Origin of the sequence: Prevotella communis, from assembly GCF_022024115.1 — a bacterium.
Classification (GTDB): Bacteria; Bacteroidota; Bacteroidia; order Bacteroidales; family Bacteroidaceae; genus Prevotella; species Prevotella communis.
Genome location: NZ_CP091792.1, coordinates 1613528 through 1671198 on the forward strand (window position 1 = coordinate 1613528; position 57671 = coordinate 1671198).

Genomic DNA, 57671 nt, shown 5'->3' on the forward strand with positions numbered 1-57671 from the left:
ATTTTTTCTTCATTTTATTTGTCAGAATGATAAAGATTAACTATCTTTGCAGACAAATTAATAAATATTCTAATGGCTGACGAACAATTTCTTAATTCAGAACAAGAACTACAGCGCGAGCAGTTCAGGTCTCGAGATAACGAAACTCCCCAGATGCAGCAGATGATGCAGGGACAGACGGCGAATGCCAATGGCATTCCTTGTCCTAAGTGTGGCACTGTCAATGATCCCGATGCCACCTACTGTGCGCTGTGTGGTGCTTTCCTTATCACGGGCGTTTGCCCCAACTGTGGTAGTGAGATAGACCCGGATGCCGATTTCTGTGAGGCATGTCATCATTATATCAAGACGGATGTGTGCTCTTTCTGCGGCGCAAGTTTTAACGAGCAGGATGTCTACTGCCCTGAGTGCGGACAGCCTCGTGGCGGTATTGTATGTCCCGCTTGCCATACGCTCAACGATTTCTCTTTCTGTAAGCAATGCGGACGCCCCCTGACCGACCAGGCGCGTGCCATGCTGCAGCAGGTACGACAGATGCCTGAGTACAGGGAACTGGTGGCTATTGCCCAGGAGTACGACGAGCTGCAGATGCAGTTGCCCTACGAGACCGAGCAGGACAAGATGCGCGATGATGAGCTGCAGGGCTTGCGCAAGCGCGTGCTCACGTTGCTGGCCGAGGACAAGGGGCAGCATATCGACGTGAAGCCTGTGCCTAAGCGCCAGCGCGTGACCAAGGAGGAACTGGCTGACATGAAGAGCCGTAAGCTCGACCAGTTGGCTGAGTTGCTCAACCGAATGGCCATCCCCGAGGATCCCTCGCCGGCCACGGTCAGAAACTATGCGATGGCCCAGAAACCGTCGGGCGTGCGACTGGCCTGGAAATGTAACTATAAGAGTGCCCTTCACTCCAGTCCCTGTGGCTGTGCCAAACCTCAGATGGGTGGCAAATGGGTGATACTGGGACATAATTCAAAGCAGGATATTAAGGACGATAAATAATGGCAGACGATTTCGATAAAACCGACGTGTTCGACGACGACCCCGTTGTGGACGACAAGACCATGGTGATGAATCGTGACCTTGACCCTGTTGACGACGATAAGACGATGGTTTTTGCCGATAAGAACAAGGCAAATGCCAACGATGATGACGCCGTCAACGATGACGTTATCAGCGACGATAAGACGATGGTCTACAACGACGACAAGACAATGGTCTATGGTGGCGATGACAAGACCATGATTTATGGTAACAAGTTGCCCGAGGGTGATGACGCTACCATCGTGGGGATGAAAGAGAAAAACTCGGGAGAGACCACCATGCGTCCTGAAGGACCAGCATCGCGCAACGGCGCTAACGAGTCGTCGGCTCAGTATTTCAGTCTGAAGGGACTGGACTATGAACTGGTGACCTGTCTGAGCGATAACTCCGGTGAGGCTCAGGTCTATCTGGTTCAGAGAGAGGGTAAGGAGTATGTGCTGAAGCTCTATTACCCCAATTTCGATATCAATAAGAAACTGCTCCAGCTGGTTCGCTCGTTCCAGTTCGAGATGATTGTTGACCTTCAGGACTACGGTCGTACGTATGTAGACGGTAAGAACCGCTACTATGAGTTGATGGAGTACCTGAAGGGTGGCACCCTGAAGGATGTGAAGATCAATGGCGACTACAACCGTTTCCGCCGACTGACGCTCCAGGCTGCTGCTGCCTTGGCCTACTGTCATAAGAACCACTTGCTGCATAAGGACGTCAAGCCCACCAACTATTTCTTCCGTGACAAGGAGCAACAGGAACTGGTGCTGGGCGACTTCGGTATCTCTTCTATACAGGAGACCGAGGGTAAGTCGTTCCGTACGACGCAGGCCCGTACGCCTATCTATGCGGCGCCTGAGATGTACACCGATGTGATCGACGGCGTGGTGGAGATTACCTTTGCAGCCGACTTCTACTCACTCGGTATGACCCTCTTCACGTTATGGCTGGGCGAGAGTCCGATGAGCTCTAACGAGCGTGCCATGATGAAACAGAAGAACGAGGGTCGTCTGCCTCGACTGAACGAGCTGCCCGATCCCGTCAAGCGACTCATCCAGGGTCTTACCTCCGTGAACGAGAACACCCGTTGGGGATACGACGAGGTGGAGCGCTGGTTCAAGGGCGAAGACGTGGCTGTAGATATCTCGTCGCCTTTCCTGCGCTATCAGAGCTTCGTGGTTGACCCCGAGCGCAACCTGATTGCTGAGAACGTGAAGGAACTGGTGCCCATGCTGATTGCCAATGAGCAGTTGGCTGTCCATTATTTCTATAGCGGACGCATCGTACAGTGGTTGGAACAGAGTGGTAACATCAAACTGGCCACCCTGATTAAGGATATCCTGAATGTACGTTACCCCAACGACCAGAAAGCTGGTTATATGGCGTCGTGCTTCGCCATGGAGCCCACGCTGAAATATATCGACGTAGATAATAAGGAGTGCGCGGATGTGTCGGACATCGTGATGACGCTGCTCGCCAATCAGGAGAAATACTCCATCCTTCTGCTGAATCCCAACGATGCCCTGTTCCTGTGGCTCGAGGCAAGGGAGTATGGCGACGTGACGCGTCTCCGTTCTTATTTCCAGCCTGATGTCGACGGAAAGACCAGCGTGCTGCGTATGGTCTATGAGTTGGACAAGGGCATACCTTTCATCACCTACCTCCCGTCGTCTACCGTTCAGGATATTGTCCGTGCCTTCGGATATGAGAAGGTCAGGGAGGAAGACTGGCACGCCTTGTGCGACGGACGTCTGCTCTCATGGCTGTATTCACATGCCGACCTGGCTGTGTGCGAGTCTGTAAGACATCTCACGCAGGGACAGGAATATTCCAAGGCCCTGGCCTATAAGGTGCTCTATAAGATTGCGCCTAATGTGGGCTACGACCTGCGTGATGCTGACACGCCCGAGAAGATCGGTATGCTCCTGGCCTACGAACTGGTGAAGGTGCAGCGTGCTACTGACGATGAACTCAGGGAGCAGCTGGTGGAGTTCCTGGATCCCAACGACCGCTTCTATTTCTATGCCAAGCATAAGGGTTGGAAGGGGCTGATTGCAGAGGCCGACAAATGTTTTGACCTGAATTCCGAGGAGAACAGGGAGCGCCTCTGTGCCTACGACCTCCATACGGCCTTGTATCGCTTCTGTAAGATACTGGGCGGCAAACCCGTCTATTTCATCTCAGGTGGCGTCACGCTGAATGATGGCCGTAGCCTGGATTCCAAGAAACAGCCTCAGATCAAGGTGGAACTGCGCAACGGTTCCCTGATGCAATGGCTCTCGGTATTCTATCATGAAGACCCGTCCCAGGCGTTCGAGGAGGAATACAGTTATGAGCGTGAACTGGAGAGCTGGGTGCTCAAACTGGGCGACCTGGATCCCCAGAGCATCTACTACCGCCGTTATACGAAGGCCTTGGAAGAGACGAAGGCCCGTGTCAACGAGGTACGCCGTGAATGGCAGTCGGCCCACTATCGTGATGTGTCCATCCGTTTCGGCTTCTATGGCCTCGCTGCTCTGTGGTGCCTGCTGGTATTCGTCCTGGGACTGGACGACCGTACCTATCTCTTCAGGCATCATCTCACTACGATTATCTATCCGCTGGGCGGCATGACGGGCGTCATCGTGGCCGTGCGAGCCTATTTCCGTGGCTATGGTGCCTTGGTATCGCTGCTGTTTGGCGGCTTCGGACTTGCCACGTCGTTCGCACCTTACTACGCCTTGAAGTTTGTCAACGAGCACACACCGTCGTTATTCCATCTGGCTGTGTTCCTGATATCCATCATCTATGTGATTGTAGCCCGCCTCACCGACTTCAGCCGTGATGAGAAGGCCGATTCCAAGTTTATCAATGAGGCCCTCAAGAAGGAGGATATCAAGTCCACGCTTCTTGAACCGCTTTACTATACCTTCAAGACCAAGTCACAACGATACAAGGCTTCTCATTTCAGCGTGCTCGATGAGGTTGACGACCAGATCCACTCTATATCGGGTGAGTCGGTGATCCATTATCTGCTGTGGATGCTGCTTGTTATCGTGATGATCCTTGAGTTGTGTCTGTTCAGTCCTAAGGTGATTGGCTGGCACCAGAATAAAAACGTCAATCAACAGGAGAGCGTACGATGAAATGCGAACATTGTCATAAGGAAAACAGAAGTATTGCCAAGTTCTGCAAATGGTGCGGCCAACCCATGATGTCGCAGCATGTGCTCGATAAACTTGTGGGCTTGGACGATGTGAAGTCGCAGCTGAAGAATATCGTTGACGCCTATGCTTATCTGCGTACACGCAAGGACATCACCACCGTGCGCCTGTCGGTCAACTCTATCATCGTTGGTGAGACGGGTACGGGTAAGACGGCCTTGGCAGAGATTATCCGTGATTATTTCTGTCAGAATCAGATTATCAGTAAACCCAAACTGACCATGGTGGATGCTGTTGACTATCAGCGTTTTGTGGACCAGTGGGACGATAATATCAAGAAGGCCCAGGACGGTATCCTGTTCTTTGATAACGTGCAGAAGCTGTTGCCCGATAAGTATTCAAACCAGGTGAACCCGCTCGACAAGCTGTTTGTGGAGATGGACAAGTGGGAGGGTAATCCCATTGTGATTCTGGCTGGTCTGCCCAAGGGTTTTGAGGAGTTCCTGGAGAACAACCCCGCCGTCAAGAACCGCTTCAAATACATGTTCAACCTGCCCGTTCCCAATTGTCAGGAACTGTGCGACATGGTGAAGATGCAGCTGAAGACGAAGTACGGCATCACCGCTTTCTCAGAGGAGGCCGATAAGCAGTTGACCCGCTACTTCAAGTATCAGATAAAGATCAAGGACGAGACCTTCGGTAATGCCCATCTGGCTATGAAGACGGCCGAGGATATCTTCTCGTCGTTTATCAGTCGTGGCAGCAAGGAGTCTGTTGTCGAGAAAGACGATATCAAGGGTTATGTGCCCGAGGAGCGCACGCTCGACGATATCCTCAAGGATATGGATTCCTTCATTGGCATGACCGAGGTGAAGCAGGCCGTTCGCGAGATGGCCTATACCGTCCAGAATAATATGCAGCGTGTGGAGCGCGGACTGGGCGAGGCTCAGAAAATCTCCATGCATACCGTGCTCACGGGTAATCCCGGTACGGGTAAGACCACCATCGCCCGTAAGTTGGGCGAAATCCTCGCCGCCATCGGCTATCTGGACTCAGGTCATGTGGTCGAGGTGGACCGCTCTAAGATGGTATCCCAGTATCAGGGCGAGACGCCTAAGGTGGTCAACGAACTGTGTGACAAGGCCATGGGCGGTATCCTCTTTGTTGACGAGGCCTACACGCTGGCACCTGTCAGCGCCTCTGGCGAGCGTGATGCCCAGGGTGCGCAGGCCTTGGAGACGCTGATGAAGCGTATGGAGGACGATCGCGACAAGTTCGTGGTGATTGCTGCCGGATACCGCATGGAGATGGACAACCTGTTCCGCGTCAATCCCGGTGTGCGCAGCCGCTTCAATTATTTCCTGAACCTGGAAGACTATACGCCCGACGAACTCTATCAGATTATGCAGATGTTTGCCAAGGGCAAGCAGTATGTCTTCTCGCCCGAGGCCGAGAAACTGGCACGTAAGAAGATTAAGGAGATGTACGACACGCGCGAGAAGGACTTCGCCAACGGTCGTACTATGCGCCAGCTCTTTGACGAGATATGCAAGCGTCAGGCCGGCCGATTGCAGAAGGGCGATATCTCGGCTATGTCTGACGAGCAGCTGGTGACCATCGAGTCGCAGGATATACCTTACGAGGAGCCCAAGGCTGTCGACTGCTCTGAGTGCCTGAAGAAGTTCGACGGCATGGTTGGTCTGGAGTCTGTGAAGAAAGAGGTTACCAGTCTGGCTGCCTTCCTCACCTTGCAGATCAAGCGTGGCGAGACCAATACGTTCCAGGGCAAGCACTATGTGTTCACGGGTAATCCCGGTACGGGTAAGACCACCGTGGCGCGTATCATGGCCGATGTCTTCAAGACGCTGGGTGTCTTGTCGCGCGGCCAGCTCGTAGAGGCCGACCGCTCTAAGCTGGTGGCTGGCTTCTCTGGTCAGACGGCTATCAAGACCAACCAGCTCATCGACTCTGCCATCGGTGGCGTACTGTTTATCGACGAGGCCTACACGTTGAAGTCCAACGATCAGGATGCCTTTGGCAACGAGGCCATCGACACCCTGCTGAAGCGCCTGGAGGACGACCGCGGTAAGTTTATCTGTATCGTGGCGGGCTATACCGACCAGATGCACGACTTCATCGATGCGAACCCGGGCTTGAAGAGCCGATTCACCCAGACCATCCATTTCGAGGACTACAATCCAGACGAACTCACGCAGATATTTGTCAACATGGCTACGGGCAAGAATTTCGTGCTCGACGAGGAGATGCGTGCTGCCGTTCATCGTCAGTTCGAACAGCTCTACCTGCGTCGCGACAAGAATTTCGGCAATGCGCGTGAGGCCCGCCGTATCTTCGACCAGACCGTGGAGCGCCAGAGCGAGCGACTGGTCCGTCAGATGAGTCAGCCCGATGTGCAGGTATGCGACGATGTGGCCGACGGATTCCAGTTCGAGGATATGTACAAGTTGACCGTGGAAGACCTGCCCATGGCTCAGAGCACATCATCACGTCCGCTCGACGAGGTGCTGGCCGAGCTCGACGACTTCATCGGCATGCGCTCCGTCAAGAATGCTATCCGCCGCCTGGCCGTGCAGAGCATGTTTATCAAGCAGCGTGCCGCCATGGGTGCTGGTAGTGTGCAGCAGATGACGATGAACTTCATCCTGACGGGTAATCCCGGTACGGGTAAGACGTCTATCGCACGCAAGATGGGTGAGGTGCTCCAGGCCATGGAGGTGCTGCCCACATCCAATGTCATCGAAGCCAGTCGTGCTACGCTGGTAGGAAAATATATGGGAGAGACGCCCAAGATTGTCAACGCCATGTGCGACAAGGCGATGGGTGGTATCCTCTTTATCGACGAGGCCTATACGCTGTCTGACCAGAACGACCAGTACGGCAAGGAGGCTATCGACACCCTGATGAAACGTATGGAGGACGACCGTGGTAAGTTCGTGGTTATCGTGGCTGGCTATCAGAACAAGATGGAGCAGTTCCTGATGATGAATGCCGGACTGGCCAGTCGTTTCACCTATAAACTGCATATCGAGGACTACACACAAGACGAGTTGCTGGCTATCTTCAAGAAGATGGCCGAGAAACAGCAGTACACGCTGTCGCCTGCAGCCGAGTTCAAGGCTCTGGATGTCATCAGCCAGATGCTCGAGGTCAAGGACGAGACCTTCGGCAACGCCCGCGAGATTCGCAACCTGCTCGACGAGACCATTCAGCAGCTCTCTATCCGTGTGTCCAACATGCCGCCTGAGACCGTTACCAAGGAGACCTATCAGATTATCCAGCCTGAGGACTTCAAGGACCGTCAGTAAGCGGAATAGTAAGTACCGAAAATTCTTAGAACATGATTATTTGTCCTAGTTGTAAAGAAGAGATAGAAGACGATTCCTGTTACTGTGACCAGTGCGGAAAAGCCTTAGCATATTGTGAGCGTTGCGGCCGTGTGGGTATAGGCCGGCGCTGCACCTCCTGTGGTGGCATGATGCTGCTGGCCGACGAGTTCAAGCAGCGTCAGGAGACCTCTAATGTATCGATGTCTGTGTCTATGCGCCAGATGTCTATGCGTGGCATCTCCCAGCGCTCGGTATCGGTCAGTCAGCGTGGCGGCATCCCCGGCACACCTACCATGGGTGGTGGCGGACTGCCTCAGCTGCAGCTGTTCAACGACTCGCTGGGCATCCGCATCGTGGGTATCAACGGGGCTGTCATAGGCCGCAAGCAGGGTCCGTATATGCATTTCTTCAAGACGCAGGCCTACGTATCGGGTGCGCATGCGCAGCTGCTGTTCCGTCCTGAGTCCGGCTGGTGTATAGCCGACCGTGGTTCGTCGAATGGCACCAAGCTCAACGACCACCGTCTGCAGCCCGACGTAGAGATGTCTATCAAGAATGGAGATATCGTCACCATAGCCAATGTGGTGTTGAAAGTAGTAATTAGTGTAAATTAAATAAGTAGAAATGGCACATTTTCATATATCAGCATCAAGCAGAGTAGGATGTGTGAGGACAAACAATGAGGACATGATCCTCATCGGTTCAGAACTGTTGCGTAATGATGTCTATAAAACCAGTTTCACGACTAAAGCAGATAACCGTCTGCTCGTGGCTATTGCCGACGGCATGGGCGGACATAACTGTGGCGAGGTGGCCAGCGAGGACTCCCTGACCAATCTGCGCTTTTTCTTTGACGACCTGCCTTTGAACATGACCGAGGGCAACCTGCGTCAGGCTATGGACAACTGGCTGAAGAGCATGTGTCTGGCTGTAGAGGCCAAGGGTAAGGAAGACCCCATCTACCGTGGCATGGGCACCACGCTCGTAGCTTTTCTGTATTACGGCGGACAGTATTACTGGGTCAACTGTGGCGACAGCCGTCTGTACCGCTTGCATCAGGGCGAACTCACACAGCTCACCACCGACCACTCGCTCAGTAATGTGCTGGGCCTGAAGACCCACTCCAGTCAGATTGTCAACTGCATCGGCGGTGGCAGCACGGAGAGCTATATCGATATGGCGAATATCACCGGTGAGGTGGAGTCGGGCGACACGTTCATGCTGTGCAGCGACGGACTGACCGACATGGTGGCCGACGAGGACGTGCAGGCGCTGCTGGAGAAGAAGGCCGATGCCGACATGCTGTGCGAGGCTGCCGACAAGGCCGGTGGATATGATAATGTATCAGTGATTACGATTAGAGTAGATTAGTAAGATTAAGTATTTGAACAGATAAGAGTTTTATATGCCGTTAAGATTACCTGACAGGTTACCTGCCATAGATATTCTGAAGCGTGAGAATATCTTCGTGATGGATAACTCAAGGGCACACTCACAGGACATCCGACCTCTGCGGATTGTGATCCTGAACCTGATGCCCCTGAAAATTACAACAGAGACCGACCTTATCCGACTGCTATCGAACACCCCGTTGCAGTTGGATATCAATTTTATGAAGCTTAAGAGTCATACGCCGAAGAATACGCCCATAGAACACATGATGATGTTCTATCGCGACTTTGAGTCGATGCGCCATGAGAAGTTCGACGGTATGATTATCACAGGTGCGCCTGTGGAGACAATGGATTACGAGCAGGTGACCTATTGGGATGAGATAGTGGATATCTTCAACTGGGCTCGTACGCACGTCACCAGTACGCTCTATATCTGCTGGGCTGCGCAGGCTGGACTCTATCATTACTATGGGGTACCCAAGTATCCGCTGGAGAAGAAGATGTTTGGTATCTTCGAGCAGCATCCTCTCCAACCTCAGATGCCTATCTTCCGTGGGTTCGATGATACGTTTATGATGCCTCATAGTAGGCATACGGAGATTCACAAGGAGGATATCCTGGCACATCCGGAACTGGAACTGATTGCTGAGAGTGAGGATAGTGGCGTCAGCATCGTGATGGCGCGTGGCGGACGAGAGTTCTTTATCACGGGCCACCTGGAGTATTCGCCCAATACGCTGGATAATGAGTATAAGCGCGACTTTGGTGTGCGTTCTGATGTGGAGTTGCCTCGCAACTATTATCGCAACGACGACCCGTCGCAGCCTCCTTTGGTTACCTGGCGCGCGCACGCAAACCTTTTCTATAGTAACTGGATCAACTACTACGTCTATCAGGAGACGCCGTTTGATATCAACAAGATTGAATGAGACAACTGGAACTGCTGGCTCCTGCCAAGAATCTGGAGTGTGGCATTGCTGCCATCGACCATGGGGCTGATGCCGTGTATATCGGGGCTGCGCGCTTTGGTGCGCGTGCTGCCGTGGGCAATAGTGTGGACGATATCCGCACGCTCTGCCAGTATGCCCATCAGTATGGCGCCCGTGTCTATGTCACGGTCAATACCATTGTCTATGACGACGAACTGGCCGACACGCGGGCGTTGCTGCAGCAGTTGGCCGAGGCACGGGTCGATGCTATCCTGGTGCAGGATATGGGTGTGCGTCAGATGGCGCAGGAACTGGGTCTTACCGTTCATGCCTCTACGCAGACTGATAACCGCACGGCCGGGAAGGTCAGTTGGCTCCGCTCCCTGGGCTTTGCCCGTGTGGTACTGGCGCGCGAGTTGTCGGCACAGGAGATAGCCGACATCCATCGCCAGGTGCCCGATACCGAACTGGAAGTCTTTGTACACGGTGCGCTCTGCGTCAGCTATAGCGGACTCTGCTATGCGTCGCAGTATTGCTTTGGCCGCAGCGCCAACCGTGGTGCCTGTGCCCAGTTCTGCCGCATGAAGTTCGACCTGCTCGATGCTGATGGCGAGGTGCTCGATGCGCAGCGCTATTTCCTCTCGTTGAAGGATATGAACCAGAGCGAACATCTGGGCGAACTTATCGAGGCGGGTGCTGTGTCGTTTAAGATTGAAGGCCGACTCAAGGATGTGACGTATGTGAAGAATGTGACGGCGGCCTATAGCCAGTTGCTCAACGCCTATATCAAGCAGCATCCCGGCCAGTACGAGCGTGCCTCGAAGGGCAGTTGCACCTATACGTTCAGGCCTGATTTGCGCAAGACCTTCAATCGTGGCTATACCACGTATTTCCTGCATGGCCGACAGCCTGATATTGCCTCTTTCGACACGCCCAAGGCTATGGGCGAGTTTGTGGGCACGGTCAAGGAGTTGCGTGGCAATTCGTTTAATGTGGCTGGTGTGGCGTCCTTCAGCAATGGGGATGGTCTCTGCTTCGTCAACGACCGCCGCGAGCTCGAGGGTTTTCGTGTGAATAGGGTAGAGGGCAACCGTCTTTTCCCCTTGAAGATGCCGGCCAACCTGCGTCCCGGACTCCGTCTTTATCGTAATAACGACCAGGAGATGGAACGCCTGTTGGGTAAGAAAAGTGCCGAACGAAAGATGACGGTCACCATGGCTTTGCGTGCCACGGCCGATGGTTTCTCCCTGCAGATGGGCGATGCTGTAGCCTCTATCGTGGCCGAACATCAGGAGGCTCAGAAGGACCCGCGCGAGAATATCATCCGTCAGCTCACCAAACTTGGCGGCACGCCGTTTGAGTGCTCAGAGGTGGATATCCCTGCCAACTTTAACTACTTCATCCCTAGCAGTTTATTGGCAGAACTCAGAAGGAAAACTGTAGAGGCGGCGCTGACTCTTTCCGTCAGCCCTCAGCCCTCTCACATCATCCATCAGACATCAGCCTTCAACCCTCAACCCTCTTACCATCTGCCGTACCTCTACAACGCCTCCAATGCTCTGGCGCGTGCGTTCTACGAGCAGCAGGGTATCCAGGTGGCCGATGCCTTTGAGGTGCGCCAGCCCGCCGAGCGTCTCATCATGCAGTGCCGTCATTGTCTGCGCTTTGCCCTGGGACGCTGTGTGAAACATGGTGGCCGGAAGCCCGAGTGGAAGGAACCGCTGTCGCTGCGCTTAGGCGACGGACGCCAGTTCCGCCTGGAGTTCGATTGCCGTCATTGTCAGATGAATATTTACGCCGATGAATAGACTGTCGCTTTTCGTAATAGGAGTGCTCAGCCTGCTCTTCATAGGTTGCTATCATCAGACGCCCGAGACCTCGGACGCCTGGATAGTCACCGAGGAGCAGATGGACTCTATCTCTTTCTATACCACCCATCACTACACCCACAACTATAACTTCCTGGTTACTGCCGACACGCTCTGGCTCGTGGTGCAGCAGCCTACGGAGGTGCTCAGCGACATGCTGGTAGACAGTGTTGCCGTGGTGCGCGACGACCGTCTGGTGGTGGCCGATATCATGACCCTCTCGTCAGATACTATCGACTCCGTATGGGTGCAGGTGGCGCGTGATCAGATGACCATGGGCTGGATCCACGAGCAGCAGATGTTGCCCGGTGTGGCCCCTGACAACCCCATCTCGCAGTTTATCACCTTCTTCTCCGATACCCACCTGCTCATCATGCTGGCCTTCCTTGTGGTGGTGCTTGCCGCCTATACCCTCCGCATGGCCTATCGTCATAATGCCCGCATTGTGCATTTCAACGATATCCCCTCCGTCTATCCCATGCTGCTGGCCATTCTTGTGTCGGCCTCAGCCGTGTTCTATAGCACCATCCAGTTGGCCGACCCCGACTCCTGGCGACATTACTACTATCATCCCACGCTCAATCCCTTTGCCGTGCCCCTGCATCTCAGCCTGTTCCTGATATCCGTATGGGCCATGCTGCTTATCGCCATTGCCGCGCTCGATGATATCCGCCGCCAACTGTCGTTCACCGAGGCCATCCTCTATTGCCTGGGCCTGATGGGCGTCCTGGCCATCGACTATGTCGTCTTTAGCATCTCCACCCTTTACTACATCGGTTACCCCCTGCTGATCGCCTACGTCGCCTTCGCCATCTACCAGTATGTGCATCATGGCCGTGCTGTCTATATCTGCGGCCAGTGCGGTGCCACCCTTCACCAGAAAGGCAAGTGTCCCCATTGCGGCACCGTGAATGTATAGAGCGGATATAATCCACAGGTAAGCAACGGAACAAATCTTTATTGTCCCGTTGCTTACCAGCAATTTTTATTTGCCAATGACAAACGAGAGCGTAAACACAACAATAATCGAGAAACATACGTGGCTGGAGCCAGGAGCTTGGCGCAAACCATGCATCGTACATGTAACGATGGTGGCAAATGCGCGGCAGGCGTTGTTTGGCAAACTGGCGCACAATGGTTCGGAGGCTGTCATAGAAAAGACCCCGATAGGCTGGGCACTCATCAATAAGCAGCAGAAAATGCTGATGATGTGTCCTGAGATAAAAATTCTTGCTGACAAAGTGATGCCCGACCATCATCACATGGTGCTTCAGGTGCAGCGGACCATGTCGCGTAGCATCAAACAGGTGGTGCGCGGCTATATGCAGGGATGCAAGGAGGAAGCACGCAAACTGGGATATACTGAGAACCTGTATGACGCGCCGCCCTTCTATCGTGTGCTGACCCACAAAGGGCAACTGCATGCTATGATAGAATATGTGAAAGCCAACGCAGAACGTGCCTGGCAGCGCCGGCAGAACCCCGATCTCTTCAGGTTACATCGCAAAACGGCAGTTTGTGGATTGCAATTCACGTCTATGGGTAACCATTTCCTGTTGGACTGGCCTGACAGACAATTGGTGGAAATGAGCCGTGAAGCCGGTGCTGAGCAAATAGATGAACGGCTGCAGAGGGTGCTTGCGGCAGCACATAATGGGGCGGTTACCTATACGGCGGCGATTAGCAAGGGCGAGCAGAAAATAGCAAGAGCAGTTCGCGAAAGCGGATTCCCGTTGGTGGTGCTGCTTAACGATGGTTTCCCGGCAGAGGGCTCACCGCATGAACGTTTTTTCAAACCTGGCGGAGTCTATTTCGAGACTTGTTCGAATGGTAAGTTATTGCTGATGGAGCCAGAAGAGAGTGCTTTTGTAAATCAGGTGGTGATGAAAGCAACAGAGGAGACTCTGCGACGGAAGGCAGAAGCTAAGCACTATAGCTACAGGGAAATCCCTGTAACATCTCAACGCTACCGATTTGTGGCTTTGAATGAAATTGGCCGATTACTGGTTGAAAGGTGAATTTATTTCATAAAAAATGAAGTGAGCCCGGCATACCCCTGAAAATTTGAGTTAACTAAAATCATGATTTGAATTAACTCGATTGATGATTTGAGTTAACTCAAACGATTAAATTAGTTAACGGGCCATTTTTAGGTCCGTTTTTTTGTTCACTTTTTTGTCTTTGGAATCAATACCAGCCTCTCACTTCACTTCGTCGTATTTCTGTCCGGGAAACGACGTGTTGTTCATCGAGAAACGACGTTTCTCTTTCTAACCCCAAAATTTCGAGTCATAATTTCATGTTTAATGTTTAATGTTTAATATTTAATGTTTCATGTATTCATACCCCCAAAAACGCCACTCGAGTGAATTCATCGATTTACCTAGCTCAAGTCATGAAATCACTCGAGTCAATCGATGATTTCAGCTATATAGGGGTGACTTTTCTGCTTTTTCCTTGGGAAAGTAGAATACGATTAACGGTCATCACTCGATATTACAAGATATGACATAAATCGTTTATTTCCAAGCAATTCCACACTCGCAATATCATCAGCGTTAATCGTTGATGATATTTTTTTCGCTCATTTTTGTACGTTATTTGTACGTTTGGGAAAATCCCAACGTTGGCACATGCTCACTCAATGTCTCCGACTGGCACGCATTGGACACCATTGGATTGCTAACCGATGTCTCACCTTGGCACACGTTGGACACATTTGGACACATTTAGACAGACTTGGACAGAAAACAGGTGTAATAACATACAAAAATAGGATATATGGAAATAGTTAAGAAATGCGAATGGTGTCACAAAACATTCATTGGTCAGATGGTCACTGCAAGGTTTTGCAGCAGTAAATGCTGTGATCAAGCATACAGGTACAAGAGGAAGGTGCAGTCAGGCAAGTACACTCCTGCCGATAGCAATATCGATTTGAGTACCTTATCACGAAGAGTTGATGAGCGGAAGCACTTCAATGACACGCTGAAGGATAAACAGTTTCTTTCTCCCTCAGAGGCAGCAAAGCTTCTGGGTGTTTGCCGAAGTACAATCTACAACTATCTTGCGCTACAAGAATTAAGGGCAAAGCAGTTTCGAGGAAAGACTATTATCAGAAGGAGTGACATTGAAAAACTCTTCGATGAAGCCCCATCTTATAAGAAGCGAGGCAACATCCAAAAGGGAAAGAAAAATCAAAATGACTATTATTCCCTTAAGGAAATGATGGAGAAATTCAAAATCAGCAAACGGACGGTATTCCGTAGATGTGAACAGTTCGGTATTCCTCAAATCATTGAAGGAAGAAGAACTTTCTGGAAGAAGACTGACGTTGACGTGCATTTCGCAGAGTTGCTTGTGCAATATGACTTGAAAGACTGGTATAATGCACAGCAAATAGAGGACATATACGGCATGAAATGTGCTGCACTCAAGAAGTATGCCCTTCGTCATAATGTGCCACGAATCCAGTTTCAGAACATCACCTATTACTCGAAAAGCCATATTGATAATCTCAAACGACTTGCCAAGATTTCTGATGGCAACTATTACACCATTCAGGATATTGTCAAAAGCAGCAGTTTCTCAACATCCCAAGTACGCTACTATGTCAAGAACGAAAAGCTAAGTGTGAAAAGAGTCAACGGACTACTGCTTATATTGAAGGCTGACTGGGATGCTTTCGTGAAAAGATACCAGGCAAGCCATCTCTCTGAAGCACCCAAGCAACAAGAACCCAATCCTTTCTACACCATTGATGAAATTATTGAGAAGTACAAGGTCAAGGAAACGACCATCTATCGCATTGCCAAAGCGCAGAACATAGATGTCTTTACTATCGGGGATAAGAAATGCTTCCCCAAGACTGGCATCGACAACTATTTCATCAAGGACAATCCCACCCCAGAACTGACAGAATGGTACTCCAGCGAAGAAATCCAATTGAAATACAACATGACTTACAAGCAAGTCACGACTTTCGTCTGCAAGCATCATATCCCTCGAAAGTATGTCGGCACAAAGCCCTACTACTCCAAACTGCATGTTGATAAGGAGAAGAACATTCTTCAACCAGAAGACGATTTCAAGACCGTTGAGGAACTAATGTCTATGTATCAGATGACTGTCCATCAGGTAAGAGAGGTTATCCGCTTCTATCATGTGCCAAAGAAGAGGTGTGGCAAGTTCATCAAACTCAGTTTACATGATTTCAACCGTATCATCGAGGAGCGAAGGCAAGGTATTGTACCGGCTAAATGTGATGAGTTGCCAACAGATCCATCCTAAAATCCAGTTTATTGTAAGTTTATGGCGGTATAAGGATATACTGACGATACACTCCCTAATTTTGCAGCCAGATTTTCAAAATAGAAGTATAACGCATTAAAAAATAAAGCATTATGAACACAAGTAACACTTGCACCAAGGTAACCGTTCGCCAGGCAAAGCTCAAAAACGGCATGATTTCACTCTATTTGGATTACTACCCTGCAATCCGCAATCCCAAGACGATGAAAATGTCTCGACGCGAATATCTTGGAATCTACATCTATGCCAACCCTCAGAACCAGATGGAGGCTGATTTTAACAAGGACATGTGCATGAAAGCAGAAGGTATTCGCTGCATGCGTGTGCAGTCTCTCATTAACGAACAGTTTGGATTTCTCGACAAGACAAAACAAAAGGCTGATTTCCTTGCATACTTCAAGGAGAAATGCAGAGTGAAGCACGACAGATGGGGTATTGTGTACAAGCATTTCTCCAAGTACGTCAACGGGAAATGCACTTTTGGACAAGTTACTGTCGAGCTATGCCGTGGGTTCCGTGAGTATCTTCTCAATGTACATCAGCTGAAGCACACCAAACAGATGCTAAGTCAGAATTCCGCCGCCAGTTACTATTCCACCTTCAGAGAACTGTTATATCTAGCCTACAGGGAGAAGTGGCTCAATGAGAATATCAGCGAGTATCTTGACAAGATTGACACGCTTGATACACGCAAGGAATCGCTTACTCTTGATGAGTTGAAGAAGTTGAATCAGACACCATGCAAAATTCCCACAGTAAAACAGGCTACACTGTTTGCGGGTTTGACAGGCTTACGTATTAGTGACGTTCTAAGACTGAAGTGGGAAAATCTTCGTATTGGTAACGATGGTGGTTATGTAATCCAGTATCGCATCAAGAAAACTGGTGCCGAAGAAACTCTTCCTATTAGCAATGAAGCCTATGAGCTTTGCGGTGAACGCAGTACGGGTACGGTGTTCAAAAAACTCAGCTACAGTATTGTAAGCTATACTTTGAAGGAATGGGTAAAGGCAGCTGGCATAGACAAGCACATCACCTTCCACTGCTTGCGTCGCACTTTTGCCTCCCTTGAAGTAAGTATGGGTACCAGCATCTATACCGTTTCAAAGATGCTTGGGCATAAAAATGTGGCAACAACACAGATATATGCAGACGTGAACGATGCCAACAAGCGTAAGGCTTCTGAACTCATTTCTTTGAAGTAAAAGTCCATAGAATATCATTAGGAACCAGGCCTTATCATTCATTGTTTAAGTGACTTATGTAATGAATGGTAAGGTTTGTCGTTCCTTATTGAAAAGTTTATTTTTAGCACTAAACATTACTCGTTATCACTAAAAAGTAGTACCTTTGCATCCACTTTTCAGGATAACAAGTTATGAGTATAGACGAATATTTCCACAAGACACTATTTGCAAGCACCATTATTATAGGGCCTGCTCTGACAATGACACTTCCTTTTGTTTACTGGGTTCAGTACAAAGATATGTTGTTGTTCCCCAGTCTTATCTACTATGTAACAGCAACTGGTAGTATGTCTGCCTTACTTTATTTCTTTCTATATGTTATACCAGGCAACAAGGTTAAACTAATGGGAAAGAATAAGTCTCCCAAACAAATACTCCTTCTACCTCCACCCAAAACACATGTAGAAGATAGTAAGACCAAAAAAGAGGCTAATACAGAAGAATCTGATATAGTAGATCCTATTATATATAATAAGGTGGAAGATACATCACTTGCTCTTTCCCCTTCTGTTCCCAATGCTATTAGTCTAGCCAAACAAGAAGAGACTAAAATGTATAAGAGGTTCTATCTCGCCTACATAGAGAATTATGTTAGAAAATATCTACACGAAGAGGATGCACAAATAGTTTTAGATGATATATACCTTGCCATTGATAACCGAGCATTGGATCTGATAACAGAAGGCTACAAATACCGCCTTCCATTTGAAGTAAAGGCTACGTCAGACTTCTCAGGTCTTACTACAGAAGACTTATGTCATATAGGCTTCGTTGTGAAGTTTTTCCTCAAGAAGCGTAACAACTATGGGGCAGCTTTCATAAAAGAAGTATTCCCCCATCAGCTGAAAGACGTAGAACTTAGTACCCTTGAAGTAAAGTTGGCCTCAAACGAATCCCCGAATAAACACATACCTATTCCAGAGGTATGCTGGCCAGAACATGGCAGTTTACCAAAGAAATATAACGGCCAAATCACAGAAGAACTAATCGGAAAAGTATAAACGATAATCACTGGGAATAAGCTATTCAATACAGTTTATTCCCAGTTTATTTTAGTTTATAGCGGTATAAGGATATACCATTGATAAACCCTGTTCCTTTGCGGCGATGTTCCACTAAAGGGACAGGATTTTATAATGATAGAAGAACAAATACAAAATCTGACAGAGAAAGTCAATCAGCTTACACAACTCGTTTATGAGTTGTCGAAAGCGATTACTCCATGTGAGCAATCATCAGTATCTAACCACCATGTCCTCACTGACATTGAAGGAGCCATGCGTATTACTGGCAAGGCAAAGCCCACCATCTATGCCAACGCCCGTAAAGGTATCATCCCTCACTATAAAAGAGGTAACAAGCTATACTTCTACGAGGATGAACTTTACCAATGGATTGAAGGTGGCAGGCAGAACTGCTATGGTATAAACTCCGAAGAAATGCTCAAAGAGATTCGGCAGGGGATTCACCACTTGCCAAGTTCTAACCGCTAATCATCTGGTATATGATTAACAAGCAATGTTTACCCTTTGAATGCTTGCAGGTGGAGATTCAAGGTGTCATCAAAAACTTCACTGAAGTATACCAGTGTGATGCTGACATCATCGTGTCAACCATCTACGCCATTGTGAGTATTGCCGTCAACAAGTCCATCAAACTGTTTGACGGCAAATACACAAACTATCCCTCAATGTGGATTTGTCACGTGGCTCCAAGCGGCAGTAACAAGAGTGCGCCAGTGAAGATGCTATTCAAGCCAATCAACGAACTAAATGAGGAAGCGGTGGTGGCTTACTATGAAGAACTTCGACATACAGACAAGGACGATAGCAACAAGCCTAAGCCTATCTGTAAGAAACTGTCACTAACCGACACTACCCCCGAAGCTATTTACAAGGCACTTTCCTTTATGCCGCAGATGGTTTATCGTGATGAGATAAAGGGCATGATTGATGACTTCGACCGCTATAATCGTAGCGGTATCATCAGCAATATGCTCTCCATCTGGGATAGTACCAGTTTCTGCATCGACCGCAAGACTGAAGACCCAACCTTCATCCGAGAGCCATTCTTGGACATACTTGGTGGCATTCAACCAGGGCTCTTGAAATCAACATTCGGTAATCCGCAGTTGATGATTAGCGGATTTAACCAACGCATTCTTTTTGTCTATCCCGATAAGCTTCCTGTCACCTACTATTCCGATAATCTGCTCAGTGAAGCCATCATGCCCTACTGGACAAACTTCGTTAGAGATCTGATGAAGTTAGAATCAACTACGCTATCTCTTTCCCCTGAGGCTAAAGACTTCTATTGCACTTACTATAACATGCTGCAAGACAAGAAGTCCTCTTCTGATGACTATATGCAGTACGTCTATAGTAAGTTCCAGATTATCATCCTACGCTGGTCTATCGTTACTCACCTGCTATGGGAGAAAACTTTCGAATACTATCGCAAAGACACTATCTCAGGTGATGAAATGTTACAAGCTATTCAGTGTATGAACTACTTTGAGAGTGCAGCAGAGAAGGTCTATCATGAGATTAGTGGAGGAATGTATCAGGGTTTCACCAAAGAGCAAAGCCTACAGATACTCTATAACACCTATAAGGGTGAAGTGAATCTGCAGAAGTTGGCCGATGCGCTTGGCTGTTCTCGTCAATATGTAAGCAAGGCTGTCAACAAGAAAGACCCGAGTTGACAAGTTGCGCCAAATTTTCAAGTTATGTCTTGGTTATCAGTAATATACACAAGAATAGGCCGCAACTACGCAACATTTGTGACAAATATGGCCGACATAAGCCCTCCGCAGGAGTTCCCTGTTACTCTTCCTTAGAAGGGTGATAGCCCACTAGCACCCTAAAGAGTGCAATGGGCTCAGGGAAGCATTCCCTAAGAACCTTTCCACAAGGGCTTCGCCCCTTGACCCCATCTTTTGAAGTAACAATCATAAAATCAAACATGCACTATGGCTAAGACATCAATACATTTCGTCCCAGTAAAATCTGGGAGTGAGATACACAATCTCCGTGAGAAAGAACTTGATTACGTGATCAAAGAACTCACACCAAACAACGAGCACTGGGTTGATCCTCGATACGAAGGTCAGACCTTGGCAGATATTCGTAAGGAAATCGCAGACCGTTATCAGACTCATGTAGGTCAGAAAATGCAAGCAAAAGCCGCTCCCATCCGTGAAGCAGTCATCGTTATCAAGCCTGATACCACAATGGCAGATCTCCAACTATTGGCAAAGCAACTTGAAAAGGAGTTCGGCATCAAATGCATTCAGCTTCATATCCATCGTGATGAAGGCTTTAGCAAGGATAATCCAGATCCCTCGAAGTTGAATCTACATGCTCATTTTGTAGCAGACTGGACACATGCCAATGGAACGTCATTGCGCCTGACTCCACAAGACACCTCAAAAATGCAGACTATTGGAGCCGAATGTCTCAAGATGGAACGTGGTAGTAGTTCTAACGTAAAGCATCTCAATGCAGTACAGTACAAGGAGAAAAAGGCTCTTGAGAATATCTCTTCCCTTAGGAAACTGGTCTACAAGTCATTTCTCTCCCAAAATGCCAAGAATGCACTCTATAAGAAGATAGACCAACTCGTAGAGGATCTAAAGGCTGACCCAATGAATATTCAGCTTCAGCAACAGGTAGAGCAACTGACTGAAAAGGTCACTCAACTTCAAGCAGATATTGAACGCAGAAAGCAACAACGTGAGCAGGACCAAAAGACCATATCAGCATTAAGGGAAGAAAATGCCCAGTTGCGTCGCAACAATGAAAAGAATGCCTCCTTCAACGAGAATCTACGCAAGGAAAATCGGGACTTAAAGCGCAAGGCTTACCCAGAGCGTTATGTCCTACCCTCTTTCATCAATGTAGATGCTACACGCATCTATAAAGACAAGCAAGGACAGTGCCACATCGCCATGATGTTTACTGGTGGTTCCAAGGAATATAGCGAGAAGATGAGCAACGAGGACTTTATGGCTTTCAAGAATGGTGACTTGACGAAAGAAGAAGTCATCGCCAAATACTATAAGCCCCTCATTGAAGGCTACATCCGCAGAGAGTTTTCAAGACCCGAAAAACGCTCCGCAGCTCTTTCCCTCATAGAGAATACCATCTTCGACTACATGAAACTCTATGCCAGTTCCACCTTTGTTCCATCATCCAATGGTGACAACAATCCTCGCAAGCGAAGAAACTATGATGATATAGACGATATAAATGAAGAAGAGCGTAAGGGGATGGCATATAAATGAATCCAAATGGCTATAATTCTGCTAGGTAATTCACAAAAAGCGTTAAACATTCAAAAATCGCCAATGTTGTGTCCGAACACACTGTCTTGTAAAAGAAAGTTTTTCGTATTAGAAGTATTATAACTCCTTTTCGTTTAATTTAGAAGTTGCGCACGACACGGACTTAGTGCAGAAATGTATGATAGGAATGGCTAAACAGCAAGGAACAAATGTTTGTGTGTATAGCGAGACTGGTAGCTTTATGTTCAATAAGACAGGGAATCTTGTCGGCTATACGTCAAATACTGTTACGGTAAAACAAGGCGGAACCACCTATGTTTATGGGGAACATGGAGAAATCAAGTTCACAAAATAGGAAATGATAGAATAATACGAGCACAAACATTCAAAGCATAAATAGGCGAGGCTTCCTGACCAATCTATTCATGTCATCGAGCAGGGCGGCATTTGAAAAGACAATGCCGTCCTGTTTTACGATACCATAGTCTTGATGGGCATGTCCAAAAAGGTGGTATCGTGGTTTTACATCCATTACTCTGTTACGTAATGGAGCGTTACCCCAATGAATACCAATCGATTGGTCAAGTATCATCACAGGTGGCTCATGTGTAACAACTATATCTGTTCCTAATGGGATTAACTCTTCAGAGTGATTGTATGCTATACCGAAGAACTTAACACCCTCAATCTCCACGCCACAATCCTGAAGGAAGTGAACGTTCTCAGGCAAATCCTCTATCCCCTCAGCATCCCATAGACAAAGATCATGGTTGCCTGTTACGAAAATCTTATGCGGATAACGCAGTTCAATAAACCAGTTCAAGAAGTCAAGTACTTCTTCCTCTGTGCCATTATTGCTGATGTCACCACTATGAACGATGACATCAGCTTCTGGCATATCCTTTATCCTCTGGTGTAAGCCATGAGTATCAGAGAGGTGCAGAATCTTCATTCGCACTTGAAATTTAGTAAAGGGAATAACATCACCCTTGGTACAAGTTCTGTATCGCTCATAGTCAAACTTAGACTATTCAGTCGAACATGAGGATGAACAGCGACAGAATCCCAATCCCAATCTATCAATGTCTCTTGAAAATCCTCAAAGGAGTCGTAATAGTTACTTGCCATTTCGTCTGACTCGAAATTCTTCCGAATGATATCTGGAACTACTGGCCCGACAACTGTTGCTGGTACTACAGCCTTATATCCTGCTTGGAACGCAGCAAGCACTTTTTCACCAACCTTGAATCTGCACTCCTCTTGGTACTTTTTCCCTCCAGGTTTGTGGCCCCCTTCTTTATATGTTGCCAACAAGTCGAAATTTGAATCATATACGTTTACCATCATGGGTGCAGAATCTTCTTCCTCATAGATTTCATAGCCTAGAAGTGCATGTGGTCTGAAAACTGTATGTGAGAGAATTGATCTGGCATCTTCCATGTTTTTGAAGTCGCCGAGACATCTTGCACAAAGTCTCCAATATGTGCTGTCGCCATCATGTGATATGACTTTTGTGTCGTCTTTTGGCTTATCAATGCAGATAACCTCCGCTTTACAAGTGTCGGCTTTACTTGATGATATTGGAGAAATGCAATCTCCGTCATTTAATACGATAACGGGCCATTCGTCGCTGAACTCTCTGGCAAATGCTTCTGGTTTTTCCGTATGGATGGGAATGATGCCATTTGGATGCAACAAACGGAGGAACTCACGTAGGTCAGACATGTCAATATGACCACTAGTGTGCATATAATCGAAATCCTCATCCAGCGATCTAGCCAGATTCTCGTTGTATGCATTTGAACCTTCTTTGACGTAGCCGTTCCACATCGAAAGAACTCTCTTTTTCTCCCCAGGTATCTGTTCTATCAGTTTGTCAAAGCGTGGATTAGCGCGAGCTATGAGGACATATCCATATTCACTAAGAGCGTCCTTAAAACTATCTGAGACAAAGAAACTATTTTTGTCATACTTGTCATATATCAAAGACTTTGGCTCATGTTTCCCATATTGGTACAATTTTGATTTAGTCCATATAGAACCGCTATTAACGACAGTATCCATCACTTCCTTCTGATATTCATCTACATAAAAGGCGCGACGAGCCTTTTGGGCTGCCTGATAGAGAGCGAACAATCTGTCAATGTTGGTCGATGACATATAGACAACACATCCTTTATTATCTTTGAACAATGTTTCGAAATCCTTCTGAAGCCTGTACTCTTCCTTACTTGCTGCCTTTGGGCGCGCCACATTAGTTCCTTCACATACGACATAATCAACCTTGCCCACATACTTCTGTAGCATATCAGGAATCTTGCCACTTCTGAAACCATGCAAACGGAAGTCGCCTGTATGGTAAACTGAAACCCCATCAGCAACAATCTTGAAAGCATATGCATCAAAAGCGGAATGGTCAACAGTTACTGGCATGATGGAGAATGGACCGAACTTAAAAACGTTACCTTCCCTAAATGTGTTAACGTGCTCCAATCGTTCAAGCATCACCTTATGAGCTTCAATCTTATTTTTCAGATGGTTGGATAATACTCTTTGAATATCTCGTCCCACCTTACCCATATAGATAGGCAGTTCTTTGGGCAACTTAATGATACTGCCTATATGGTCACCATGATAATGTGTAATCAACAATGCACTCTTAGACAGGTCGCCATGAGTCATGCCCTCCACTTGCAAATCTCCTGTCTTGGGCCCACCAGGCAACTCTTCGCCATAATCAACGAACAGATGCCAACCGTTACATTCGTATTCTGTGACACAACCACCTATTTGGTGAGTGCCGCGATGGATTTTAATGTTCATATGTATCTAGGGATAATATTTTCAGTTAATAACGTCTTCTCTATATCCTCAATTCGTTCCGTCCTAGCCTTTGTCCTTTTCTCATAATTGAGTGCTATCAATAACTGTGGTTCAGGGTCAACGATTAGACTATCAACGTCACCAACAGGTGGAACAGGAAGACCCAACTTACCTTTTATTCTATATAACGTTTTATAATACTCAGCAAGCCTGTCTTTATTGTATTGAAGAAAAGCTCTGTAATTCCTAATCTGGGTTAATATTTCTGGCTCTCCGTTCGTTGTTCGCAAACGACTATCTCCTATTCTTTTGAGTTCTTCAAAAATGATACGGTTGTTCTCAATTTTTACCATATCAATTCTAATAGTTTCTTTCTCATTATCGTGAAAACGATGAGCGAATTCTGAATCTAAGTATATATCTCGTCTTGTCGTTATTAATCTCCCTTGAATAAATTTCTCTTTAGTATTCTCTCCATTTTCTGACTTGGAGTAATTGTTTCTAATATTTTCCTTTAATGTCTCTATTTTTGATTCCAACCATTTTTGGCAATCCTGATAGACTGGCGTGAATTTAACTTTACCATCTTTACCAACGCTTTTTCTATAATAATTCTTATCCAAAACGTCTGAATGTCCTAAATATTTTGGATGAGCATTTGCTACAATTCCTTTGCTATACTTATCATAAGATATCTCAGCCATTCTGCCTCCATAATAATATACATCAATAATGTTCTTTTTCCTGATTTCAATATAAAGCTCATTATCGTTTAATAATGTTTTCCACCATAATGGTGCATTATCGCCAATAAGGAATTGATACAGGCTATGGCCAACATCTAAAAGACCTGTTTCTAGTAAAGAAATATTGTTCATAAACTTATATTTTTGGTTAGTATTTCATATCATGTTTATAACACCACAATTCACCATCATATCCATGTTGAATAGACAATTTCTTTCCAGCCAACTTTGCCATGATTTGAAGATGCCTTGCTTCTTCCTTAGAGAGGAATACGACATTTTCGTCACTAATCCATTCACCATTGTCATTGCGAACTAGATGCCACTTTCTTTCTTCATCCTTGGTTTCCATTAGGCATATTCAAATTTGGGTACGTCTATTATTACATCTTCTGTCTCATCCCCATCATCCATTGTTGGCACAGCCAAGCGAACTTCATTGTCTCGCATGGTGTCGTCAACAAGCAGGGTCAGAGGATAGATGTCGCTATTTTCATCCAAGATAGGATAGCCATATTCATCAAACTCAGTCATAAAGGCTGAGTCAATGCCATAGACATAAATGCTGGGACTATACTTTTCCATCTCATGATTAACGAAAGGGTCTTGTACCGCATCAAATGATTTGCCCTGAGTCAAATCCATTCCGTATGTCAAGAAAGGTGCCGCATCATTCGACTTAGCCAAAAGTGCCATCGTTCGAGAGTTGGCATATAGGTTGAGTGCATATTCCGTACTATATGTATCATGGAAATCATATTCGAACTCTTTTATCACATCACGAAAAGACTTGCCATCACTTTTCCTCCTACCTCTTTTGTCGTAGTCGGCAGAGTCGAAGTAATAGGTCTTATAGAGTTCCTTCTCCATCATACTTGCGTAAATTTGCTACAAAGATAGGAATTATTTATGATATAATCAAGTTTCCTCATAAAAACTTGTTAATCATCTTGTATTTCTCTTCTAATCTCTTCCCGAATTTCCTCTTTTGCTTTTTGTCTTACGATGCCAGCAACTCTTGTACGTCCATGTTTGTCTGGCTTATGAGACCATACGCAGCTATGTCGCTGAACCCATTCAAGTTTAAATGATGGACATCTGCAAGAGATGTATTTTGATGGATGGTTTTGGGGCGAGTAGTCCTTACGACATTTTTTCTTATTCATTGCATTTTTATTTGTTATGATTCTGTCTCTTTGCAAAGCGTTTCGTATAGTTTCATAAACTCGTCGTGCAAATGCACTTTGATGTATGCTAATCGGTATACAAGCTTTGCGCGACGCTCTATATAGTCTCGATTGACCAACCATTTCCAATGCTTCTGAAGATCTTCTTTAATAAATCCCGCTTGTGGCTCAAGTTCCGTTCTTCCTTCTTCCAATAGCTTGTCAAGACGGCTTGTGATTTCGTCAGCCTGTTGTTTGTAGATAACGATACCATTGGTTTCTCGCAATACTTCGTCAACTTCTGGTATTCCGTAATAGTCACCGTCGCTTCTTATTTCACGATTCTTTAGATACTTGTATATCAAGTCGTTCGTAAGAGGGTGAGAGAAGGCACAGGCAGCAGTTAGTTGTTGAAGGTTTGAAGGCTTCAGTTGGCATAAGTCAAACTGATTAAAAGCACCCTCCAAAAAGAAAATTCCATCAGTGTCACCACGTTGGAGCAGTTGATAGGTGGCTTTGTCCTCGTAGTTGAAATCACATTTCTTTAATGCTGCATCTACTCCTGCTATAAGAAGCAGAGCCTTTTCTTCTGTCATTCTTTCTTTCATACGTCGTAGTATTTATTTTGCGAAACCGCAGGGAGTTTAGACTCCCGGCAGTTCCTTTTTGATTAGTCTTCTGAATTCTTTCTGTTGGCTCATGATGAGGGCGATTCTCAGTCGGTGGCGCAGTCGGTGATTCAGTTCGTAGTACCATCCGTGGCTGCTGGCGAAGCATTCGGCGACGTTGCGCTCCAGAAATTCAAGATTCTCTTTTGAGAGGTGCTCGTTGAGCCGCATGCCCATCAGCAGGTAGTATTCCGTGTGGCCTCCGATTTGCGGGTACTCATGGAGCCAGGCCGAAAAGAGTCGCAGGAATTCTTGGTCGCTTTCGCCCTCCTGCTTGAACTCATAGGCGGCGCACAGCGAGCCAGGCGCCGTCAGGTAGTTCATCGTGTCATCACTCAGGATCTTGTGTCCTCTTACTTTCAGGCTGTCCAGATACAGCCTCATGGGTTGTTCAATCTTTCTCGTTAGCATAATTCACTATACGATTCCGAAATTTTTACACCGAATTGTGTTCGGACACAAAGGATTTAATAAACAAATATTAACTTAAAACCAATAGATTTAAGGAATATTTATAATAAATATGACACTAAGTCTACTAAACTTAGTGCCACATAAAAATTCTGTCTCACTTCCTCAACAGCTTGACGTACCACTCTTCATCAGGATGGAATCCGAAGAAGGCTTTTCCATCACCACCTAAATCCCAAGAACTCATAACCTCCAAGGACTTTAAGGGAAGAAGATGATGCTTTCCTTGATGTAATAACACATTCGCCCTACGGCGAAACTTTCGGCTACTCGCCTGCTTTCCTTTCTTTTGCGACTTGCAGCAACACCATGTGCTGCCCGGCATTCGCTTTCTACTTCTGCTCATTGTCTCGTAAATGTTATGAGGCGACATGGATTATTGTCTCATGTCGTCTCGGTTAAACATTACGAGGCTGTTAATTTCTGAATGTTCATAATCGTATTTCTTTCCCTTTAGGTTTCCTCTTGTTTAATATCCCAACATAGCTGCTGGCGTTATTCCTAAAGTGACACAGAGCAGACGGGCAATTTTCAGCGTAGGCTCTGCCCTTCCTGAGACGTAGTCGCTTATGCGTGAAGGACTAACCCCAATCTCTGTAGCCAACTGCTTCTGACTCATATTCTTCTCGTCCAACGAAAGCTGTATCAACTGGGCTACGGTAGGTTTGCCTATGGGATAGTGTTCCTTCTCATAGTCAATGACAACATCCGACATCATTGTCAACTCCACAGCATTGCGGTCGTTGGCAGGTGTATTGTCATCCACCATTGGCAACAATTCCTCAATTCGTGCCAATGCGAATTCATATTGCTCTTTCGTAATCTTTGCCATATCTGTACCTCCTATATTATATCGTTGAAACATCTATCTTATCATATTCACTGTGAGTACCCACAAATCGGATGAAAATATGCCCGATTGTGAACTTTACGACCACAACAAGCCGATATTTGTTGCCCCTAATGTCAAAGACATAATGTTGATTCCCGACGGAGTCTGTTGTGGGGAAGTCTGCTTTTATATCCGACAGGTTCTTCCATTCTGCCTTTTCTGCGATATCATACCATCGTTCAAGTGCAGCCTGAGCGTCTCCATGTCCTTCTGAACTATAGAACTCAACTAATCGTCTATGTGATACTATCCTCATATTGGGTGCAAATTTACGAAATAGTTTTGAAATTCAAAAGAATATCGCTATTTTTTTCTGATTTTTAAGATTTTTCTTTCGATTTTCTTTGTTATCTTGTGATTATTGATTATCTTTGCAGCGCAATAGTACAGAACAGATGATGATACTCTTCTGAGCGAAGAGCGAGTTTGTGGAAGACCTCTCAATGAACTAAAGGAAAAAAATCTCGATTTTCTATTTCCTGAAATTCATTTGTACGGTTTAACTCTTAAAGTGCAGAATATCAGCACTTTGTAGATGCTGCGTGGCAAAATGGAGATGGTTACGCATTTTTCTCGTCAATCATTTTTGCCGCAAACGCATGTTTCCTCATCGAAAAGTGCCTTTTTTTAATTGTCACAACTGTCACTGTCACGCACTCCGTCATTTCTCATTTTTTACATTATCTCATTTTTACATTTTCCCATACTAAGCCATTTATTTTCGATGTATTCCTTTGTCTTTACAAATAATATTTGTATCTTTGCATCACATAAACACTAAAGACCAAGAATGAGTAAGAAGTCTATACGCTTTTTCAACGATAGAGAAGTGCGAGCCGTTTGGGACGAAGAAAACTCTAAGTGGTGGTTCTCGGCTACTGACATTGTGCGTGCTATCAATGATGAGGAGGACTATAAGAAATGTCGTAACTATTGGAAGTACCTGAAAGGCAAGTTCTCAAAGGAGGGCATTCAACTGGTTAGTGTCACTAACCACCTCAAATTTGAGGCACCAGATGGCAAACAACGTGCCGCTGATGCGATGGATGCAGACTGCGTAAAGACATTAGCAAAGCACTATCCTAATAATCGTGCAAGTGCTTTCCTCGACTGGTTTTTATATAGCGACAACACCATTGACGGACAGAGCAAGAAAAAAGCATATACCCTTGTTGAGAGTGGCCTATTGGAAACGTTGAAACCTGGTACTGTCAAAGCACTACAGCAGATTCATGCTTATCTCTTTGGTGGCCTCTATGATTTTGCTGGCAAAATCCGCACCAAGACCATTTCTAAAGGTAATACCATTTTCTGTTTGGCTGAGTATCTGCATGATAATTTGAAAACTATAGAGCAGATGCCAGAGACTACTTTCGATGAGATAGTAGATAAGTATGTGGAGATGAATGTGGCCCATCCTTTTATGGAAGGTAATGGTCGCTCTACACGCATTTGGCTTGACTTGATTTTCAAGAAGCAGCTGAAGATGTGTGTGGACTGGAGCAAGATAGATAAGAAAGACTATCTCGATGCTATGATCGCAAGCCAAATGGACAGTACAAGAATCCGAGAACTGCTGAAACAGGCTATGACGGACCGTATTGACGATCGCGAAATCTTCATGAAGAGCATCGATTATTCTTACTACTACGAACAGGAGGATTAGAGATGGCAGGCCAATCCCCTATCATCCTCACTCATTTTTACTGCGAACGCATGCTTCTTCATCGAAAAGTGTAGTTTTTGCCTGGTTTTTGTGCCTTTTAGGGCGGAAAACTGAGATGATTTGTGCCTTTTAGAGGTTAGGCATCTCGGGAGCCTTGTTTGTTGTTATGTCGTATCTTGTTGATTATAAGCTTTTTAGATAAGACTATTTCTTGTTTTCAATATCAATATCAATAATATCAGTTTGTTTTTTGGGGTGTGCCTTTCTTGTATTATATATATAACTATCTATATATTAATAAGTTATATAATAATTACGGCAAGTGTAGACCCTTGTTTTTTAATTGATATAACTGATATTGATATTGGCTTAGTCATTTTTTCTCTAAAATGGAAACCAGATTGCATTTTTTTTACTATCTTTGCAAGCAAGTATCGGCGCGAAGCCTCAGAGGAGGTGCCGGTATGATTTTTGAGGGTAAAAATATATTAGCGTTAGTGCTATATTCGGTGATGTCCCTGAACCTAGGAAATTCATAAGACGATTCACGAAACGAGTAAGTACCTGCGTCTACGCGATAGCGTGGGCTGGGCTTATCTTCGTGAATGGGTTTTCCTAGGACCTTGGGGCATCGATAAGAGCGGTTCACGCTTTTATTGTGTCCTGAGGTTCTATGTTGAGAACCCATTATCATTCGAATGATAGTTCTTTCGCCCTAAAACTATCGTTATAAATGAAATACGACAATACTTTTAAAGCTATAGACCAGATCCTGTGGAAAGAACCGGGATGTGGTAGTGAGTTGGATTATCTGGAGCAGAAATCATGGATGCTGTTCCTGAAATACCTCGACGACCTTGAAACGGAGCGCGAGGAGGAAGCAGAACTTGATGGCAAGACTTACAAGCGACTGGTTTCTGGCTTCTATCGTTGGAGCCAGTGGGCAACACCTAAGAAGCGCGACCCGCAGACGGGCAAGATGGTGCTCGATACTGTCAACGCAATGAGTGGCGACGACCTGGTGGAGTTCGTTGACCAGAAGCTCTTCCCATACCTGAAAGGATTTCAGAGTTCAGCCACTCAGACGGACAGCCTTGAATACAAGATAGGCGAAATCTTCGGAGAGTTGCACAACAAGATTCGCTCTGGATTCAACATGCGCGAGATTATCAATATGATTGATGAACTCCATTTTCAGAGTGCTGAGGACAAACACGAGATGACTGTGCTCTATGAAAGCAACATCCAGCGTATGGGTAATGCAGGCCGTAATGGTGGTGAGTATTACACGCCTCGTCCCCTGATTCGCAGCATCATCAAAGTGGTAGATCCCCAAATCGGTGAAACGGTTTATGACCCTGCCTGTGGTTCTGCTGGTTTCCTCTGCGAGGCTTTCCTCTATATGAAGGATAAGATCAAGAGTGTGAAAGACCATGAGATTTTGCAGAAAGAAACCTTTTACGGCAAGGAGAAGAAAGGTCTTCCGTATATCATTGCAACCATGAATATGATATTTCATGGTGTATCTGCCCCCAACATCACTCATGGCAACACGCTGGCGATGAACCTCAGTCAGATTCAGGAGAGCGATCGCAAGAATGTCATCTTGGCTAATCCGCCCTTTGGCGGCAACGAGCGTGGCGAGGTGTTGCAGAACTTTGAGATTCGCACCTCCGAGACGGCCTATATGTTTATGCAGCACTTTGTCAAGATGCTGAAGGCTGGTGGTCGTGCAGGTATCGTTATCAAGAATACTTTCTTGAGTAATGGCGATGCAAGCGCTATCCGCAAGATGCTTTTGGAGAACTGCAACCTTCACACTATTCTCGACCTTCCTTCTGGTGTGTTCACAGGTGCTGGTGTGAAGACTGTTGTTTTGTTCTTCACCAAGGGCGAGCCAACGGAGAAGATTTGGTACTATCAGTTAGATAAGCACTTCACCAAGACACAGGCGCTTACTGAGTCTGATATGGAAGAGTTCCTTGAATTGCAGAAGGCAAAGGCTGAGAGCGAGCATTCGTGGACACTCGATGTTAGCACCCTCGACGATGCTTGTGACCTCAGCGTAAAGAACCCTAATAAGGTAGAGATTGTTGACGAGCGCACACCCAGCGAGATTGCAGAAACTATCCTTGCCCTCAATAGCGAGAATCAGACTCTTATTAACGAAATATTGGAGATGGTGAAATGAAAGAAGGTTGGGAATATAAAACCTTAGGTGAGGTCTGTAAGATATACAATGGTAATAGTATTAATGCAGATTACAAAAAGAAATATTTTTTAGGTGCTACTGGAGGATTACCATTTATTGCCACCAAAGACGTTTCACCTTTAGGAACAATAGATTACAATAATGGAGTAAGAATTCCAAACTACGAAGAATATAAAGTTGCTCCTGCCAATTCTGTGTTTATTTGTGCAGAAGGTGGTAGTGCAGGAAAGAAATTTGCTTACGTAGAAAAAGATGTGTGCTTTGGTAATAAGCTATTCTGTATTACACCTATAGATAAAGCCATAAAAGGCAAGTTCATTTACCACTTTGTTCAATCGGATAATTTTAGAGGGCAATTTTTCTCTCTACTTACTGGTCTTATTGGTGGTGTAAGTGCTAAGAAATTTCAAACGATAGAAATTCCTGTCCCTTCTCTTTCCGAGCAGCAATCCATTGTAGATTATCTTGACTCTGCTTTTGCAAAGATAGATGCGATGAAGGCTAATGCAGAAAAAGCCCTCAATGAAGCCAAAGCCCTCTTCCAAGCATCACTCAAAGAAATGCTTGAACCAAAAGAAGGGTGGGAGGAGAAGACATTGAAAGATGTTTCTGTAATTTATGGAAATTATGGTTTATCCGTGCCGTCTGCAGAATATAATGGGGTTAGATATTTGAGAATAACAGATATTACAGAATGGGGCGACCTAAATGATGAAAAGGTATCTGCAAAGTTAGATGAAGAAAAGGAACAAGAATTGCTGGAAGAAGGAGATATCTTATTTGCAAGAACAGGTGCAACGGTGGGTAAGACATTAATGTACAAAGAGGCTTTTGGGAAATGTTTATTTGCTGGCTATCTTATTCGATATAGAATAAATAAAGAAATAGTCTTACCAAAATTTATATTTTATATAACTCACTCTGCCAATTACTATAAGTGGGTTTTAGAAAATCAAAAGGCTGCTGCACAACCTAATATAAGCGCAAAACTCTATAATGAATATGTTTTGTCATTCCCTTCTCTCTCCGAGCAGCAAACCATTGTTGACACTCTCGACTCTCTCAAATCTAAAGTTGACAAACTCCAAGAGAATTACAACAAGATTTCTCAGGAGTGCAATGCATTGAAACAAGCTATTTTAAGACAAGTATTTGAATAAGATGGGGAAGAAAGATAATTGTAATGAACTGAAACCTATCATGAATAGTGAGGAATATGAAAGTGTATCTGAAGCTGCTCTTAGAGAGTTGCATGATATTGCAGAAGCATTGATAAAAGCACTTTGCAAAAGAAGAAATCCCAATTCTATTAGGAATAAAAGGATCCCAAGAGTTGTACACTTACCCCAACCAATAGCCCAATTGGCATGTAGTGGGCTTCTGGATAATATCGATGTGAGTTATATTGAAAATTGGCAGAAAGGAGAAGTGTTGCTTGTATATGCCGACAATCAAACAGAGGAGGCTAAAAGTAATTTTGAAAAAGATAAATTTCTATTTGCGAAATACTATAATGCCGTAGTGATGGGTAATCTTGCTGAGACGATGGTTACGGAAGCATTTATTGGGTTCGTTAGGTTAGGGAACAAGGTTACAAATGAAAATAAAAAGCAATTCATTGAAATCAACGGAGCAGAATTGTTTGATGAACCATTTGATGATTCTCCAACTAATGTCACAGAGAGGAAAACGCATGTATTTAAATATAAAAATATAACATTGACAGGCAATATAGTAAAGATACCAATAAGTGAATGGGCATTGGAGAATATGATAAATGCAGAGAATTATTTTCTTTTATTATGGGAGAAAAAATTCGATGGGTTAACCATGTTTCCTAATGATTTCGATTATTTGTTCTATACCAATAATACGCAGTTATTTTTGACTCCTCGAAGGAAAGAGGAAGATGAAGAGGAAGATGAAGTAATATACAGAGTGAAAAAGGATGATGGCAAAGTGTGCCTATTCTTTGACTTAGATAAATTTAACAAAAAAAGACTTGACGCGAGTTCTGTTGACTTTCTTCAAAAAAGGGAGTGGGTTCTCGATTGGGAATGTGTTACCTTTAAAAATAATAATTTAGTGGTAAAACCACCAAAGACTGGAAACGTGCAATTTTTACCATTGACAATAGATAAGCCTGGGGTTAATGAATCATATAACTATCTAAGAAAATACCTCAACGATAGAATTTCACCAATAAGATGTTTTGTCGAAGATATGAAACTGACAATCAATGATACGATTAGTTTGGATGAGGCCATTGTAAAGTTTGCATCCATTTCTAATCAGAGACCGATATTGTCAACAGATACTATATTTCAAACAAATTCTGCACCAATGCAGATGTCTTTTAAACAGGCTTTGTCTAAAGCGCAACAAATGACACCTGCAGAATTTACAAAATATAAGTCTGAATTTATCAATTTTTTATTAAAGAAACAATCGGGCAAGTATAAGGTTATACCTTGTGTGGAGAGATTGACCCATACCGATAACGATATAACTGAAGAAGCATTTATGTTTTCATTGAAAGAAAATACGGGAAGATATCTGATTGTATATGAGAATGTAAACCCCGATAGGTCGACTTTGTTATTTGAGGTTGAGGAAAATGATTATGAATTGACCGTTCAATCTATATACGACTTTCTGCAGAGTGCAGAAGTCAACAAGAGAAGCAATTTAAGAGGCAGAAAGATAGAGCTTAAAGAAGCTAATGTGAAAAGATTTAGGTCAATTAACCACGACAGTTCTTGGAAATATTCTATAATATGCTGTTTGGAATTTGATTGGATCTCAAATATTTATTAGTTATGAACGAAGCGCAGACACGATTTAACAAGATAGACCCCAAGCTGAGGGATGCAGGTTGGGGAATAGTTCCAGGAAGTAATATTCTTGTGGAGCAGAGTGCTTATATTGCGCCAGGTCGCATCACTACTACTGGTAATAAGAACCCGAAGAAGGCAGATTATATTCTTGAATATAAGGGTATTAAACTGGCTGTGATTGAGGCAAAGAGCGACGAAAAAGACGTGTCTGAAGGTGTGGCTCAAGCCAAGCTCTATGCCGATGCCCTGAAAATTCGCTATACCTATAGCACCAATGGCGATGAGATTTGGTTCATCGATATGGGTATCAAGGACGGCAAAGGAGAGTATATCATTCCCAGCAAGGAATATGATATAGAGAATTTTCCAACGCCGCAGGACTTGTGGCAGATGACCTTCCCTGAAGAGAATCCTTGGCGAGACAAGTTCAATCTTTGTGCCCTGAATCGTAGTGGTGGTCGTCAGCCTCGCTACTATCAGGAGATTGCTATCAAGAATGTGCTGGAGGCTGTGGCTAAGCAGCGCAATCGTATCTTGCTGACAATGGCTACGGGTACAGGTAAGACCTATACGGCTTTCCAAATCTGTTGGAAACTGACGCAAACGAAATGGAACACCAAGGGCGTAGAACGTGCGCCAAGAATCCTGTTTATTGCCGATAGAAACATTCTTGCCAATCAGGCTATCAACGACTTTGACCAGTTCCCAGAGGATGCGATGTGTCGTGTGACACCAAAGGAGCTGAAGAAGAATAACTACAAGGTTCCAACAGCCCGCAACCTTTACTTCACCATCTTCCAAACGATGATGACGTCACCCAATGCCCAGAAAGCAGAGGAGCAGGGCATCTCGTTGCCAGAAGGTTCAAATGACCAGCCATACTACATGCAGTATGAGCGTGATTTCTTCGACTTCATCATTATCGATGAGTGTCATAGAGGTGGAGCCAATGATGAAAGCGAATGGAGAAAGCTGATGGAGTATTTCGATAGTGCTTATCAGCTGGGTATGACTGCCACACCAAGAAGAAAGGATAATGCCAACACCTATGCCTACTTTGGGGAGCCTGTATATAGCTATTCTCTGAAACAAGGTATTGAAGATGGCTTCCTTGTTCCGTTCCGTGTAGACATCTCTACGAGTAACATTGATGACTACAAGTGGGAAGAAGGCGACATCGTGAAGAGTGGAGAGATAGACCCGGAAAAGGTTTACTCGGAGTCGGATTTCTATAATGGCAGAATCCAGATTAAGGAGCGTGACGAGCATCGTGTGAAAGAGTTCCTGAATAAGATTGATCCAGACGAAAAGAGTATTATATTCTGTGCTACTCAGAAGCATGCCATGATAGTGCGTGATATGGTGAACAAGCACAAGAAGAGACCTGCAAACAACTATTGTGAACGTGTGACTGCTGACGATGGCGAGGTGGGGGAAGCAACTTTGAGAACGTTCCAGGACAATGAAAAACTGTTGCCCACAATCCTGACCACATCATATAAACTGAGCACAGGGGTTGATGCCCGCAATGTGCGCAACATCGTATTGATGCGCCCTGTTCAGAATATGGTGGAGTTTAAGCAGATTATTGGTCGTGGTACTCGCTTGTTTGATAAGAAGTATTATTTCACGATTTATGACTTTGTAGGTGCATGTAACATGTTCAAAGATCCTGATTGGGATGGCGATACCTATTGTCCAATTTGTGGCAACTGGCCTTGCACGTGCATGAAGAAGAAACCTGGGGAATCGCCTGAGACACCTCACGTGGCAAGAGACCACTGGGTTTGTCCGGTATGCGGTAATCTGCCTTGTACATGCGAAGGTCCCAAAACAAATCTGATAGAAGTTAAGTTGTCAACGGGAAGAAAGCTGTCTCTTGAAACAACATGGGAACAGAAAATATTCTTTGGCGATGAGTTCGTTAATCTTGATGAATATGTCAAGAAACTCTTTGGAAGAATTCCCGAATTCTTCTCTGATGCAGATGACCTCAGAGAAAAATGGTCAAATCCCGAAACTCGTGAGAAATTGCTGCAAACATTGGATGAGGCTGGCTTTGCTGAAGAAAAACTCTTGCTCTTGAAGAATATGCTGAAAATGCAGAAATGCGATTTGCTGGATGTGCTGGAGTATATTGCTTACAACTCTACGCCTATTGAGAGGGCTAAGCGAGTGGAGCTTGTGAAGAAGCAGTATGTTGATGCCTTGAACAAGGAGCAGCGAGAGTTTGATGATTTGATTCTGGAATACTATGCCAGCAATGGTTTTAGGGAACTTGGTTCGGATAAATTGAAGACGTTTATCAACATCAAGTTTAATTCCATGAGGGATGCAAAGGAAAAATTAAATATGTCTGTTTCCGATATACGAGCACACTACTTCGAGTTACAGCGAAGATTGTATAGTGCATAGAAAAGAGGACATAAAATGTCTGGGTTGGCAGGGGACTGGTACTGCCCATTCTGTGTTTTCACAAATTCAGCTTCTAGCCTGCTCTTAGGCAGCAATCACTCTGCTCCTAGGCTGCTCCTAGGCTGCTCCGTGGAGCACTCACGAAGCAGGCTAGAGTATGGCTAGAAGCAGCCTAGAGTATGGCTAGAGTATGGCTAGAGTATGGCTGAGGGCTGATTGCGGAAGATGTAAGAGGTAAGAAGGAAGATGTAAGAAGTAAGATGGCTGAGGTCTGAAGGCTGAGTAATAAAAAAAACGGGCGTGAAGATTTTCACGCCCGCATTTTTTTTGATATGTCGATGATGATTATTCACCCTTGATAGCTGCTACACCGGGAAGCACCTTACCCTCGATGGCCTCGAGAAGAGCACCACCACCAGTAGAGATGTAAGATACCTGGTCAGCGAGACCGAACTTGTTGACACAAGCTACAGAGTCGCCACCACCAATCAGTGAGAAAGCACCATTCTTTGTAGCTTCAGCGATAGCGTCGCCGATGGCACGTGAACCAGCGGTGAAGGCGTCGCACTCGAATACACCGGCAGGACCGTTCCACAGAATAGTCTTAGCACCCTTGATAGCCTCGGCAAATGCCTTCTGGCTCTCAGGACCTGCGTCAACACCCTCGAAACCAGCGGGAACCTTGTTGGCAGGGCAGGTGATAATCTCAGCACCTTCCTTCACAGTCATAGTACCGAAGTCGAGACCGTTGGTAGCTGTGCAGTCAGAACCCAGAACGAGCTCTACGCCGTTCTTCTTAGCGAGCTCCTCAACACCCAGAGCAACATCCAGCTTGTCGAGCTCTACGATAGAGTCGCCAATCTCGCCGTTGTGAGCCTTAGCGAAGGTGTAGGTCATACCACCGCAGAGGATGAGCTTGTCAACCTTGCCGAGGAGGTTCTCGATGATACCAATCTTAGAAGATACCTTAGAACCACCCATGATGGCAACGAAAGGACGCTTGATGTTTGAGAGAACGGCGTCAACGGCCTGAACCTCCTTCTCCATCAGCAGACCCAGCATCTTGTTGTTAGCATCGAAGTAGTCAGCGATAACAGCGGTAGAAGCGTGCTTGCGGTGAGCTGTACCGAAGGCATCCATCACGTAGCAGTCAGCGTAATAGTACAGAAGGGGACGGGTGAGCGTCTCGCTCCGATGGAAGATGTCTGATGTCTGAAGGTTGATGTTCGAGGGCTGATTAACCTAGAAACAAAAACGATATTACTGACTTTTTATCCGTCTTCTACCTGATAGTAAGAAAATTCTCGAGAGAATTTCTTCGCTACTCTGTAGTTTGGAAATTCTTAGCCTGCTTTCAGGCTGCTATTGCTCAGCTTCTTATTGCTTCATTACTCTATGGTTTTTAAGTCGTTACTCTATGGTTTACGATGTGTTAACCTATGGTTTACGATGTATAAGTCTGTGGTTTACTAAAATGATCTGGTAACAGATGTAACATTAGTAACAGTAGATTTATAATATTTCCTCGCGTACGTCTGCGCAGACGTACGCGAAGGGATCCTGAAAAACCTCTGTTACCTCTGTTACTTCTGTTCCTAATGAACATTGTCTGGCTTGTATTTCTTCTGTACTGCATTGCGTTTTACGACGATATAACCCAGGATATGGTTGAGAATCATGCTAACCCCACAAAGTTACTTCACAGAGAGTGACAAGGTTTTCAGTACGATGTAAACGATGTTGACAAGCAATTCAGTTTAACCCGGTGAAAACTGTCAAGTGAGTTTAGGAAAAGGCACAAATTAGCTTCTAGCCAGCTCTTAGGCAGCAATCACTCTGCTCCTAGGCTGCTCCTAGGCTGCTCCGTGGAGCACTCACGAAGCAGCCTAGAGTATGGCTAGAGTATGGCTAGAAGCAGCCTAGAGTATGGCTAGAAGCTGCCTGGAGTATGGCTAGACTATGGCTGAGGGCTGATGTAAGATGGAAGAGGGAAGAGGGCGGAAGATGGAAGATGGAAGAGGGCTGATGTATTAAATATTGATTTGGAAATAACATTTTCTGTCTTTTGCATAGTTATATAAAAAATAAATCGTATCTTTGCAGCGGATTCAAATAATTGCAGTTATGGAAGTAGCTATTAATTCACAACTTTATCAGCAGGCTTCAAACTATGCTCAACAACAGGGACTGAACATCACCTCAGTTATTGAGAATTTTCTGATGCGTTTTGTTGGAGCCAGCAAAAACACTACAGAGCAGGCCGTTCCTGATGTAGTGCAGAGCTTGCTGGGAGCTGGAGAAAAAGTTGCCGAAGATGATTTGAACGCTCGTGAAGCGTATTACAAATTCTTGGAGGAGAAGTACAAATGACACGTCTTTTTTTAGATACTAATATTGTAGTAGACGTGTTGGAGCGTCGTGAGCCATTTTGTCACGATGCTGTACGTTTGTTCACTATGGCTTATAATAAGAAGGTACAGCTCATTGTATCACCAATGACATATTCGACCGCCTCCTTCTTACTTCGTAAAAATGGTCCAGAAGGCGTTCGCAATCTGTTGTCGAATTTCCGCCAGCTTTCACGTGTTGCAACGACTAACGAACGAACAGTTGATGACTCGTTGGCTTCGCAGTTCAAGGATTTTGAAGATGCTATGCAATATTACACAGCTATCAAAGCCAAAGCTGACGTCATCATAACACGCAACGGAAAGGATTTTACTGCCTCAAAACTTCCTGTAATGACCGCAACCGAATATCTTGCAACTATTGAAGATTAGTAAGAATATTTGTCACTTCCCAGAGGTTGACGGGGGACTGGTAACTGCCATTCAACGGAAAAACGATACATCAAGATACAATAAAAGCTGGTCACGTGTGGCCAGCCTTTTATTTGAGTGAAAGAAACCAAGCGGCCGCTCGAACTTGTTCGCTTGCCAGAGCAAAAGCGTGCCACGGGACAGGTAACTGACATATTGATGTGTGATAATAGATTGGTAAAAAAACGGGCGTGAATCAATTCACGCCCGCATTTTTTTTGATATGTCGATGATGATTATTCACCCTTGATAGCTGCTACACCGGGAAGCACCTTACCCTCGATGGCCTCGAGAAGAGCACCACCACCAGTAGAGATGTAAGATACCTGGTCGGCCAGACCGAACTTGTTGACACAAGCTACAGAGTCGCCACCACCAATCAGTGAGAAAGCACCATTCTTTGTAGCTTCAGCGATAGCGTCGCCAATGGCACGTGAACCAGCGGTGAAGGCGTCGCACTCGAAGACACCGGCAGGACCGTTCCACAGAATGGTCTTTGCACCCTTGATAGCCTCTGCGAATGCTTTCTGGCTCTCAGGACCTGCGTCAACACCCTCGAAACCAGCGGGAACCTTGTTGGCAGGGCAGGTGATAATCTCAGCACCTTCCTTCACAGTCATAGTACCGAAGTCGAGACCGTTGGTAGCTGTGCAGTCAGAACCCAGAACGAGCTCTACGCCGTTCTTCTTAGCGAGCTCCTCAACACCCAGAGCAACATCCAGCTTGTCGAGCTCTACGATAGAGTCGCCAATCTCGCCGTTGTGAGCCTTAGCGAAGGTGTAGGTCATACCACCGCAGAGGATGAGCTTGTCAACCTTGCCAAGCAGGTTCTCGATGATACCAATCTTAGAAGATACCTTAGAACCACCCATGATGGCAACGAAAGGACGCTTGATGTTTGAGAGAACGGCGTCAACAGCCTGAACCTCTTTCTCCATCAGCAGACCCAACATCTTGTTGTTAGCATCGAAATAGTCAGCGATAACAGCGGTAGAAGCGTGCTTGCGGTGAGCTGTACCGAAGGCATCCATCACGTAGCAGTCAGCGTAAGAAGCGAGGGTCTTAGCGAACTCCTTCTGGCTGGCCTTCATAGCCTTCTTAGCCTCGTCATATTTTGGATCTTCCTTGTCGATACCTACGGGCTTACCCTCTTCCTCTGGATAGAAACGCAGGTTCTCGAGCAGCAGAGCCTCGCCCATCTTCAGAGCCTTGGCAGCATCAGCAGCCTTAGCGCAGTCGGGAGCGAAAGCAACGGGAACACCCAGAGCCTTCTCTACAGCCTCGCGGATCTGACCCAGACTCTTCTTCATGTCAACCTTTCCTTTGGGCTTACCCATGTGGCTCATGATGATGACAGCACCACCATCAGCCAGAATCTTCTTCAGGGTAGGCAGGGCACCGCGGATACGGGTGTCGTCTGTGATCTTACCATTCTCATCGAGGGGTACGTTGAAATCTACACGTACGATTGCCTTCTTACCGGCAAAGTTGAATTCGTTGATTGTCATTTTCTTACAATATTATAAATTACAAATTAAACTGGTTGCAAAATTACTAATAATAATTGAAAATTGAGAATTGATGATTGAAAATTTGCTTTCGCACATCATTTTTTTATCTTTTCTCTCAATTATTTACAGCGTGCCCTTGGTGGAGGGCAACTGATAGTGGTCTATGTCGCGGCGCACGGCAGCTCGGAGGGCACGGGCCAGGGCTTTGAAGATGGCTTCTGCCTTGTGGTGCTCATTATCACCATCGGCCTCGATATAGAGATTCATGAGGGCTGCGTCAGAGAGGCTCTTGAAGAAATGGAAGAACATCTCGGTGGGCACATCACCCACGTACTCGCGATGGAACGCTGTCTTCCAGATGAGCCAGGGACGGCCGCTGAAATCGAGCGTCACATGGGCATGACAGTCGTCCATAGGCAGGGAGAAGCCGTAGCGCTCAATGCCGCGCTTGGAACCCAGCGCCTTGTTGATACACTGGCCCAGAGCGAGGGCGGTATCCTCAATGGTGTGGTGCTCGTCAACATGGAGGTCGCCCTTGGTATGAATGAGCAGGTCCATCTGCCCGTGGCGTGCTATCTGTTCAAGCATGTGGTCAAAGAAACCCAGTCCGGTCTGGATATCGGCCTTGCCTGTGCCGTCGAGGGTGAGGCGCACGTGGATATCGGTCTCCTTGGTGGTGCGGACGACCTCAGCGGTGCGTTCACCGTCAAAGATCTGTTCGGCTACCTGCTTCCACGAGAGGGTATCGCTCAGGATGAGTGACTTACATCCTATATTCTCGGCAAAACGGGCATCGGTCTCACGATCACCGATGACGTAGCTGTTGGCGATGTCGTATTCGGGGTCGTTCATGTATTTCTCTACCAACCCGGTGTTGGGTTTGCGCGTAGGTGCATTGTCCTCAGGGAAATGGTTGTCAACGAGGATGTCGTCGAACTCGATGCCTTCGCCCTTGAGCGCCTCAAGGATGAAGTTGTGGGCGGGCCAGAACGTGTCCTCAGGGAAAGAACTGGTGCCCAGTCCGTCCTGATTGCTGACCATCACAAAGCGAAAGTCGGTTTTTTCACGTAGGAATGCCAACCAGCGGAAGACACCCGGCTTGAACTTGATTTTCTCGAGCGCGTCAACTTGCTCGTCGTGAGGCTCTTCTACGAGCGTGCCGTCACGGTCAATAAAGAGTATGCGTTTCATAACTTAATACGTTTTCTTTCTTTTTCCAGCGTGTCAATGCTTCCGTAGGCATAATAGAAGGGGAACACCGTAATAAGGTGTACGTATGCCTGAATGAAGCCAGCAATGACGAAAGCGGCGAAGGTGAGCTTGCCCATATAGTCGGGCATGCCCAGTGGGTCGCCTGCAGCGGCACCTGCATAGGCCTTGATATTGGCAATGCCAATGATGATAGCCGGCAGTTCACAGAAGAGCGTGAGCACAGCGGTGAACAGCAAGGTTATAAAGAATGTGGCAAAGAGGGTGCCGAAATGACGCAGACCGGGACGGAACAGAAAGCAGACCGACTTCCATAGCAGCTTGACATACCACAGACCGGGCCATACGCCCCACCAATGAGCCGGACGGGGAACGGTGCCCGTGGTCTTATGCTCTCTGCATGCCCAGAAAGCCGTTGATGCCAGGAGCAAGGCTGCCAGCACAAAGAGCAGTTGGGCTGCCAGCGTCAGGCAGGAGGCCATCAATACGGCCCCCAAATTGGTTGCAGAGAATGCAGGCAGGGTTACGACAATAGGCAGAAGGTCACTAATAAACAAGTATGTGGCCAATGCGAAAACCAGTGCATAGATGATGGCTATAGGCCAGGATGCACGGAACAACTGTTTGAAGTTCTCGGTATAAAGTTGATATGCATCATAGAAGATGGAAGCAATGCTACGCGTCTTCTGAAACATTAAATCTTCCTTCGTTTTCATGTCTTTGTATCAAAAATTGTTGCAAAGGTACGAAATAATTATGAATTAAGAATTAAGAATTATGAATTAATTTGTACCTTTGCAGAAAATTTACATTCCTATGAAGAAACTAAGGTGGGGATTTATTGGCTGTGGCGAGGTCTGCGAACTGAAAAGCGGTCCGGCCTTCGCAGAGGTGGAGGATTCCACAGTGGTGGCTGTGATGAGCCGCACGGAGCAGAAAGCCCGTTCGTATGCCGAGCGTCACGGGGTGCCGCGCTGGTATACGGATGCACAGGAACTGATTGACGATCCCGATGTGAATGCCATCTATGTGGCCACACCGCCGTCCAGTCATGCTACATACGCCATCATGGCAATGAGGGCAGGCAAACCTGTTTATGTAGAGAAACCGCTGGCCTCGAACTATGAGGACTGTATCCGCGTGAACCGTGTGTCGGAACAGACGGGCATACCGTGCTTTGTGGCTTACTACAGGCGCAACCTGCCGTATTTCCAGAAGGTGAAGCAGCTGGTGGAGCAGGGTACGATAGGCGACGTGATCAACGTGCAGATACGATTCTCATGGCCGCCTCGTCCGCTGGACTATGCCCATCCGGAGAACCTGCCCTGGCGACTGAAGGCCGACATTGCGGGTGGTGGCTATTTCTACGACCTGGCTCCACACCAGATAGACCTGTTGCAGGATATGTTTGGCATAATACTGGAGGCGCGAGGCATCTGTGCGAACCGTGGCGGCCTGTATGAGGCAGAGGACTCGGTGAGCGCCGTGTTTCAGTTTGAGAACGGACTGCCTGGAAGTGGCTCGTGGTGCTTCGTAGGGCATGAGTCGGCTCGTAACGACCGCATACTGATTATTGGCAACCAGGGGTCGCTGAGTTTCTCGGTGTTCAACTATTCGCCTATAGAGGTGCACACCAGTGACGGCACGCAGCGCATAGAGGTGCCCAATCCGCAGTATGTGCAGTATCCGCTGATTAAGAATGTGTGCGAACATCTGCAGGGACGCGGCATCTGCACGGCAACGAGCGTGTCGGCCACGTCGATCAACTGGGTGATGGACCGCATCCTCGGAAAATATTAAGGCATATTATATAATAAGGATAACAGTATACTTTGAAAAAACTCGTTTTAGGACTGATGATGATGATGACGGCTCCTGCCTGTGCGCAGGAGACGATCCCTGTGGTGCTGGATTCCGTGAAGACAGACACCGTGGTGAAGAGTGCGCCCCGGAAACTGGGACTGATTCGCCGCATCATCCGCGGGTTCGACAAGGTGGACGAGCGCTACATAGAACCTCAGCATTATGTCTATGCGGCGATGCTTCAGGGTACGCGCAACTACGATTACTATACACTCCGCTCGGCGGGCGACAACAGGCAGTCGATTTCCTTCTCGCCTGACTCGGAGGTGCGCCTGGGTCCGTATGCCGGATGGCGATGGGTGTTCCTGGGCTATACGCTGTCGCTGGAAAACCTGTCGGTGAACAGTCATAAGAGTGGGTTTGACCTGAGCGTGTACAGTTCGCAGATAGGACTGGACCTGTTCTACCACCGCACGGCACGCGACTTTAAGTTGCGCGACGTGAACCTGGGGCATCAGCAGGACTACTCGGCACTCAACAACGTGTCGTTCGATGGTTTTACCACGGACATCACGGGCTTCAATATTTACTATATCTTTAACCACGGAAAGTTCTCATATCCAGCAGCTTTCTCACAGAGCACGATACAGAAAATCAGTTGCGGTTCGTGGTTGGCCGGCTTTGGCTATACCCAGAACTCGTTTGATCTCGACCATGAGCTGCTGCAGTCGGTCATCGACGAGAAAATGGGTGCGAAGCGCGTGGAACTGGACAGCGCTTTGCAGTTCAGGAATATCAAATACGTGGATTTCAGCCTGTCGGGCGGCTATGCCTACAACTGGGTGTTTGCACGCAACTGGCTGCTGGGTGGCAGCATCCAACTTGCCGCCTCGCATAAGCGTAGCACGGGTGAGATGAGCGACAAGAAAAGTAGGAGCTTCAGTATCCAGAACCTGAACCTCGACGGTATCGGACGTTTTGCGCTGGTATATAACAACATGAAATGGTATGCAGGCTGCAGTGTGGTGATGCATACCTATAATTATAGCTTGTCGCAATTCTCAACGAATAATACGTTTGGCTCGGCTAATCTGTATGTGGGAATCAATTTTGGCTTGAAGAAGAAATACAGGGAGAAGAAATGAGACACAGACTGGGTGTGGTAATCATGCTGCTGGTGCTGACGGGTGTCGGCACCTATGCGCAGAAGGAAACGGACAGCATCTTCATAGAGCGGGCGTTGAGACAGGCACCGGGTGGGGCAGGGACGCTGCATTTCGCCCGCCTGTTGATGGGCAGGCCCTATATAGCGCATACGCTGGAGGTGAACGACGAGGAACAGCTGGTGGTGAATACCCGTGAGCTGGACTGCACCACGCTGGTGGAGAATGTGGTGGCGCTGACGCTCTGTCATGAGCAGAAGAAAATGAGCTTTGCCGATTTCCGTGAGGTGCTGCAGCGAATCCGTTACCGCGGGGGCGTCATCGACGGTTATCCCTCACGACTGCACTATTTTACTGATTGGATTATAGACAACAGCAGAAAGGGCATTGTCAGCGAGATACAGCAGAAGAAAGCACCCTTTACGTCGGTACAGACGGTTAGCGTGAACTATATGAGCAGGCATCCGCAGTCGTACAAGGCGCTAAAGGCCCATCCACAGTATGTGTCTGTGATTGCAAAACAGGAGGAGATGCTGACGGGCAGACAGTTTCGATTTATCCCCAAGTCAGCAGTACGTAACACTAAACTGCTTCGCTCCGTGATTCACGATGGTGATATCCTGGCTATCACCACATCGAAAGCCGGACTGGATATAGCGCATCTGGGATTTGCCGTGTGGAGAAAGGACGGACTGCATCTGCTGAATGCCTCACAGATACATCACAAGGTGGTAGAGGAGCCCATGACATTCCGCAAATACCTCTCAAAACATCCGGCACACACAGGCGTGAGAGTCATTCGTCTTAACTCCTTAACTCCTTAACTCCTTACTCCTTCGCTCCGTAATTCCGTAAATCCTTAAATTCCGTTATTCCCTCTTCATCTTCCTCCAGTTGAAGAGCTCTCCGATGCCGTTGAAGTCCTTCTTCATAATCAGACCCACACCCTGCGTATTCAGGGAAGAACGGGTGAAATAACGGTCGTTGGTCTGATTATATACCTTTAATGCCAGATTGCCATTAGGGTTCAGCAGATACTGGATATCGAAGTCGCCAATGAAAGAGGTGGTGGTCTGAGTGGCGTTGTCGCGATAGCCGAACTGGCCGTTGATGAGCAGGCGGTTATTGAGCATGCGTCCGCTGACAATACCCTCGTACTCGGCATTATGCCATCCCTCGTCACCCGTAGAGATATTCGCACCAAAGTTCCAGTCGCGCGACTTGATGACCTGCGACAGTACCTCGTTGATCTGGGCAGACACGGTACCCGAGAGGAAAGACTGCATGGCCAGTTGGGTCTGTCCGTATTCCTGCGTCTGTGAGTTATTGGTGCCCTGCGTGTAGAAACGGCCGATACCGAGGAGATAGAGCACCTGCTGGTTCATCTCCTGTTCGCTGGCAATGACAGAGCGGATCATCTGGTTTTCCTCCGCATTCACATTGGGCAGTTCGAAGTCGAAGTCAACATGTGGCGACTCAGGCGTACCCTGGATATTCATCAGACAGTTCACACGGACGGTATTGCTGGCAAAGGAAGTGCCGAGGTTCAGGTCGGACAGCGACACACCATTCACCGTATACTGTGCCTGCAGGTTGAGGTTGGCATGCAGCGGGTCGCCTCCAAAGATGATGGTGCCACCATTCTGGAAGGTGAAGTTCTTCTTGATGATATTCTGGATGGTGATGCCATAGGTTCCACTCTCAACGGTATAGGTACCAAACATATGGAACGGACCTTTGTTGTAGAACGACGCACGGATGCCGCCACTGCCATGGAGCGTGACGTAGTCGTTGGTCTTGGAGTCCATCAGGATGCGGAGCGTACCCTGGGGCGTGGCGTTGATATTGAAGTTGATATAGATATTCGTGGACGAAGCAAGGTCCTCCTCGGTGTCCTCGCTATGACGAGAACGTATGCCGGAATGATCCACCCAGGTGATAAACTCCTGTTGGCTGATGGCGTCGGGGTTGGTGGCATTGTAGGCAAAGACCGACTTGGCCTCGGGGGTTACGGTACAGTTGATTACGACCTCGCCGGGACGTCCGTGGAGGTCGGCAGTACCCGTGGCATAGACCGTACCGCAGACGATGCCGCCATTGAAATCGTCGAAGTCGTAGGCCAGCAGGTTCTCGGCCGTGATATCCACGTCGAAGGTGAAGTCGGAGAAATGGTCGTGGTTGATGCTGCCATTCAGCGTGCCCTGATGTCCCTCTTTGTCGGCTATGGTGCACTGGTTCAGCAGGATGCGGTTGGGAATCAGTCGGACAGTATCTTTCTGAAGCGTGTATGTGGTGTTCAGAGCTGTCACGGTGGCCTTTCCGTCAACGATGAGGTCGCCAGTCAGGTTGAGTTCCGAGAGGGGACCGTAGAGCACCACGTTACCATAGGCATTGCCGCTGACATCGTGCAGGAAGGAAGATGTGAAGGACTGGCAGAACTCGATACTGGTACCTGCTGCCTGGATATTCAGGTTGATATCCTCCCTGACGGGTGAGATATAGCCGTTGATGAAGGTCTTTGACTTTGCCCCGTTGTCGGCAATGGCGTCGATGTCAATCTGCTTTCCGGCCTTATTCCACCTGGCGTTGGCAACCAGCGTGCCCATGCGGCCCGACTGGAAGCGGAACTGATCGACGGTGAGGTCGGTGCTGCCCTCGATATCGTCAAAGACCTGAGAGAGGGTAGCGGTACCCGTGGCCAGACCATCGAAGCTCACGGCATCGAAATCCACCAGGTCGAGGATGTAGGCCACATCCAGTTCCTTGAGGTCGATGGTGATGGCATCGGCAGGCGACTCAGAGGCAACACCATCGATAATCAGGTGCTGGCGCTCATGGTTGATCGTGAAATGATCCACCACGAGGTGCTTGGCTGAATAGAAGATGTCACAGGGCTCGAGATTCCAGGGCTTCTCGCGTACCGTCATCACAGAGGGGAGCACACGGATATGTGCTTCGGCCTTTCCCTGCTCGTTGGCATAGAGTTCGGTAATGGTATTGATGGTACCGCTGGTGGAGTTGACAGGTTCCAGCAAGTTGGCCTTGTTCCAATGGAGCGAGGCAAAGATATGGTTGTCGGCCGCCGAACCATTGAGGTCGATATCCATGTACTCTTCCTCCGCCATCACCTTGGTGAGGTTCGCCTGATAGTTCATGGTGTCGGCCTTGGTAGAGATGCTGATGGTGGAGTTCATATAACGATTACCGTTATAGGTGAACATAGGCAGTTGTCCCTCTACATCCAACAGCTTATGCTTGTCGTCGACAGAGGCTGTCAGCGTCAGCGGACGCTCGATGCTGAGGGGTAAGTTCAGCAGCTTCTGCATCCAGTCAGTATCCGTCATCGTGAGTTCCACCGTGAAGTTATTGTTCGTAGGCTGGGTCGCCTTGGGCAGGTTTGGCAGCGTGGGCATCTTAGAAGCGATATAGTTGATGAAACTCTGGGGAAGGGTGTTCCAGTCGAAATCACCCTTGATATCAGCCTCGCCCATGTCGCCCTTCACATTCACGAAATGCAGATGGTCATCATAGCCCGTCATCACCTCCAGGTTCTTCATGAAATAATAGCTGCCGATGGAGTCGTCGGCCTGCATCTCGAAATCGCTGAGGGTTAAACTGCCCTCTGCGTCATTCAGGTTGTTGGCGATGAAGTCGGCATTGATACAGGCAGAGAAGCGGGTGTTGCCCCATTCGTCGGAGAGGTTGAGCGACTGGGGACGCAGGTCCTTGATGAAGCCCTCCAGTCTGACGGCATACCGGTTGCCCTTGCGCAGTTCGCCCGTGAGGTCGGCAAGGACATTGGGATCGTCCACCTTCAGCGAACCGGCGATATCTCCATGATGATACGTACCGTTTATATTTATATTATGGTAGGGGTAGCTCTTGTATTCTATCAGCGGGATATTGCCTTCGGCCGTGAAACTGTCCTTACTGCCTCTGATACTGATATTGGTGGCAAGCGTACCCAGTTCGTCGTTGTCGAGAATCTTGCCCAACAGGACGGACTCAGTATCCAGATGACCGTCGAACTGCTCGTCTTTATTCATGGAGAATGCGAGAACGATATTACCGACGTCAGAACGGATGTCGGCATTCGTACGGATGGTGCCGGCATCGTCCTTGCTGACATTTCCATCCAGATGGATATCGCCAAGACGCGTCAGTTCATCGGGCAGCCCGTCAAAGGCCTGTTTGCATTGGCTGATGAATGCCTGTGAGATATGGAGGCCGGGCGTAGAGAATGCCCATGTATTATTGCGCATAAAACCTTTTCCCTGAAGCTCAAACGACTTGTCGCTGGTGGTGACGGTCAGGTTGGAACACTCGAAGTTGCTGCCAATGCCCTTCAATGACGTGTGGATGGAGAATGTCTGGGGGAATTCCTTGAGCGCCGGCAACAGACAGGTGATGTCTGCTGGTGTCAAGGCAGATGCATTCACCACGGTCTCGTATTGGATTGTTTCTGCGATATGTTCCTTGTCGTAGGTGGCATGAATGGCATCGATAGTTACCGCGGAATGTGGCATCTGCAGACGGAAATCCTTGAGCTCGGCCTGATGGTCATTGGCCTCCACGGCAAGTGACAGACGGTTGATCTTCAGGCCCGACTGCTCCTTGAAGGTCAGTCGCTTGATGTTGGCATTGAGCGAGTCGGACTGAAACTCCTTCAAGATGATATGAGCGCTGATATCGCTGACCTTCAGGTGACGGGGATTGAAGACCTGCGGCGTCAGAGGCACGTCTCTCTGGTTGTACGCGATACTGGAGTGACGGATGATGAGTGAGTTGATGCGCAGGTTGATATTGCTGGGCTCATCATTGTCCTTAGAGGCCAGTGAGTCGAGAACGAACTGAAAGTTGGGTGCCGCCAGCGAATCTGTTTTATAAAGGTTCGCGTGCGTACCGAAAACTTGGGCTGACGAGATGGAGATACGTCCATAGGTCAGGGGCATGAACTCAATCTTTGCCGTGAGGCGTCCTACACGCAGCATCTCTTCCTGCTGCTGGTCGAGAATCAGCACGTCGTCCAATATTACACGATTGGGGAATCCCAGTTCGACGCGCTCAATCTTCACGTCGGTACCAATCTTTTCCGACAGGATATCTGCTATCTGCTGACCCAGGAAATGTTGGATGAAAGGAAGGTGAATGAGCACAAAAATTAAACCATAGAGAGCCATCAGGCTCCATACGGTCCAGTTGGTTATGTGCTTCAATTTATTCACTTTCTGTAAATTCTACTTGGCAATTATATGTGTTCTTGTCATTTTCGTTGTGCAAATTTAATACAAAAGTTCCGAAATCCGTGTTTTTCCTAACGTTTTTCTTCTCTGTTAACCTAAAAATTATTAATTTTGCAGCCCAAAGAGACAATCAAACCAATTTATTGAATATGGCAAATGTTATTAGGCTACGTAAAGGCTTAGACATTCACCTTCAAGGAAAAGCTGAGGAAACGAAAATGAACCTCAAATCGAACGGGCACTACGCTTTGGTGCCAGACGATTTCGAAGGCGTCGTTCCCAAGGTCGTTGTACGTGAAGGTGACGTTGTCCGAGCCGGGGATGCTTTGTTCGTTAACAAACTCTATCCCGAAGTTCGTTTCGCCTCGCCTGTAAGTGGTAAAGTTACTGCAGTAGAGCGTGGAGATCGCCGTAAGGTGCTTTGCGTAAAGGTAGAGGCCGACAGTCAGCAACAGTATGTGGATTTTGGCAAGAAGGATGTGGCCGCAATGGACGCTAAGGCCGTTGTTGATGCCCTTCTTGAGGCAGGTCTCTTTGGTTTCATCAACCAGCTGCCTTACGCCATCTCTACGAACCCGTCCGTGATGCCGAAGGCTATCTTCGTGTCAGCCCTGCGCGACAAGCCCCTGGCTGGCAGTTTTGAGTTTGAGGTAAAGGGTCAGGAGGCAGATTTCCAGACCGGTCTTACCGCACTCTCAAAGATCGCCAAGACGTATCTGGGTGTAGGCGTTGACTCTAGTCTGGAGAACATGAAGGACGTGGAGGTTAACGTGTTCAAGGGCAAGTGTCCTGCCGGTAACGTAGGCGTACAGGTCAACAACATCGACCCAGTCAACAAGGGTGAGGTGGTATGGACCATTGGTGACCCCTCTGTGGTGCTCTTTATCGGACGCCTGTTTAACACGGGTAAGGTGAACCTGACACGTACGGTGGCACTCTGCGGTAGTGAGGTGAAAAAGCCCTGCTACGTGGATATGCTCGTTGGTGAGGAACTCTCTACGCTGCTTTCCAACAGCTATGATGCTGATCACTCCGTACGTATTATCAATGGTAACGTACTGACAGGCCGTATCACTTCGAAGGATGGCTTCCTGGGTGCTCACACCTCAGAGATTACCGTGATTCCCGAGGGTGACGATAACAACGAGCTGCTGGGATGGATCATGCCCCGCTTCGGTCAGTTCTCTGTAAACCGCAGCTACTTCTCATGGCTCTTCGGCAAGAAGGCTTATGCGCTGGATGCCCGTGTGAAGGGTGGTGAGCGCCACATGATTATGAGTGGTGAGTACGACAAGGTGCTGCCTATGGATATCTATGGTGAATACCTCATTAAGGCTATCATCGCCGGCGACATCGACAAGATGGAGCAGTTGGGTATCTACGAGGTGTCTCCCGAGGACTTTGCCCTGGCTGAGTTTGTTGACTCTTCTAAGTTGGAACTCCAGCGCATTGTTCGTGAAGGATTGAATAATTTACGTAAAGAAAACGCATAACGACGATGAAAGCATTAAGAAATTATCTCGATAAGATAAAGCCCGCCTTCGAGAAGGAAGGTAAGCTTCACGCTTTCCGTAGCGTATTTGATGGTTTTGAGACTTTCCTCTTCGTGCCCAATACAACAGCGAAGAAGGGTGTGCATATCCACGACGCTATCGACTCGAAACGCATTATGAGTATGGTGGTCATCGCTTTGATGCCTGCTTTACTGTTTGGTATGTATAATGTTGGTTATCAGAATGCTATCGCATCAGGACTGAACGCTTCATTCATGGATATGTTCCTCTTTGGTGCCCTGGCTGTGATGCCAAAGATTCTGGTTTCCTATATCGTTGGTCTGGGCATTGAGTTTGCTTGGGCACAATGGAAAAATGAGGAGATTCAGGAGGGTTACCTCGTATCAGGTATCCTCATTCCCCTGATTGTTCCTGTGAACCTGCCTCTGTGGATGCTGGCTATCGCCGTTGCCTTTGCCGTGATTATCGGTAAGGAGATCTTCGGTGGTACGGGTATGAACATCTTCAACCCCGCACTCTTGGCTCGTGCTTTCCTCTTCTTTGCTTATCCTCAGAAAATGACTGGCGACCAGGCATGGATTGCCGACAGTCCTATCTTCGGTTTCGGTGGTCAGGTGCCCGATGGCTTCTCTGGTGCTACACCTCTGGCCAACCTGGCCGACTACAATTTCACGATGGATGCCGTTTACGGACTGATTCCCGGTTCAATCGGTGAGACTTCTGTAATTGCCATCGCCATTGGTGCCGTTATCCTGCTCTGCACGGGTATTGCTTCATGGAAGACCATGATTAGCGTCTTCGCCGGTGGTATCCTGACAGCCCTGCTGTTCGAGAGCCTTGATATGACACCTATCCACTGGTATGAGCACATTGCCCTGGGTGGTTTCTGCTTTGGTGCTGTATTCATGGCTACCGACCCTGTTACCTCATGCCGCACCGAGTGTGGTAAGTGGTTCTACGGTTTCCTGATTGGTGTCGTTGCCATCGTGGTCCGCGTGATGAACCCCGGTTTCCCCGAGGGCATGATGCTGGCTATCCTGCTGATGAATATGTTTGCTCCTGCTATCGACTACTTCGTGGTTGACCGCAATATCTCAAAACGTTTGAAGAGAGGAGGTACAAAATGAAACTGAATACAAATTCCAATACGTACATTATTATATATAGTACGATCATGGTGGTCATCGTGGCCTTCCTGTTGGCTTTCGTCTCTCAGACCCTGAAGCCCATGCAGGATGCTAACGTAGCCCTCGACACTGAGAAGCAGATCCTGAACTCGCTGAACCTGCGTGGCCTGAGCGATGAAGAGGCACACGCTACCTACGAGAAGATTGTGGCTTTCGATGAGACACAGAATGTTTATGTTTGCACACTCGAGAATGGCGACGTGAAATACGTGCTTCCCCTGAAGGGTCAGGGCATGTGGGGCGGCATCAGCTGCTTCCTGGCTATCGATAGTGACAAGAACACCGTATATGGTGCTTATTTCAACCACGAGAGCGAGACTGCCGGACTTGGTGCTGAGATTAAGGACAATGCCGATTGGCAGGCAAAGTTCCAGGGTAAGAAGATCTTTGCTGATGGCGATGATTCAAAGATTGCCTTGAGCGTTGTGAAGGCTGTCAACGACGAGACAACGGTTGACGCTGTGACTGGTGCCACCGTTACCTCTACAGCTGTGAGCAAGATGCTGCAGGACCAGTTGGCCAAGTATATGGACTTTTTAAAGAACTAACGAACTATGGCATTATTTAGTAAGCAAAATAAAGAGGCTTTCACCAATCCGTTGAACCTCGACCACCCGATACTTGTTCAGGTGTTGGGTATCTGCTCGGCACTTGCTGTGACCAGTCAGTTGAAGCCTGCCATTGTGATGGGTCTCGCTGTAACCGTTATCACGGCTTTTGCCAACGTGATTATCTCCATCTTGCGTAACACCATTCCTACTCGTATCCGTATCGTGGTACAGTTGGTTGTTGTGGCTGCTCTGGTGACTATCGTTTCTCAGATTCTGAAGGCTTTTGTCTATGACGTCAGCGTACAGCTCTCAGTCTATGTGGGTCTGATTATCACCAACTGTATTCTGATGGGACGTCTGGAGGCTTTTGCCATGCAGAACAAGCCCTGGCCTTCATTCCTCGACGGTGTGGGCAACGGTATCGGCTACGCCATGATTCTGATTATCGTGGGTGCCGTACGCGAGTTCTTCGGACGCGGTTCGCTGCTGGGCTTCCAGATTATTGATTGCAAGGACTTTAACAACGGCATGATGACGATGCCTGCCATGGCGCTGATCCTCGTGGGAATCGTTATCTGGGTACACCGTGCTTATTTTTATAAGGAGAAGTAAATTATGGAACACGCAATATCATTATTCTTCCGTTCGATTTTTGTCGACAACATGATTTTTGCTTTCTTCCTGGGCATGTGTTCGTTCCTTGCCGTTTCGAAGAATGTGAAGACTTCATTGGGACTGGGACTGGCAGTTACCTTCGTGCTGTTTGTTACCGTACCTGTTGACTATCTGCTCCAGACCAAGGTGCTCTCTGAGAATGGTATCTTCGGTATGGACCTCTCATATCTTTCGTTCATCCTGTTTATCGCCGTTATCGCCGGTATTGTGCAGTTGGTCGAGATGATTGTGGAGAAATACTCACCATCGCTCTATGCAGCCCTGGGTATCTTCCTGCCTCTGATTGCCGTAAACTGCGCCATCATGGGTGCCTCGCTCTTCATGCAGCAGCGCATCCTGCTGGACCCCAGCGAGACAAAGGCTATCACCAGCATTGGTGACGCTGTGGTCTATGCGCTCGGTTCCGGTATTGGCTGGACCCTGGCTATCGTGGCTATGGGTGCCATTCGTGAGAAGATGCAGTATAGCGACGTGCCCAAGCCTCTGCAGGGCCTCGGCATCACGTTTATTACTGTGGGTTTGATGGCTATGGCCATGATGTGTTTTAGTGGACTTAAAATCTAAGGAGGGCGACAGTTATGTTTATAGTAAATAGTATTATCGTTTTCCTGGTGACGATCATCGCTATCGTCATCATCCTGCTCGTAGCGAAGAAATATCTATCGCCCAGCGGCAATGTGAATATCACCGTGAATGGTGACCGTGTGCTCAACGTGCCTCAGGGTAATAACCTGATGGCTACACTCAACGAGAACGGCATCTTCCTGCCTTCTGCCTGTGGTGGTAAGGCCAGTTGCGGACAATGTAAGGTTCAGGTGCTTGAAGGTGGTGGCGAGATCCTGGATTCAGAGAAGCCTCACTTCACACGTAAGCAGATTAAGGACCACTGGCGCCTGGGTTGCCAATGCAAGGTGAAGGGCGACCTGAAGATTCATGTTGACGAGTCTATCCTGGGTGTTAAGGAGTACGAGTGTACCGTTATCTCTAACAAGAACGTGGCTACCTTTATCAAGGAGTTCAAGGTACAGCTGCCTGCTGGTGCCCACATGGACTTCCTGCCTGGTTCCTACGCTCAGATCCGTATTCCTAAGTTTGACTGCATCGACTACGATAAGGACTTCGACAAGTCTCTGATTGGCGACGAGTATCTGCCCGCATGGGAGAAGTTCGGTTTGTTCCCACTCAAGTGTAAGAACCCCGAGGACACCATCCGTGCTTACTCTATGGCCAACTATCCTGCTGAGGGCGACGTGTTCATGTTGACCGTACGTATCGCTACGCCTCCGTTCAAGGCCGATCGCAGTGGCTTCATGGATGTGAACCCTGGTATCGCTTCATCTTATATCTTCTCGCTGAAACCCGGTGACAAGGTGATTATGAGCGGTCCCTTCGGTGACTTCCACCCACACTTTGACTCTAAGAAGGAGATGATCTGGGTTGGTGGTGGTGCCGGTATGGCTCCTCTGCGTGCACAGATCATGCATATGACGAAGACGCTGCACACCACCGATCGCGAGATGCACTACTTCTATGGTGCCCGTGCGCTCAATGAGGTGTTCTACCTGGAAGACTTCCTCGGACTGGAGAAGGAGTTCCCCAACTTCCACTTCCATCTGGCTCTGGACCGTCCAGATCCTGCTGCCGATGCTGCTGGCGTGAAGTATACTCCAGGCTTCGTACACAACGTGATGTACGAGACCTACCTGAAGGACCACGAGGCTCCCGAGGATATCGAGTACTATATGTGCGGTCCTGGCCCTATGTCAAAGGCCGTTGTCTCTATGCTCGACTCGCTTGGCGTAGATCCCGAGAGTATCATGTACGATAACTTCGGTGGATAACCAGAATACAGACACAAAAATAAGGCGCTTCAAAACGAAGCGCCTTATTTGTTTTATGATCCTTATCAGGTTTACAGGATTGTCTTCACAGCCTCCAGCATACCCTTAGCCTGGATGAGGTCAAGGAACTGCTTTACCAGAGCGTTCAGACCAGCAACCTTGTTCAGGTCTTCCTGCCAGATGAACTCTGCACCCAGCACACCGTCGGTCACCTTCTGAGTATCACCGGTAGCCCAGAGCTCTTTCAGCAGGTCCATAATCTTCTGGTCGTCGTTAGGTGTGATTTCTGCACCGTCGAAACGCTTGCCACCCTTATAGTAGGTGATGATGGCAGCCAGACCGAATACCAAGCCCTTAGGCAGTTCGCCCTTGCGAGCCAGATAGGTCTTTACTCCGGGCAGGTCGCGAGCCTGGAACTTGGGGAATGAGTTCAGCATGATGCTGGTAACCTGATGATCTACGAATGGGTTGTCGAAGCGCTCCAGCACGTCGCCGGCAAACTTCTCCAGCTCGTCCATAGGCAGGTCGAGTGTCTGCATCAGTTCCTCGAACTGTACCTTGTGGATATATTTTCCGATAACCTCGTGGTTGCAAGCATCACGTACGATGTTCACGCCACTAAGATAAGCTACAGGGCTCAATACGGTGTGAGGACCATTCAGCAGGGTCACCTTACGCTTGTGGTAGGGCTCTTCTGAAGGAA

The 57671-nt window shown here is 47.3% G+C and carries 46 protein-coding genes and 2 pseudogenes (2 of these 48 running past the window's edge); 33 read left to right on the top strand and 15 right to left on the bottom strand.

The window, feature by feature from the left end; all coding sequences use genetic code 11:
- The 17 genes and pseudogenes from L6468_RS06405 to L6468_RS06480 all read left to right on the top strand — a co-directional run.
- On the top strand, window positions 1-30 hold the final stretch of the coding sequence (locus L6468_RS06405) for a manganese efflux pump MntP (protein ID WP_237796654.1). Its footprint begins 570 nt before the window's first position; 30 of the gene's 600 nt are visible here — the last part of the coding sequence; its start codon lies off the left edge, out of view; it ends in the stop codon at window positions 28-30.
- 42 nt (window positions 31-72) lie between these two features.
- On the top strand, window positions 73-999 hold the full coding sequence (locus L6468_RS06410) for a zinc ribbon domain-containing protein (RefSeq protein WP_237796548.1): 927 nt from the start codon (window positions 73-75) through the stop codon (window positions 997-999).
- A complete protein-coding gene (locus L6468_RS06415; protein ID WP_237796549.1) occupies window positions 999-4157 on the top strand; it encodes a serine/threonine protein kinase in 3159 nt (1052 codons plus the stop codon). The genes L6468_RS06410 and L6468_RS06415 overlap by 1 nt, the downstream gene beginning before the upstream one ends.
- Window positions 4154-7501, top strand: a complete 3348-nt coding sequence (locus tag L6468_RS06420) for an AAA family ATPase (protein WP_237796550.1) — start codon at window positions 4154-4156, stop codon at window positions 7499-7501. The genes L6468_RS06415 and L6468_RS06420 overlap by 4 nt, the downstream gene beginning before the upstream one ends.
- A 32-nt stretch (window positions 7502-7533) precedes the next feature.
- Entirely contained in the window at window positions 7534-8136 is a 603-nt protein-coding gene (locus L6468_RS06425) for a double zinc ribbon and FHA domain-containing protein (RefSeq protein WP_091818721.1), read from the top strand.
- A 52-nt stretch (window positions 8137-8188) separates the two neighbouring features.
- Window positions 8189-8893, top strand: coding sequence for a PP2C family protein-serine/threonine phosphatase (locus L6468_RS06430; protein ID WP_237796551.1), 705 nt, complete (start codon window positions 8189-8191; stop codon window positions 8891-8893).
- Window positions 8894-8927: 34 nt separating this feature from the next.
- A complete protein-coding gene (gene metA, locus L6468_RS06435; RefSeq protein ID WP_237796552.1) occupies window positions 8928-9845 on the top strand; it encodes a homoserine O-acetyltransferase MetA in 918 nt (305 codons plus the stop codon).
- Window positions 9842-11653 (top strand): peptidase U32 family protein, encoded by a 1812-nt coding sequence (locus L6468_RS06440; RefSeq protein WP_237796553.1) that lies wholly within the window; start codon window positions 9842-9844, stop codon window positions 11651-11653. Before metA ends, L6468_RS06440 begins: the two co-directional genes overlap by 4 nt.
- Complete coding sequence (locus L6468_RS06445) at window positions 11646-12632, top strand: zinc ribbon domain-containing protein (RefSeq protein WP_237796554.1); 987 nt, start codon at window positions 11646-11648, stop codon at window positions 12630-12632. The genes L6468_RS06440 and L6468_RS06445 overlap by 8 nt, the downstream gene beginning before the upstream one ends.
- Window positions 12633-12708: 76 nt before the next feature.
- A complete protein-coding gene (locus L6468_RS06450; RefSeq protein WP_237796555.1) occupies window positions 12709-13731 on the top strand; it encodes a transposase in 1023 nt (340 codons plus the stop codon).
- Window positions 13732-14545: 814 nt separating this feature from the next.
- A pseudogene (locus L6468_RS14800) lies at window positions 14546-14848 on the top strand (helix-turn-helix domain-containing protein); the annotation flags it as partial.
- 90 nt (window positions 14849-14938) lie between these two features.
- Window positions 14939-16003, top strand: coding sequence for a hypothetical protein (locus L6468_RS06455; RefSeq protein ID WP_237796556.1), 1065 nt, complete (start codon window positions 14939-14941; stop codon window positions 16001-16003).
- A 113-nt stretch (window positions 16004-16116) separates the two neighbouring features.
- Window positions 16117-17229 (top strand): site-specific integrase, encoded by a 1113-nt coding sequence (locus L6468_RS06460; RefSeq protein ID WP_255779441.1) that lies wholly within the window; start codon window positions 16117-16119, stop codon window positions 17227-17229.
- 173 nt (window positions 17230-17402) lie between these two features.
- Window positions 17403-18272 (top strand): hypothetical protein, encoded by an 870-nt coding sequence (locus tag L6468_RS06465; protein WP_237796557.1) that lies wholly within the window; start codon window positions 17403-17405, stop codon window positions 18270-18272.
- A 135-nt stretch (window positions 18273-18407) separates the two neighbouring features.
- Window positions 18408-18764 (top strand): helix-turn-helix domain-containing protein, encoded by a 357-nt coding sequence (locus L6468_RS06470; protein ID WP_237796558.1) that lies wholly within the window; start codon window positions 18408-18410, stop codon window positions 18762-18764.
- 11 nt (window positions 18765-18775) lie between these two features.
- Window positions 18776-19975 (top strand): DUF3987 domain-containing protein, encoded by a 1200-nt coding sequence (locus tag L6468_RS06475; protein ID WP_237796559.1) that lies wholly within the window; start codon window positions 18776-18778, stop codon window positions 19973-19975.
- Between the two features lie 267 nt (window positions 19976-20242).
- Window positions 20243-21556 (top strand): plasmid recombination protein, encoded by a 1314-nt coding sequence (locus L6468_RS06480; protein ID WP_237796560.1) that lies wholly within the window; start codon window positions 20243-20245, stop codon window positions 21554-21556.
- A gap of 385 nt (window positions 21557-21941) precedes the next feature.
- Here the strand turns inward: L6468_RS06480 and L6468_RS06485 are convergent, their stop codons facing one another.
- The 9 genes from L6468_RS06485 to L6468_RS06525 all read right to left on the bottom strand — a co-directional run bounded on the left by L6468_RS06485 (window position 21942) and on the right by L6468_RS06525 (window position 28578).
- Window positions 21942-22508, bottom strand: coding sequence for a metallophosphatase domain-containing protein (locus L6468_RS06485; protein ID WP_237796561.1), 567 nt, complete (start codon window positions 22506-22508; stop codon window positions 21942-21944).
- Window positions 22505-24379: an MBL fold metallo-hydrolase gene (locus L6468_RS06490; protein WP_237796562.1), complete on the bottom strand. Its 1875-nt coding sequence runs from the start codon at window positions 24377-24379 to the stop codon at window positions 22505-22507. Before L6468_RS06490 ends, L6468_RS06485 begins: the two co-directional genes overlap by 4 nt.
- On the bottom strand, window positions 24376-25257 hold the full coding sequence (locus tag L6468_RS06495) for a hypothetical protein (protein ID WP_237796563.1): 882 nt from the start codon (window positions 25255-25257) through the stop codon (window positions 24376-24378). Before L6468_RS06495 ends, L6468_RS06490 begins: the two co-directional genes overlap by 4 nt.
- A gap of 16 nt (window positions 25258-25273) precedes the next feature.
- On the bottom strand, window positions 25274-25477 hold the full coding sequence (locus L6468_RS06500; RefSeq protein ID WP_237796564.1) for a hypothetical protein: 204 nt from the start codon (window positions 25475-25477) through the stop codon (window positions 25274-25276).
- Window positions 25477-25998, bottom strand: a complete 522-nt coding sequence (locus L6468_RS06505; RefSeq protein ID WP_237796565.1) for a hypothetical protein — start codon at window positions 25996-25998, stop codon at window positions 25477-25479. Before L6468_RS06505 ends, L6468_RS06500 begins: the two co-directional genes overlap by 1 nt.
- Window positions 25999-26305: 307 nt before the next feature.
- Window positions 26306-26899 (bottom strand): DNA polymerase III subunit alpha, encoded by a 594-nt coding sequence (locus tag L6468_RS06510; protein ID WP_237796566.1) that lies wholly within the window; start codon window positions 26897-26899, stop codon window positions 26306-26308.
- 36 nt (window positions 26900-26935) lie between these two features.
- Window positions 26936-27343 carry a hypothetical protein gene (locus tag L6468_RS06515; protein WP_237796567.1) on the bottom strand — a complete coding sequence of 136 codons (408 nt, stop codon included), beginning with the start codon at window positions 27341-27343 and terminating at the stop codon, window positions 26936-26938.
- Window positions 27344-27899: 556 nt separating this feature from the next.
- Window positions 27900-28262, bottom strand: coding sequence for a helix-turn-helix domain-containing protein (locus L6468_RS06520; protein WP_073209471.1), 363 nt, complete (start codon window positions 28260-28262; stop codon window positions 27900-27902).
- Window positions 28263-28278: 16 nt separating this feature from the next.
- A complete protein-coding gene (locus L6468_RS06525; RefSeq protein ID WP_237796568.1) occupies window positions 28279-28578 on the bottom strand; it encodes a type II toxin-antitoxin system HigB family toxin in 300 nt (99 codons plus the stop codon).
- 534 nt (window positions 28579-29112) lie between these two features.
- Between L6468_RS06525 and fic the strand changes: the two genes are divergently transcribed.
- The 5 genes from fic to hsdR all read left to right on the top strand — a co-directional run bounded on the left by fic (window position 29113) and on the right by hsdR (window position 37452).
- Complete coding sequence (fic, locus tag L6468_RS06530) at window positions 29113-29988, top strand: protein adenylyltransferase Fic (protein ID WP_237796569.1); 876 nt, start codon at window positions 29113-29115, stop codon at window positions 29986-29988.
- 733 nt (window positions 29989-30721) lie between these two features.
- Window positions 30722-32179 (top strand): class I SAM-dependent DNA methyltransferase, encoded by a 1458-nt coding sequence (locus L6468_RS06535; RefSeq protein ID WP_237796570.1) that lies wholly within the window; start codon window positions 30722-30724, stop codon window positions 32177-32179.
- A complete protein-coding gene (locus L6468_RS06540) occupies window positions 32176-33360 on the top strand; it encodes a restriction endonuclease subunit S (RefSeq protein ID WP_237796571.1) in 1185 nt (394 codons plus the stop codon). The genes L6468_RS06535 and L6468_RS06540 overlap by 4 nt, the downstream gene beginning before the upstream one ends.
- A 1-nt stretch (window position 33361) precedes the next feature.
- Entirely contained in the window at window positions 33362-35017 is a 1656-nt protein-coding gene (locus tag L6468_RS06545) for a hypothetical protein (protein WP_237796572.1), read from the top strand.
- A 2-nt stretch (window positions 35018-35019) separates the two neighbouring features.
- Window positions 35020-37452, top strand: a complete 2433-nt coding sequence (gene hsdR / locus L6468_RS06550; protein WP_237796573.1) for an EcoAI/FtnUII family type I restriction enzme subunit R — start codon at window positions 35020-35022, stop codon at window positions 37450-37452.
- 345 nt (window positions 37453-37797) lie between these two features.
- On the opposite strand, the pseudogene L6468_RS06555 reads toward hsdR, so the two are convergent.
- Window positions 37798-38610: pseudogene (locus tag L6468_RS06555) on the bottom strand (phosphoglycerate kinase); the annotation flags it as partial.
- A 966-nt stretch (window positions 38611-39576) separates the two neighbouring features.
- Between L6468_RS06555 and L6468_RS06560 the strand changes: the two are divergent.
- Window positions 39577-39822, top strand: coding sequence for a DUF6364 family protein (locus L6468_RS06560; protein WP_091851843.1), 246 nt, complete (start codon window positions 39577-39579; stop codon window positions 39820-39822).
- The gene (locus L6468_RS06565) at window positions 39819-40232 is read left to right on the top strand and encodes a PIN domain-containing protein (protein ID WP_091851839.1); all 414 of its coding nucleotides are present in this window, start codon (window positions 39819-39821) and stop codon (window positions 40230-40232) included. Before L6468_RS06560 ends, L6468_RS06565 begins: the two co-directional genes overlap by 4 nt.
- Window positions 40233-40507: 275 nt before the next feature.
- Here the strand turns inward: L6468_RS06565 and L6468_RS06570 are convergent, their stop codons facing one another.
- From L6468_RS06570 to L6468_RS06580, 3 genes are all read right to left on the bottom strand, one after another.
- The gene (locus L6468_RS06570; RefSeq protein ID WP_091819218.1) at window positions 40508-41779 is read right to left on the bottom strand and encodes a phosphoglycerate kinase; all 1272 of its coding nucleotides are present in this window, start codon (window positions 41777-41779) and stop codon (window positions 40508-40510) included.
- 126 nt (window positions 41780-41905) lie between these two features.
- Window positions 41906-42973, bottom strand: coding sequence for a bifunctional histidinol-phosphatase/imidazoleglycerol-phosphate dehydratase HisB (gene hisB, locus L6468_RS06575; RefSeq protein ID WP_237796574.1), 1068 nt, complete (start codon window positions 42971-42973; stop codon window positions 41906-41908).
- Complete coding sequence (locus L6468_RS06580; protein ID WP_237796575.1) at window positions 42970-43707, bottom strand: hypothetical protein; 738 nt, start codon at window positions 43705-43707, stop codon at window positions 42970-42972. Before L6468_RS06580 ends, hisB begins: the two co-directional genes overlap by 4 nt.
- A 100-nt stretch (window positions 43708-43807) precedes the next feature.
- Between L6468_RS06580 and L6468_RS06585 the strand changes: the two genes are divergently transcribed.
- The 3 genes from L6468_RS06585 to L6468_RS06595 are packed head-to-tail and all read left to right on the top strand — an operon-like array spanning window position 43808 to window position 46781.
- On the top strand, window positions 43808-44791 hold the full coding sequence (locus tag L6468_RS06585) for a Gfo/Idh/MocA family protein (RefSeq protein WP_237796576.1): 984 nt from the start codon (window positions 43808-43810) through the stop codon (window positions 44789-44791).
- A 32-nt stretch (window positions 44792-44823) separates the two neighbouring features.
- Window positions 44824-45939 (top strand): DUF4421 domain-containing protein, encoded by a 1116-nt coding sequence (locus tag L6468_RS06590; protein ID WP_237796577.1) that lies wholly within the window; start codon window positions 44824-44826, stop codon window positions 45937-45939.
- A complete protein-coding gene (locus L6468_RS06595) occupies window positions 45936-46781 on the top strand; it encodes an N-acetylmuramoyl-L-alanine amidase-like domain-containing protein (RefSeq protein ID WP_237796578.1) in 846 nt (281 codons plus the stop codon). The genes L6468_RS06590 and L6468_RS06595 overlap by 4 nt, the downstream gene beginning before the upstream one ends.
- 45 nt (window positions 46782-46826) lie before the next feature.
- On the opposite strand, the gene L6468_RS06600 is transcribed toward L6468_RS06595, so the two are convergent.
- Entirely contained in the window at window positions 46827-51182 is a 4356-nt protein-coding gene (locus tag L6468_RS06600) for a translocation/assembly module TamB domain-containing protein (protein WP_237796579.1), read from the bottom strand.
- A 167-nt stretch (window positions 51183-51349) separates the two neighbouring features.
- On the opposite strand from L6468_RS06600, the gene L6468_RS06605 reads away from it, so the two are divergent.
- Genes L6468_RS06605 through nqrF form a run of 6 tightly spaced genes read left to right on the top strand, consistent with a single transcriptional unit; the run spans window position 51350 to window position 56968 of the window.
- On the top strand, window positions 51350-52693 hold the full coding sequence (locus L6468_RS06605) for a Na(+)-translocating NADH-quinone reductase subunit A (protein ID WP_091851821.1): 1344 nt from the start codon (window positions 51350-51352) through the stop codon (window positions 52691-52693).
- 5 nt (window positions 52694-52698) lie between these two features.
- Complete coding sequence (locus L6468_RS06610) at window positions 52699-53841, top strand: NADH:ubiquinone reductase (Na(+)-transporting) subunit B (RefSeq protein WP_091851818.1); 1143 nt, start codon at window positions 52699-52701, stop codon at window positions 53839-53841.
- 2 nt (window positions 53842-53843) lie between these two features.
- Window positions 53844-54449 (top strand): FMN-binding protein, encoded by a 606-nt coding sequence (locus tag L6468_RS06615; protein ID WP_237796656.1) that lies wholly within the window; start codon window positions 53844-53846, stop codon window positions 54447-54449.
- Between the two features lie 6 nt (window positions 54450-54455).
- Window positions 54456-55064 carry an NADH:ubiquinone reductase (Na(+)-transporting) subunit D gene (locus L6468_RS06620; RefSeq protein ID WP_091819227.1) on the top strand — a complete coding sequence of 203 codons (609 nt, stop codon included), beginning with the start codon at window positions 54456-54458 and terminating at the stop codon, window positions 55062-55064.
- Between the two features lie 3 nt (window positions 55065-55067).
- A complete protein-coding gene (gene nqrE / locus L6468_RS06625) occupies window positions 55068-55691 on the top strand; it encodes an NADH:ubiquinone reductase (Na(+)-transporting) subunit E (RefSeq protein ID WP_091819228.1) in 624 nt (207 codons plus the stop codon).
- Window positions 55692-55705: 14 nt separating this feature from the next.
- Window positions 55706-56968, top strand: coding sequence for an NADH:ubiquinone reductase (Na(+)-transporting) subunit F (nqrF, locus tag L6468_RS06630; RefSeq protein ID WP_091851815.1), 1263 nt, complete (start codon window positions 55706-55708; stop codon window positions 56966-56968).
- Between the two features lie 71 nt (window positions 56969-57039).
- Here the strand turns inward: nqrF and L6468_RS06635 are convergent, their stop codons facing one another.
- Window positions 57040-57671: the 3' portion of a tagaturonate reductase gene (locus L6468_RS06635; RefSeq protein ID WP_091851811.1), read on the bottom strand. It continues 811 nt past the right edge of the window; the window shows 632 of its 1443 coding nt (coding positions 812-1443); its start codon lies off the right edge, out of view; the stop codon is at window positions 57040-57042.

Bases quoted from the DNA above. Each gene is read 5' to 3' on its own strand.
- L6468_RS06410 (WP_237796548.1), top strand. From the start codon at position 73: ATGGCTGACGAACAATTTCTTAATTCAGAACAAGAACTACAGCGCGAG.
- L6468_RS06620 (WP_091819227.1), top strand. From the start codon at position 54,456: ATGGCATTATTTAGTAAGCAAAATAAAGAGGCTTTCACCAATCCGTTG.
- L6468_RS06610 (WP_091851818.1), top strand. From the start codon at position 52,699: ATGAAAGCATTAAGAAATTATCTCGATAAGATAAAGCCCGCCTTCGAG.
- nqrE (WP_091819228.1), top strand. From the start codon at position 55,068: ATGGAACACGCAATATCATTATTCTTCCGTTCGATTTTTGTCGACAAC.
- metA (WP_237796552.1), top strand. From the start codon at position 8,928: ATGCCGTTAAGATTACCTGACAGGTTACCTGCCATAGATATTCTGAAG.
- L6468_RS06595 (WP_237796578.1), top strand. From the start codon at position 45,936: ATGAGACACAGACTGGGTGTGGTAATCATGCTGCTGGTGCTGACGGGT.
- L6468_RS06505 (WP_237796565.1), bottom strand. From the start codon at position 25,998: ATGATGGAGAAGGAACTCTATAAGACCTATTACTTCGACTCTGCCGAC.
- L6468_RS06425 (WP_091818721.1), top strand. From the start codon at position 7,534: ATGATTATTTGTCCTAGTTGTAAAGAAGAGATAGAAGACGATTCCTGT.
- L6468_RS06415 (WP_237796549.1), top strand. From the start codon at position 999: ATGGCAGACGATTTCGATAAAACCGACGTGTTCGACGACGACCCCGTT.
- L6468_RS06420 (WP_237796550.1), top strand. From the start codon at position 4,154: ATGAAATGCGAACATTGTCATAAGGAAAACAGAAGTATTGCCAAGTTC.
- fic (WP_237796569.1), top strand. From the start codon at position 29,113: ATGAGTAAGAAGTCTATACGCTTTTTCAACGATAGAGAAGTGCGAGCC.
- nqrF (WP_091851815.1), top strand. From the start codon at position 55,706: ATGTTTATAGTAAATAGTATTATCGTTTTCCTGGTGACGATCATCGCT.
- L6468_RS06580 (WP_237796575.1), bottom strand. From the start codon at position 43,707: ATGAAAACGAAGGAAGATTTAATGTTTCAGAAGACGCGTAGCATTGCT.
- L6468_RS06520 (WP_073209471.1), bottom strand. From the start codon at position 28,262: ATGGCAAAGATTACGAAAGAGCAATATGAATTCGCATTGGCACGAATT.
- L6468_RS06440 (WP_237796553.1), top strand. From the start codon at position 9,842: ATGAGACAACTGGAACTGCTGGCTCCTGCCAAGAATCTGGAGTGTGGC.
- L6468_RS06460 (WP_255779441.1), top strand. From the start codon at position 16,117: ATGAACACAAGTAACACTTGCACCAAGGTAACCGTTCGCCAGGCAAAG.
- L6468_RS06465 (WP_237796557.1), top strand. From the start codon at position 17,403: ATGAGTATAGACGAATATTTCCACAAGACACTATTTGCAAGCACCATT.
- L6468_RS06560 (WP_091851843.1), top strand. From the start codon at position 39,577: ATGGAAGTAGCTATTAATTCACAACTTTATCAGCAGGCTTCAAACTAT.
- L6468_RS06445 (WP_237796554.1), top strand. From the start codon at position 11,646: ATGAATAGACTGTCGCTTTTCGTAATAGGAGTGCTCAGCCTGCTCTTC.
- L6468_RS06545 (WP_237796572.1), top strand. From the start codon at position 33,362: ATGGGGAAGAAAGATAATTGTAATGAACTGAAACCTATCATGAATAGT.
- L6468_RS06470 (WP_237796558.1), top strand. From the start codon at position 18,408: ATGATAGAAGAACAAATACAAAATCTGACAGAGAAAGTCAATCAGCTT.
- L6468_RS06565 (WP_091851839.1), top strand. From the start codon at position 39,819: ATGACACGTCTTTTTTTAGATACTAATATTGTAGTAGACGTGTTGGAG.
- L6468_RS06605 (WP_091851821.1), top strand. From the start codon at position 51,350: ATGGCAAATGTTATTAGGCTACGTAAAGGCTTAGACATTCACCTTCAA.
- hisB (WP_237796574.1), bottom strand. From the start codon at position 42,973: ATGAAACGCATACTCTTTATTGACCGTGACGGCACGCTCGTAGAAGAG.
- L6468_RS06500 (WP_237796564.1), bottom strand. From the start codon at position 25,477: ATGGAAACCAAGGATGAAGAAAGAAAGTGGCATCTAGTTCGCAATGAC.
- L6468_RS06525 (WP_237796568.1), bottom strand. From the start codon at position 28,578: ATGAGGATAGTATCACATAGACGATTAGTTGAGTTCTATAGTTCAGAA.
- L6468_RS06490 (WP_237796562.1), bottom strand. From the start codon at position 24,379: ATGAACATTAAAATCCATCGCGGCACTCACCAAATAGGTGGTTGTGTC.
- hsdR (WP_237796573.1), top strand. From the start codon at position 35,020: ATGAACGAAGCGCAGACACGATTTAACAAGATAGACCCCAAGCTGAGG.
- L6468_RS06515 (WP_237796567.1), bottom strand. From the start codon at position 27,343: ATGAGGCTGTATCTGGACAGCCTGAAAGTAAGAGGACACAAGATCCTG.
- L6468_RS06540 (WP_237796571.1), top strand. From the start codon at position 32,176: ATGAAAGAAGGTTGGGAATATAAAACCTTAGGTGAGGTCTGTAAGATA.
- L6468_RS06485 (WP_237796561.1), bottom strand. From the start codon at position 22,508: ATGAAGATTCTGCACCTCTCTGATACTCATGGCTTACACCAGAGGATA.
- L6468_RS06585 (WP_237796576.1), top strand. From the start codon at position 43,808: ATGAAGAAACTAAGGTGGGGATTTATTGGCTGTGGCGAGGTCTGCGAA.
- L6468_RS06450 (WP_237796555.1), top strand. From the start codon at position 12,709: ATGACAAACGAGAGCGTAAACACAACAATAATCGAGAAACATACGTGG.
- L6468_RS06570 (WP_091819218.1), bottom strand. From the start codon at position 41,779: ATGACAATCAACGAATTCAACTTTGCCGGTAAGAAGGCAATCGTACGT.
- L6468_RS06475 (WP_237796559.1), top strand. From the start codon at position 18,776: ATGATTAACAAGCAATGTTTACCCTTTGAATGCTTGCAGGTGGAGATT.
- L6468_RS06495 (WP_237796563.1), bottom strand. From the start codon at position 25,257: ATGAACAATATTTCTTTACTAGAAACAGGTCTTTTAGATGTTGGCCAT.
- L6468_RS06455 (WP_237796556.1), top strand. From the start codon at position 14,939: ATGATGGAGAAATTCAAAATCAGCAAACGGACGGTATTCCGTAGATGT.
- L6468_RS06535 (WP_237796570.1), top strand. From the start codon at position 30,722: ATGAAATACGACAATACTTTTAAAGCTATAGACCAGATCCTGTGGAAA.
- L6468_RS06510 (WP_237796566.1), bottom strand. From the start codon at position 26,899: ATGAAAGAAAGAATGACAGAAGAAAAGGCTCTGCTTCTTATAGCAGGA.
- L6468_RS06480 (WP_237796560.1), top strand. From the start codon at position 20,243: ATGGCTAAGACATCAATACATTTCGTCCCAGTAAAATCTGGGAGTGAG.